The organism is Myxococcus sp. CA033 (assembly GCF_013336625.1).
GTDB lineage: Bacteria > Myxococcota > Myxococcia > Myxococcales > Myxococcaceae > Myxococcus > Myxococcus llanfairpwllgwyngyllgogerychwyrndrobwllllantysiliogogogochensis.
Window position 1 is genome coordinate 172423 of record NZ_JABUMU010000015.1, and the last position, 57671, is coordinate 230093.

A 57671-nucleotide genomic window follows, 5' to 3' on the forward strand; every position below is an offset into this window, starting at 1 on the left:
GCGCGCGCAGTGAGCCATACACCGAGCCCGGGCTGTCCTTCTGAAGCATCCTGCCCAGCTCCGTGAGACCGAAACGCTGGCTCTGCTCGTCCTTGACCAGCACCCCCAGGCCGGTCAGGAGTCTGAGCAAGCGTCTCAACGCCGGAGCATGGGTGCCGCTCGCCTGCGCGAGCTCCTCCACGCTCTTCGGCTCATCACCGATGGTGTCCGCGATACCCAGCTCCGCCATGATCTGCAGGCTGCGAGAGACCCAGAAGCCGTAGACCATCTGGGTCATCACGACCGCGGGCGGAGGTGAGCTGGGGGCGGCAGGGGCGGCGTTGACGGGACGAGGTTGCTGGCTCATGCAGGGGGGGACCTTGCGCGGGGGGAGTGAGACACGGCAATTCTGGAACCTAAAAGGTAGGCTGTAAAAGCACTTCTTCGTCTCTTCCCTCGCAATCCCCGCCTTTTGTCGTGCGCCCCTACATCACCCACCGTCAAGCCCTCCCCCCCGTGGAGCTGGAGTCCCTGCGAGACGCACTGCTGGGCTCTCGCTTCGTGGCCCGCAGCCCGCTGATGGGCACGTTCCAGGCGAGTCGGGGCTTCGCCTTCATCTTCACACATGAAGGAAGGAGCACCCTGGAGGCGCGCTTCCCGTTCCTGCGCGCGTATCTCGCGCGGGTGCTGGCGCCGGAGAGCGCGCGCGGCTTGAGACCGTGGAGGGAGCGGTTGTTCGGCTCGCGCCAGCCAACGCCCAACGCGTTCTATCTGAACCTGCTGTTGCTCGACGCGGGCAAGGGCGTGGGCCGACACATCGACGCGACGTTGCAGGGGCCCAGCGGCGTCCCGGAGGCCACGCCTCGACACGTGAGCGTCCTGTATCTCCAGATGCCCGCGGGCGCGCGCGGCGGCGCGCTTCGCCTGCTGCATGACAATCGCGACGTGGGCGAGGTGCGGCCACGGCCCGGGCTGCTGGTGCACTTCCAGGGACATCTCCAGCACGAGGTGCAGCCCTTCCTCGGCGCGCGGGACGACTCGCAGCGCGCGAGCCTCGTCTGCGAGCAATACGTCTTCGCGCCCGACGCACTCGCGCGACTGCCGCCCTTCCGCATCCAGTCCAAGGCGGGCTTCGCCGCCTACCTGGATGCTCAGCGCGAGCGCACCGACACCGGAAACACCTGAACGAGCCTTCAACGGCCCGCGTGGAGCCCTCCGGATGGACCCGACACGGCGGGCCTGAATCGCTTCGGCATCCCACGTGAGGCGGGCGGCGGGCGCGTCGAGACGGAGCCTGGCTTCCGCGGCGCGCTCGCCGTGGGTGGCGTGGGCCCCAGTTTCTGGGGCTCCCGGGTCTGTCCTGTTCCGGGTTCACCGTACGGTGAGACTGAGCGACAATGACACGCCGTCTCGATGGGGGGCGGACCGATTCGATTTTCAGGAGGCACCGTGGCTGTCGATCCGCAGGGCACCGACGTTCAGCGCTTCATCCAGGAAGACCCCGGGGGGCCGCTGGTGATGATGAACCTGGTGCGGTTCAAGGAGGGGGGACGGGCCTCGTTCGCGGAGTATGCGAACGCCATCATGCCGTTCATGATCAAGGCAGGCGCGCAGCCCCTCTACGCGGGCGACGGCTCCACCGCGCTGGTGGCGGAGCCAGGGCAGACCTGGGACGCGGTGATGCTGGTGCGCTACCCGAGCCGCGCGGCGTTCCTGGAGATGGTGAACGACCCGGACTACCAGCGCTTCAGCCATCTGCGCACGGCCGCGCTGCACGAGGCGGTGATGCAGGCGACGCTTCCCTGGGCTGCGTCGCCCTGAGCGTGGCGAGGACTCAGCGCCCGGCGACGAGGCGCAGGTCCGCGGTGGGAACGAAGCCAGGCGGACGTCGGTGCCGCGTGGCCTGTTCGTAGGCATGGGCGAGCTTGAGCAGCGTGGGCTCGCTCCATGCGCGACCGATGAACGACAGCCCCACGGGCAGCCCGCGCACGTAGCCCGCGGGCACGGTGAGGGTGGCGTAGCCGGAGACGGCGGCGGGGGTGGAGCTGCTGCCCAGCCAGTGGTCGCCGTTCACCAGGTCGATGAGCCCTGGAGGCGCCTGCGTGGGCGCGACGAGCGCGTCCAGTTGGTGCTTGCGCATCACCTCGTCGATGCCCTGCGCGCGTGACAGCCTGCGACTGGAGGCCAGGGCCTTGAGGTACTTCGCATCGGAGAGCGGTCCGCGGGCCTGCGCCTGACGCAGCAGCTCCTGCCCGAAGTACGGCATCTCTGAGTCCTGGTGCTCCTCGTTGAAGCGGATGAGGTCCGCGATGGTGCGCAGCTTCGTCGTGCCGCCCAGGCTCGCGAGCCACGACTCCACGCCTGCCTTGAACTCGTGGAGCAGCACCTCGAACTCGGGCTCGTCCAGCTTCGCCGCGTTGGGGATGGAGGCCGGGTCGACGAGGATGGCGCCCTTCGACTTCATGACCTCCAGGGCCTGCTCCACCAGCGCGTCGGTGGCGGCGTGGTAGCCGAAGAAGCGCTCGCGAGGGACGCCGATGCGCGCGCCCTTCAGCCCGTCGGCGTCGAGGAACTTCGTGTAATCCAGTCCCGTGCGGCCCTGGCTCGCGGCGGTCGCCACGTCGGAGGCATCGACGCCGGCGAGCACGGTGAGCAGCGCGGCGGCATCCGCCACCGTGCGCGTCATCGGGCCCGCGGTGTCCTGACTGTGAGAGATGGGGATGATTCCCGAGCGGCTGACGAGTCCCACCGTCGGCTTGAGTCCCACGAGCGAGCACGCCGCGGCGGGCGACACGATGGAGCCATCCGTCTCCGTGCCCACGGACACGACACAGAGGTTCGCGGCCGTCGCGGCGCCCGAGCCCGAGCTGGAGCCCGACGGCGACCTGTCCAGCGCATACGGATTGCGGCACTGGCCGCCGCGTCCACTCCAGCCGCTGGCGGAGCGCGTGGAGCGGAAGTTGGCCCACTCGCTGAGGTTTGTCTTGCCGAGGATGACAGCGCCCGCGGCGCGCAGGCGCTCGACGACGAACGCATCTCGCGAGGGCACGGCACCGACGAGCGCGAGCGAGCCCGCGGTGGTCTGCATCCGATCCGCCGTCGCGATGTTGTCCTTGATGAGCACGGGGATGCCATGCAGCGGACCGCGAGCGCCCTTCTCCTTGCGCTCCAAGTCCAACGCCTGGGCGATGGCGAGCGCGTCGGGATTCAGCTCGATGACGGACAGGAGCGGCAGCGAGCCGGTGCGGTCCATGGCCGCGATGCGCGCCAGGTAGCGCTCCGTGAGGCCGTGCGCGGTGTACTTCCCTTCGCGCAGGCCGGCCTGGAGGTCGACGATGGTGGCCTCCTCCAGTTCGAACGGACTGGAGGAAGGAGCAGCGTGCCCCGGCGGGTTCGCGGTGGCGTCCACCGTGGCCAGGGCCGTGACAGCGGCCGAGCCACCGAGGAAGGCGCGCCGACTCATTTCCCAGGAGCGATGTCCGGAAGGCGTGGGCTTTTTCATGGGGGCGCGCGCAGTACAGCAGTGGCGCATGGATTGTCGCAAGCCATGCGCGCCCGAGCACGGAAGTCCCGCGCAACCCACCCGCTCCTGTTACGGTGCAACCCCGACATGGCCTCGAATCTGACGCTTCTGGCGGGACCTGACGCGCTGCGGCTGCTGCGGGCGCGGGGGCTGCGCGGTGACGACGTGGATGTGGTGCCTGGAGCCTCCGGTGGCCCCAAGTGGTTGGTGCTGGCCGGGCTGGACCGCGCCCTGTTCGGCGAGATCTTCAAGGGACGCACCCGCCCCCTGCACTTGATTGGCAGCTCCATCGGCAGCTGGCGACTGGCGTGTCTGGCCCAGAACGACCCGGTGTCCGCGCTGCGGCGCTTCGAGGCGGCGTACATCGACCAGCGCTATCCGCCCAAGCCTTCGCCCTCCCTGGTGAGCGAGACGAGCGAGCGCATCCTCGATGCGCTCCTGGGAGATGATGGCCTGAAGGAGATCCTCAACCATCCGTGGGCGCGGCTGCACATCGTCACGGCGCTGTGTCGAGGTCCCCTGGGTGTCGAGCATCCGCGCGTCCAGCTCCTGGGCCTGGCGCTGTGCGCGATGGGCAATGTGGTGAGCCGCAAGAGCCTGAGCCTCCACTTGCGCCGCGTCATCTTCGACACGGCCGGCGACACGACGCCCTTCGCGGGACAGAAGGATTTGCCGTCCGTCCACCTGCCCCTGACGGCGGAGAACCTGAAGCCGGCGCTCATCGCCTCGGGCTCGATTCCGCTCGTGTTGAGCGGCGTGCGCATCCCCGGTGCGCATCCAGGGGTGTACCGGGATGGTGGCGTCATCGACTACCACCTGGACCTGGACTTCGGTCCTGGTGAGGGACTGGTGCTGTACCCGCACTTCTATCCGTATGTGGTGCCCGGCTGGTTCGACAAGGCCCTGCGCTGGCGACGGGCGCGGCCGGAGAACTTCCGCAGGGCGCTGCTCATCTCCCCTTCCCCCGAGTTGGTGGCGAGGCTGCCCGGTGGAAAGATTCCGGACCGCGTCGACTTCGAGCGGATGACCGACACCGCGCGCATCCGCGCCTGGAATCAGGTGGTCTCCGAGAGCGAGCGGATGGGAGACGAACTCCAGGAGCTCATCGCCACGGGGCGACTCGCCGAGCACGTGAGGCCGCTCTGAGCCTGGAGCCGCGCGGCGCTCACTTCCCTGCCGGCGCGGGCTCGCTTTCGAGCTGGACCTCGTCGAGATAGCACCAGCCCCAGCTCTCACCGGGCTCCAGCGAACGGATGAGGGGATGGGTCGTCTCGTGGAAGTGCCCCGTCGCGTGCTTGTTCTTGGAGTCGTCGCAGCAGCCCACGTGGCCGCACGTCATGCACAGCCGCAGGTGAACCCAGGTGTCATGGAGCTTGAGACACTCCTCGCACCCCCGCGTCCGGGGCCGCACGGGACGGAGCTGGTCCAGGTGGGCACAAGGCCCCGTGCCCGCGCTCGGATGGAACTCGATGGTGGCCTGCGTGTCGATGAGCTCCGCCGCCGTGCGGGGCGCGACGTTCTCCGGTGGCCCGGCCTCCACCTCGAGTCCTTCGGGAGGCGGTGAGCGGAACAACTCCGCGCCGCGCTCGAAGGCCGTGACCGAGCCCTTGAGGACGAGTTCGTCACCGACCTCGAACCGCGTGTGCGGCTCCACTCGCGACAGCGGCACCCCTTCCCTTCGCAGCTCCAGGACCTTGAGTGCCCCACCGGCTCGCTGGACCAGCGCCTCCACCGTCTGTCCGACGATGGGCGCACCCGGGCGGACCGTCACGCGGCGAGAGCCCAGGCAGTCTTCTTCCAGGGCGCAGACGAGCAGCGGCTTCTCCAGCGAGCCCGCCAGTCGCAGCGCCGCGTAGCCGGAGCGCCGCACGGCGTCCTCATGGTCCTCGATCTCCTCGGGGGACTGTTGATAGTCCTCGAGGAGCGAGGTCAGCACGGCGACCAGACTCTCCAGCTCCTCGCACACGACGACGTCCGCGCCAGCCTCGTTCATCGGCTCCACGTCCGCGACCGTGCGCACGCGAGCCACCAGGCGCAGCGTCGGATTCTCCATCCGCGCCACCGCCACCACGCGGTGGGCCATGGCGACCTCGTCGTCGACGACCATCAACAGCTTCGCGCGTTGGACGCCCGCCACGCGCAGCGTGCGCTGACGCGCATAGTCGCCGCGAAGCACCGCCATGCCCTCGGCCTCCGCTTCATTCGCGCCCTGGGGACTCAAGGTGGCCACCAGGAACGGAATGCCCGAGCCGCGCAGCACGCGCGTGAGTCGGCGCGCGCCATCTCCGTAGCCGGCGACGATGACGTGGTTCTCGAAGCGGGCGAAGGACTCGGCCGCGAGGGCTTCGGACTCGTCCGTGGAAGGGCCCTCCTGCGCCATCGCGTTGTGACCTCTGCGGGTGAGGCGTCCACCCGCCCAGATGCCCAGCCGGGACAGCAGCGGAGTGAGCACCATCAACATCACCGTGGCCGCGATGAACGCCTGGGAGCCCTCGGGGAGGCCCGCGGGAAACAACCCCAGGCGCCGTCCGCTGCGCTCCAGCACGAAGGAGAACTCCCCCACTTGAGCCAGGAGCAGCGCGCTCTCCACCGCCACCGGCGGGCGATAGCCGAGCGCCAGCACGCTGATGGCCGTCGTCACGGCCTTCACGACGAGCACCGCGACGATGGCCAGCAACACCACGGGCAGGTGCGCCACGAGGAAGCCCACGTCCAGCAACATGCCGACGGAGACGAAGAACGTCGCACTGAAGAGAATCTGGAGCGGAAGGATTTCTCCGAAGGCGTGCTCGCTGAAGCGGCTCTCGCTGACGACCAGTCCCGCGAGGAAGGCGCCCAGGGACACGCTCACGCCCGCGAGGCTGGTGAGGAACGCCGTGCCGAAACACACCGCGATGACGGTGAGCAGGAACAGCTCCGGTGAGCACGTGCGCGCCACCACCTCCAGCAGCCGGGGCATCAGCCGCCGCGCCACCACCAGCACCGCGACGATGATGCCGAGCGCCTTGGCGAAGGCCCACACGAAGTGGAGCGGTGAGTCGCCCTTCCCCGCCAGGATGGGGACGAGCAGCACCATCATCACCACGGCGAGGTCCTGGAAGATGAGCAGCCCCAGGGACACCTGCCCCACGTCGGACGAGGTCCCTCCCCTGTCTCCGAGCAGCTTGAGGACGATGGCGGTGGAGGACAGCGCGACGAGGAAGCCGGTGAACAGCGCGGGCCGCCACGCCACGCCGAACAGCATGAGCAAGCCCATCATCCCCACGGACGCCAGCCCCACCTGGAGCCCTCCGCCGCCGAAGAGGAGCAGCTTGAGCCGGGCCAGCTTCTCCAGGCTGAACTCCAGGCCGATGCTGAACAGCAGGAGGATGACGCCGAGTTCAGCGGCGGAGTTCACCAGCTCCAGGTCCTTCACCAGGGCCAGGGAGTTGGGTCCAATCAGCGCGCCCGCGAGGAGGAAGCCGACGATGGGCACCAGCCTGAAGCGATGGCCCACGTAGGCCATCACCGCGCCCGCGGCGATCAGGATGACAATCTCTTGCAGGAACGGCGGCGCGGCCGAGGCGAGTGGGAACATGGACGGGAGGCGGCGGCCCGGTCGAGCCACACGGGAGCCGAGCCTGCCCCAGCGCGCATGGCCACCCGTGCGCCGCGCGGCGGATTCGTGCACCAGTCACCGTCACGCGGCGGGGGCTCGTCACTTCGCCCCCACGAACGTTGTCCCGCGAACGACGCCGGAATGAACAACGGCCGACACCCTCGCGAGAGGATGCCGGCCGTCGGACTTCAAGAATGCTCGAACCGCTGGAGAGCCTCCGGGTCCGGGCCTGTCAGGCACCCGTCCCCAGAGGAGACCGCCTCCCCGAGAGGAGGCGGCTTCCGGCTCAGTTCACGCGACGACGACGGTGCAGCAGGCTGAGCAGCGCCAGGGCGAGCATGCCCGCCGGAGCACCCGCGCCCGTGGACGAGCAACCACCCCCATCATCCGGGGTGGCCGTGGCCGCCACCGTGACGCTGTGGGTGGCGTTGTGGCTGTCCTTCACCGTCAGCTTGAACGTGAACGTGGCGCTGTCGTCATCCAGCTCCGGAACGTCCACGTTGAGCACCGCCTTGGTCGACTCGTTGAGCGTCACGCCCGGGCCGCCCGTCTGCTCCCACTTGTAGGTCAGGGCATCGCCATTCGCGTCGGAGGAAGCCGAGCCGTCGAGGGTCATCGACGTCTGGCTGCCATTGAGGATGATGCGGGCCTTGGCCACCGGAGCGACATTCTCCACCGGCGCCGCGGTGATGGTGATGACGACGAGGGAGGCCGAGCTGTTGGCCGCCCCGTCGTTCACCACCAGGCTGAACACCAGGTCGCGCTCGGCCGTCACCGTCGGAGCGGTGAAGGTCGGCTGAGCCGCCGTGGCCTCGGACAGCGTCACGGCCGGACCGCTGATCTGCGTCCACAGGTACGTCACCGTGGTGCTATCGGGGTCGCTGCTCGCGCTGCCGTCCAACGTCACGGTGGCACCGGACACGGCGGAAGCCGCCGCACCCGCGTTCGCCGTGGGAGCACGGTTCACGTTGCGCACCGTCACCGTCACCGTCGCGTTCACGTTGGCGTCACCGTCGGACACCGTCACGCGGAACGAGAGCGCCGCGTCGTCATCCACTTCGCCCGCGCTGAACGACGCGGTCGCCGTGTTGGCGTTCTGCAGCGTCACGGTGGTGCCCGTCAGCTGGGTCCACGCGTAGGTCAGCGTGTCGCCGTCCGCATCCGTGGCATGGGCCACGAGGGAGACAGTGCTCCGCTCATCGGCCGTCACCGCGGACGCCGTCACCACGGGCGCACGGTTCGGAACCGGCGGCGCGGTGATGGTGATGACGACCAGGGAGGCCGTGCTGCTGGCCGCACCGTCGCTCACCACCAGGGCGAAGACCAGGTCGCGCTCGGCCGTCACCGTCGGAGCGGTGAACGTCGGCTGGGCGGCCGTGGCGTTGGACAGCGTCACCGCCGGCCCGCTGACCTGCGTCCACTGGTACGTCAGCGTGGCGCCGTCGGGGTCGCTGCTCGCGCCGCCGTTCAGCGACACGGTGGCACCGGACACGGCGGAGGCCGCCGTACCCGCGTTCGCCGTGGGAGCACGGTTCACGTTGCGCACCGTCACCGTCACGTCCTGGGTCGCATCGAAGGTGCCGTCGGACACCGTCACACGGAACGTGAGCACCGCGTCGTCGTCCACGTTACCCGCATCGAACGTCGCGGTCGCCGCGTCGGCGTTCTGCAGCTCCACGGTAGCGCCCGTCAGCTGGGTCCACGCGTAGGTCAGCGTGTCGCCATCCGGATCGGAGGCCTGCGACACGAGGGAGACGGTGCTCCGCTCGTCGGCAGTCACCGCGGACGCCGTCACCACCGGAGACCGGTTGGGGATGGCCGCCGGGTTGATGGTGATGACCACCAGGGAGGCCGCGCTGCTGGCCGCACCGTCGTTCACCACCAGGCTGAACACCAGGTCGCGCTGCGCCTCCACCGACGGAGCGGTGAAGGACGGCTGGGCGGAGACCGCGTTGGACAGCACCACGGACGGGCCGCTGATCTGCGTCCACGTGTAGGACAGCGAGGTGCCATCCGGGTCGCTGCTCGCGCTGCCATCCAGCGTCACGGTGGTACCGGACACGGCGGAAGCCGCCGCACCCGCGTTCGCCGTGGGAGCACGGTTCACGTTGCGCAGCGTCACCGTCACCGTCTGGTTCGCGGTGGCGCCACCATCCGACACCGTCACGCGGAACGTGAGCTCCGCGTCGTCGTCCACGTCACCCGCGTCGAACGTCGCGGTCGCCGTGTTGGCGTTCTCCAACGTCACCGTCGGAGTGCCGGACAGCTGCGCCCACGCGTAGGTCAGCGCGTCGCCATCCGGGTCGACGCCCTGGGCCACGAGGGAGACAGTGCTCCGCTCGTCGGCCGTCACCGCGGACGCCGTCACCGACGGAGCCCGGTTGACCCTCGTGACAGCCACGTTCACCGAGTCGCTCGCGACGGACGTCCCGTCGCTCACGGTCAGGCGGAACGTCAGCGTCTCCACACTGTCGGGAGCGGTGAAGCGGGCGGTAGAGGTGGTGGCGTGGGTGATGCCCACGGGCGTACCAGCCGTCTGCACCCAGGTGTACGTCAGGACGTCGCCGTCGGCGTCACCGCCAACGCCGCTCAGCGTGTACTCGGAGCGAGCACCCACGGTGCCGTCGGCACCCGCGTTCGCCGTCGGCGCGCGGTTGGCGTTGAGCACCGTCACCGTCACGTCGTGGCTGGCGGTCGCCGTGCCATCCGACACCGTCACCCGGAACGTCAGGGTGGCGGTGGTGATGACCTCGGCGGCCGTGAACGTGGCCGTCGCGGTGTTCGCACCGGACAGCGTCACCGCGGCGCCGGACAGCTGCGTCCAGGCGTACGTCAGCGTGTCACCGTCCGGGTCCGTCCCGGTGGCGATGAGGGTCGCGGTGGTGCGCTCGTTGACCGTGACGGGCGAGGCCGTCACCGCCGGCGTGCGGTTCACCGGATTGACCTGCACGTTCACCGTGTCGCTCGCGGTGGAGCTGCCGTCGCTCACCATCAGGCGGAACGTCAGCGTCTCACCGGTCGCCGTCTCCGGCGCGGTGAAGGTGGCGATGGCCGAGGTGGCGTTGGTGATGCCCACCGGAGTACCGGCCGTCTGCACCCAGGTGTACGTCAGGGCGTCGCCATCCACGTCGCTCGCCGAGCCGCTCAGCGTGGCCACGGCGCGCTCGTTCACGGAGCCATCCAGGCCCGCGTTCACCGTCGGCGCGCGGTTGATGTGAAGCACGTTCACCGTCACGTCCTGCGTGGCGGTCGCCGTACCGTCAGACACCGTCACCCGGAAGGTGAGGACGGCGTTGGCGGCCACTTCGCCCGTCGCGAAGGAGGCCGTCGCTGTGTCCGCGCCGGACAGCGTCACCGGGGCACCGGACAGCTGCGTCCAGGCGTACGTCAGCGTGTCACCGTCCGCATCAGAGGCCGTGGCCGTGAGGTTGGCGGTGCTGCGCTCATCGACCGTCACCGACGAAGCGGTGACCACCGGGGCGCGGTTCACGTCGTGGATGACCACGTCCACGGTGTCGTTCACGCTGACCTTGCCGTCGGAGACGGTGAGGCGGAACGTGAGCGTCGTGTCGAAGTCCACCTCGGGGGTCGCGAACGTGGCGGAGGCGGCCGTGTAGCCCGTCAGCGCCACCGGAGTGCCGGACACCTGCGTCCAGAGGTAGGTGACGCTGTCGCCATCCGCGTCGCTCGCGGAGCCGGACAGGGTGAAGCTGCCACGCTCATTCGCCGAGCCATCCAGACCCGCGTTCACGGTGGGAGCGCGGTTGACGTTGAGCACGCGCACCGTCACGAAGTCCGTGGACGTCAGGCTGCCGTCGCTGACGTTCAGCCGCAGCACGATGTCGCGGTCCGACGCCACTTCAGGGGACGTGAAGGTCACGGTGGCCGTGTCGGCGCCGGACAGCGTCACCGCCGTGCCGGAGAACTGCGTCCAGGTGTACGTGAGCGGATTGCCGTCTGCGTCCGTCGCGCTGCCCGCCACCGTCACCGCGGTGCGCTCGGGCACCGTCTGGTCCGGACCGGCGTTGGCGACCGGAGGACGATTCAGACACACGTTGTTGTCCGCCGCCAGGGAGGTGAACGGCGTGTTGTCGATGCCGCTGAAGGACAGGTTGTCCAGCGCCCAGCCCGTCGCGCCGACGAAGTTGTCGGTGCCGATGCGGAAGCGGATCTGGACCGTCTTGCCAGCGTACGTGGTGCCCAGGTCCAGCGTCGCGGGATCGAGCGTGGGGAAGTTCGCGCTCGTGCCGACGATGGCCTGACGGCCCTGCAGGGGGTTCAGCACGCCCGGGGCCGTATCCAGCACGCCACCGTACAGGGGGACGCCGATGTCGATCCACGTCTGACCATTGTCCTCGGTGAGCTCGATGACGGCGCCGTCGTAGTTGGCGTTCGCGTCGGCCTCGAAGTCGTGGGTGTGGTCGAAGCTGACGATGAACGGCGCGGTGGCGCTCACGTTGAGCGGCGGGGTCTTCAGCCAGAAGTCCGTGGGGAACTCCCGGTTCTCGCCGAAGAACGCGCGGTCGATGAACGCGTCATCGACGTAGACGAGCCCGAAGAAGTACTCGTTGATTTCAGGCGCTTCGCTGGACTCGAGCTCCCAGGGGAGCGTCGCGGGGTTGGACTGGACGTTCTCCGTCCGGCTGGTCTCCGGAGCCTCGTCGTAGTTCGTCACCGCGTTCAGCGCGGCGATGACGTCTCCCGGAACCGCCTGGTTCTCATCGCGGAAGGCGATGATGAACTCCGCGACGGAGGCCGTCGCGGCGCCCGTCAGGGTCACCGGCAGCGCCACCGTCACCTGGCCGAACACGGGAATCTCAGGCAGGCGGACCACGCCCGCATTGCCGATGACGACACCGCGGGACGGCGAGAACACCGTCACCGAGGCGTTGCGCGCGGGGTGCGAGCCGGTGTTCGCGATGGTGACGACGATGCGACCCGTCTCACCGTTGTCGAGCACACCGTCGCGATCACACGAACCGGTGGGCAGGTCGTCGGAGAGCGTCGCGCTCACGAGCCCCAGCGCGGGGCCGGTGCGGAAGCTTTCGACCAGACCCTCGTGGGTGGTGGAGACATAGGACGGGGCCACGGCGCCGACACCGGCGCCACGCTTGGCGAAGGCCGTCCACATCCGCTCAGCATCCGCGGGGTCGATGGCATAGGCACCCGCGAGGATGGCGTCACGCGCCTCCAGGAAGGTGGGCGCGTAGGGCGTCTGCATGTACCCCAGGACGATGTACTGCTTCATCCGGTCCTGAGCCACCTGGAACGGGTGGACGCGCAGCAGCGACGTATAGGCCTCCCAGAGCATGGTGGCCCACACCTCACCCGAGTTGTGGAACTGCGAGTTCGGGAGGGTGTTCGTAATGATGGGCGCGGTGGTGGGCAGGGCGGACGAGTTCGCGATGTGGCGGAACGTCAGCGCGTTCTTCGCCATGTCGGACGAGTACGTCACGCGGCGGATGCCGAAGAAGGCGCTGTCGGGAGAGCCGTAGCGGGGGGCGAACTCCGCCGCGCCGTATGCACCCGTCCAGTCAGGGTTGGAGGGGACGTTGATGTCCTCCGCCCGGGTCACCATGAGCAGCGCGTGGAAGTCAGCCCATCCCTCACCCATGGAACGGCCCTGTTGGTTGACGAGGCCGCCCGCGTCGAGGATGAGGCGGTTGCTGATGTAGTGCCCCCACTCGTGCGCGACGATGATGTTGTCGACGGTGCCGTCCGGGCCGATGCTCGGCGCACGGAACATGCGCACGTTGAGGCCCGGCTCGTTGCGGATCAGGTTGCCATCCGCCAGGGTGATGCGCAGCGCGGGGATGGTGATGGTTGTCGAAGCACCACCGATATCCGCGACAGGGCCAGCGACATCGTCTGCGATGATGACACCGATAGCCCCTGCGGCCTGAGCGTTGGTGAGCTTCACAGTGAAGGCGCAGACACCGCGATTGATGATGGCGATGTTCCCAGCCACCTCCGGCGCATTGGTCAGCGGGGTGCAGCCGTCCATCGTCGTCGGACCGGTCGAATTCGCCTCATCCAGCGCGACGACAGCGTTGCCGACGACGTCGAACGCCTGGGCACCCATGCCGGATGCGATTCCGACGGCATAGTTACCCGCGACATGGGCCGGAGCATTCACCGTCAGGCGCGCATCGCGCGGGCCGGAGAAGCGGTACATCTGCATGCGCGGTGAGGCACCATCCGCCGGCGTCAGCATGTTGGCGTTGTCGGTGCCGCTGTAGTCCTGCGCCTGCGCCTGGATGGGGTCGCCGTCCTCGCCACCGCGCTCGAAGTTGTCGAGCTGCGCGTTGCCCGAGAGCTCGTCGAACCCGGAGTCGTAGTACCAGTCGTGCAGCCAGTTGTTCAGGTAGAACAAGCTGGTCGTCGCCGCGGCGATCTGCTCCGCATTGGCGTTCGGCTGGATGTCGAACAGCATCGTCCGGTCGAACACGCCGGGAGCCGTGACGGTGGGGCGAAGGTCGCCCGCGCTGAAGAAGTCCGGCGCAAAGAGGTCCGCGTACGCGTCCACGTTGTTGCCGGCGGTCACCGTCGCACCCGCCGCGAGCCACGGGTCATTCTGGCTGTAGGGCGCGTTCTGCAGGGTGACGAGCGAGGGAGGAACGAACGCGGGCCGGAAGCCCGTCGGCGCACCGTCCGGGTGCGGCGTGGCGTTCGTGCCAGCGGGACCGTCGTGAGGCGTATACGGGGGTGTGGTGTCCGCGAAGACGCGGTAGCTGAAGGCGGCCTGCTCGCGCATGTCCTTGCGAGACAGCACGCGACCATCCAACGCGGAGATGACGTACGCGTAGGCGTCCGAATCGACGCTGTTCTCGCGGCCGGTGATGACCTCCACGTAGTACGCGGGCACCAGCGCGTTCGGAAGCGCGTAGTAGACCTGCTTGGCGCGGGCGGGCTCGCGAAGACTCTCTTCCTGCGGTCGCGCGTACGAGGCCAGGGCGTAGCGCGTATAGCGGCCCGTGGGCTTCGCGCTCTTCACCTGGTTCAGCAGGCTGCCGTCGAGCGCGGAGCCCGTGACGTCCTGGAAGGCGGCGGCGATGGCGGACTTCGCCGACAGCTTGAAACGCATCCGCTCCGGCGCGGCCCGCGCCGTCACGTGCTCGGAGATGGTGCCGGAGACCGACACCAGCTCGTTGTTCTTGTTCAACAGCAGCCGGAGGCTCTGGCGGAACACCTCGACGCCGGAAACCTCCTGCGCCACGGTGACGACCTTGACACCCTGGGGCAGCTGCTTGACGGCGGAGACGCGGGCACCGGCCACCTCGAACGACTTCACGCCGTACATCGCCGCGTAGTCGTTGAGCTGGGTGAGGGCCGCCTGCGCCGGCGCCATGCTGGCGTACTGCGCCTTCAGCTTGTTCTGTGCACCACCAGTGGCCCACAGGAAGCGAGGGGCGCCGGTGTGCTCATCCCGGTGGGTGACACGGACATCCGTGTCGGCGTCCACCGGCTTGAAGCTCGCGGCGGTGCGGCCCGCGGGCTTGGCTTCCAGGAATGCGTCGTAGTTCGGCAGCGTCCGGGCGAAGGAGCCAGTACCTGAAAGTACCAGCGCCAGGCCGGACAGCTTGGCAACCAACCTTCTCACGTGGGGGTGCTCCCATGGGATTGCGCGGGGTGGGAGCCGCCCGGGAGACCCGATACGTCGCGTTCCGACAGCCTTGCCGGAAGCTCAGGTCTGTTCTGATTGGCTCCCAGGTGACAAATTGTCACCTGTTGGAGAGATTAGTGCCTTTACTGGTGTAGGTTGAAAGGCGACATTGCGGTTTTTTCTATGATGGCGGGAGATTTCCGTATCCACGAGAGACCTCGTCTGAAAAATCCCCAGTCATCTCAAGGGGCTGCAATGTCCAGGGCCAACATTCCAGTGCTGGCGGACCTACCCAGTTTCTCCCGTGTCAAGCCAGACGCGACGGGGAGTCCCGGCGGTCGTCAGGGCACGGACACTCCCCTGCCCCCGGGTTGATCTGCCATTGGGCTGTGGGGCGGGACGGCGCGCTGACGCGAAGGCATCCAAGCGCACCAAAGAGAAAACCCCGGCCACCATCTCTGGCGACCGGGGTCTTCAACCTTGCGGTTTCTTCCGAATCCAGACAGGCCCTCGAAAGACACCAAGTTGCGGGGGCAGGATTTGAACCTGCGACCTTCGGGTTATGAGCCCGACGAGCTACCAGGCTGCTCCACCCCGCGACATGTTGTGTTTGCCTATAAACACCAGAGGCCCGGCTTTCTATTCTCCGGGCCTCTGGCATTCCTAATTGCGGGGGCAGGATTTGAACCTGCGACCTTCGGGTTATGAGCCCGACGAGCTACCAGGCTGCTCCACCCCGCGTCAGCGGCGAGGGAGGTAGTACCGCCCCTCGCCGTGGACTGCAACATCTATTTCCCGCGAACTCGAACACGCGTCACACGTGCTCGAGTCCGGTGAATCACTTGCCGAACTTGCTGAAGAGATCGGCGAGCGTGCCGAAGCCCTTCTTGCCAGCGGCGGCGCCCTGCGGCTGCTGCGTCTTCTGCCACTCCTCCACCTCGGCACGCTCCTCGGCGCGCACCGCGGCGGTGACGGACAGACGAATCTTGCCGGAGGCGTCGATGTCGAGAATCGCCACCTTCACCTCCTGGCCGAGCGCGTAGTGCTTGCGCAGATCCGTGCCGCGCTCGGTGCCCGTCTCGCTGGCCGGGAGCAGACCCTTGCCACCCGGGAACTGGAGGAACACGCCGTAGGGCTCGATGCGGTCCACCTTGCCCACCACCACCTGCCCCGCCTTGGGACGCGGCGTGGCCGGAGCCGAAGGCGCGGTCTTCTCCGCGGCCACCGGAGCCGTGCGCTCCTCGGGAGGACGCTGCGCCTCGTCCTCGGTGATGCGGCGCAGGCCGATGCGCTTTTCGTTCGCGTCGATCTTCTCGACGGCGACCCAGATGGTCTCGCCTTCCTTCACGACGTCGCGCGGGTGCGCGATGCGGCGATCACTCAGCGCGGAGATGTGCACCAGGCCATCCACGCCCGGACGCAGCTCCACGAACGCGCCGAACTGCTGGAGGCGGACGACCTTGCCCTGCAGGCGGTCGCCCTCCTTGATCTCGGAGATCGCCTTCTTGAAGGGATCTTCCTGCCGCGAGCGCATGGACAGCGTGATGCGCTCCTTCTGCTTGGTCTTGTCGGGCGAGTTGGGCTGCGCGGGCTCCATGCGCAGGATCTCCACCTCCACCTCGTCGCCGGACTTCACCACGTCGCTGGGGTGACCCACGCGCGTGTACGAGAGCTCGGAGACGGGGATCATCCCCTCCACGCCGCCCAGGTCCACGAACACGCCGAAGTCGCGCACGCCAGAGACCTTGCCCTTGACGATGCTGCCCTCGGACAGGGTCTTGCGCGTCTCCGCGGCGAGCGTGCGCTGCTCGTCCTCGAGCAGCGAGCGGCGCGACAGCACCACGTTGCGGTCACGAACCTCCGTGACGCGGAACTTGAGCTTCTCGCCGATGAACTGATCCGGCTTCTCCACGTACCGCAGGTCCAGCTGGCTGATGGGGCAGAAGGCGCGCTGGTCACCGATGGCGACCTCGACACCGCCCTTGTTCACGCTCAGCACCATGCCCTCGACGGGCATGCCGGAAGCGCGGGCCTCGGCCAGCATCGCCATGGACGCGCTGCCCTTGGCCAGCGCGCGGCTCAGCACGATGCCCTTGGCGCCCACCTCGATGACGTGCGCCTCCAGGCTGTCGCCAACGCCGAAGCGCAGGATGCCCTCGTCGTCCTTGAGCTCGCGAAGCTCGATCATCGCCTCGCTCTTGGACGAGCCCTCCAGCGACACGAACGCGGTGTCCGCGCCGAGCTGGAAGATGGTGCCCTTGACCTTCTCGCCCAGGCGGACGCCCCGACGACCCGGAGCGCCCCCCTCCTTCACCTGCACCTCGAACATCTCGGCGAAGGACTCGGACTCGGGGACCTCCTCGTACAGCGCCGTGGAAGGCGCCGGCGTCGGCGCGACAGGGCGCGGCGTGGGAGTCGGAGTGGCGCCGGAGGCCTCGGCGGCGGCCGTGGTGGCCTCCGCCGTCGCGGTCGCCTCGGCGGGCTGCTCACTCACCGGACCCCGCGTTTCGATGGCACCCGACGCACGCTTCACGACGACCATGGGGCCGGACGGACGGCGCTCGCCGCCACCACCGCGGCGCTCACCCCCTGGGCTGCCACCGCCCCGCGGGCGGCGCTCCTCGCGAGGAGCTCCTCCTTCGGGACGCGGCTGCGCATCGCGGCCCTGACCGGGACCGCCGCGCTCGCCTCCGCGACCGCCGCCGCCGCCACGACCTCCCTCGCCACGGCTTGCGCCGCCCGAAGGAATGCCGAGCATCACGTCGCCGAAGGTCGCCTTCGGCTTCTTGGGGCCCATTCCGCCAGGACCGCCCGCATTGGAACCGTTCTTCTCGTCGCTCACTGCCGAGACCTTCCTGAGACGAAGTCAGCCCAGACTTCCCGTGAAGCCGGAGCCCATGAAAAAGGCGGCGCACTCTACACGCGCGCCCTGTCGGGAGGAAGCCCCGATGACGCGCACGTGGTCCACACCACCGCCAGGACCCTAACGACGAGAGCCCTTTACGCCATCCCTTCCGACACCTGGTTGCACCCCCAATCAAAGCCTGCCTGCTCCGTCAGGAGCCGAGCCATGGCGCGCACTTAGCGCTTGCGACGCAGGCGGCCAGAAACCTTGCGGAACACCGCGCTGGCCTCCGGCACGCCGAGCGCCGCGGCCACCGCGAAATAGATTACTCCCATTGGGAGGGCGACGGCGATGAATCCCAGGATGGGATGCATCGCGGGGGGGGCGAGGAAGGCCCCGCCCCACTCCGCTTGCACTCCGGGCATGGGACCCAGCACCGAGGCGAGCCCCAGCTTCACCCCCAGGGCCACCGTTCCGGCGATCACCGCCGCGCCCCACAGCCGGGGCAGCAACCCCGAAGGCACGCCCACGCGGCCCAGCTGCCTGGAGAGCTTGCGGCGCAGAAGGGTCGACTCCAGCCAGGCCACCATGCCGCTGGAGAGCGTGAGGCCGAGCGCGCCCAGTTCAGGGGGGAGCCCCAGCCACTCGGGCCCGTGAAGGCCCAGGACCCAGGCCCCCAGCGAGCCCAGCGCCACGCGGACGATGGCGAAGCGCAGCGGCGTCTTCGGATCCTTCAGCGCGTAGAACGCGGAGGCATAAAGCCGGCCCACGGTGGCGGCCACCAGCCCCACGGACGCGCCGATGAGCAGGTACCAGAGGTAGCGCGAGTCCGCCGCGCCGAAGCGGCCCGTCTGCAGCAGCGCCGCGGCGACCATGTCTCCCAGGAAGAAGAAGGCCGCGGCCGAGGGCACCACCCAGAAGGCGATGCGCCGCGCGCCCGCGTCGATACGCGTCCGCAGCTTCGCGACGACCTCCTCCCGCTCGCCATCCGCCGCGCGCGCCATCTCCGGCAGCTCCGCCGCGGACACCGCCATGCCGAAGAGGCTCACCGGGATGAGGTAGATGGTCTGCGCATAGACGAGCGAGGACATGGCCCGCTCGGAGATGAGCGTGGCGAAGGCGGTGTCCACCCACGCGCTGAACTGCACCACGCCGCGCCCCAGGACGACGGGCCCGAAGCTCTTGAGCACCTGGCGCACCGGCGCCGCCGCGGTGGAGAGCGAGGGCCTGAAGCGCCCCAGCAACTTGAGGACACTTGGTACCTGCACCGCGAACTGGAGGAAGCTGCCCGCCACGACGCCGTAGGCGAGCAGCTCCACCAGGCGCTCCTCGCCATAGCGGCCGCCCAGCACCAGCAGCGTGAGGATGATGGCGCCGTTCCACACCACCGGCGCCAGGTACGACAGCAGGAAGCGGCGGTGGCTGTTGAGGATGCCCAGACACCAGGCGCTCAGCACCAGGAAGCCGGTGCCCGGGAAGAGGACGCGCACCACGCGGATGGCCAGCTCGCGCGCGTGGCCCTCGAAGCCCGGGGCGATGAGGTCCACGAAGAGCGGCGTGAAGAGCATGCCCGCGCCCACGAGCAGCGCGGTGGCCAGCGACAGCAGGCCGAACACCGCGCCCGCCACCCGGTCCGCCTCCTCTGTGTCCTTGCGGCCGAGCAGCTGGGCGTACACCGGAATGAACGAGCCGGAGAGCACGCCCTCGCCAAACAGGTTCTGCAGGAAGTTGGGGATGCGCAGCGCCGCCTTGAAGATGGCCGCCGCCGCCTCGTTGCCCAGGTAGTGCGCGAAGACGCGCTCGCGCACGAGCCCCACGAGCTTCGAGGCGAGGATGCCCGTGGCCACGAGCAGCGCGCCTCGGCCGCTGGAGCGCTCGGACCGAGGAGACGGGGCGGTGGGAGGCGGCGGAGAAGGCTCGGGCACGGAGGCGGTCACGAGCGCCGGACTCTATGCGTGACGTCAAGTGGCATGAAGCAGGAAACCCACCGGGCCCTGTTTCTCTTGACGGTGCCCCCGGCGGATTGCAAGGGTCCATTCCCAATGGCCGAAACCCCGGACAGCGACCTGGACGACGTGGCGCGCATTCGCCGCGTGCTGGCGCGCGAGCTGGAGACCATCAACGAATACGAGTCCTTCGCCCGGGCCGCTTCCCACCCGGAAGTGAAGGCGTTCTTCCTCCACCTGGCGACAGAGGAGAAGGAACACGTGTCCGAGGCGGTTCACATGCTGCGCATGCTCGACGCCAACCAGGACGCCCGCTTCACCAGTCCCATCGCGGCCGGGCACTTCCAGCAGGCCGTCGCCGATGCGGGCACACCCGTCGCGGCCCATTCGCCCTCCCCCACCCCACCGGCGCCGAACGTCATCAACGGCCGGTCCCCGGTGGAGCCGCTCACCGCCCTTCCCCCGCAGCGCCTGATGTACGGCCTGCCCGCTCCGCCGCCCGCCGTGGAGTCCCATCCCCTCACGGTGGGCTCGCTCCGCCGGAGTGGTGGCGGTGGTGGCGGCAATCGCTGAAGACGTTCCTTTTCTTTTCTCCTTGTTGAGTATCTGGAGACTGTTCGATGCCTGACTTCCTTGGACATGCCGAGAACCCGCTCCGTGAAGAGGAGTGGGCGCGCCTGAATGAAACCGTCATCCAGGTCGCGCGGCGCTCGCTCGTGGGCCGCCGCATCCTCGACATCTACGGTCCGCTGGGCGCGGGCGTGCAGACGGTGCCCTACGACGAGTTCCAGGGCGTGTCCCCGGGCGCGGTGGACATCGTCGGCGAGCAGGAGACCGCGATGGTTTTCACCGACGCGCGCAAGTTCAAGACCATCCCCATCATCTACAAGGACTTCCTGCTGCACTGGCGCGACATCGAGGCGGCCCGGACGCACAACATGCCGCTGGACGTGTCCGCCGCCGCGGGCGCCGCGGCGCTGTGCGCTCAGCAGGAAGACGAGCTCATCTTCTACGGCGACGCGAAGCTGGGCTACGAGGGCCTGATGACGGCCAACGGCCGGCTCACCGTGCCGCTGGGTGACTGGACGGTGGCGGGCGGCGGCTTCCAGGCCGTCGTCGAGGCCACGCGCACGCTCAACGAGCACGGCCACTTCGGCCCCTATGCCGTCGTGCTGTCGCCCCGGCTGTACTCGGCGCTGCACCGCATCTACGAGAAGACGGGCGTGCTGGAGATCGAGACCCTCAAGCAGCTGGCCTCGGATGGCGTCTACCAGTCCAACCGCCTGCGCGGTGACTCGGGCGTGGTGGTGTCCACCGGCCGGGAGAACATGGACCTGGCGGTGGCCATGGACATGGTGGCGGCCTACCTGGGTGCCTCGAGGATGAACCATCCGTTCCGCGTGCTGGAGGCGCTCCTCTTGCGCATCAAGCACCCGGACGCCATCTGCACCCTTGAGGGCCCGACCGCGGCGTCGGCCCGTCGTTAGTCCGGCCCCTCCGCGCCCTGCTCCCATGGCAAAAGTCCTGGTGATCGACGACGAGGCGAATCTCCGCAAGGTGCTCGCCGCGATGCTGCGCCGGGATGGCTTCGACGTCACCGTCGCGGAGAACGGTGAGCAGGGGCTGGCGGAGTTCCACAAGAACGGCGCAGACATCGTCGTGACGGACCTGGTGATGCCCAAGGTGGGCGGCATGGAGGTGCTGAGCACCATCCGCTCCGCCAACCCCGACGTGCCGGTCATCATCATCACCGCGCACGGCACCGTGGACTCGGCCGTGGACGCCATCAAGGCGGGCGCGTTCGACTACATCACCAAGCCCTTCGACCAGACGGAGCTGTCCGCCGTGGTCGCCAAGGCCGCCAAGACGAACGAGAGCGCCCGTCGCTCCGTCCGTCCGGACCTCAAGGCGCGCGCCGCCATCATCGGCGAGTCGCCCCAGATGCAGGACGTCTACAAGGTCATCGACAAGGTGGCGGACACGCCCTCCACGGTGCTCATCACCGGCGAGAGCGGCACCGGCAAGGAGCTCATCGCCACCGCGCTGCACGGCGCCTCCAGCCGTCGCGACAAGCCGTTCATCAAGATCAACTGCGCGGCCATCCCCGCCACGCTGCTGGAGAGCGAGCTGTTCGGCTACGAGCGCGGAGCCTTCACCGGCGCCGTCACCTCCAAGCCCGGCCGGTTCGAACTGGCCGATGGCGGCACCCTCTTCCTGGACGAAATCGGGGAGATTCCCGTCGAGATGCAGGTGAAGCTGCTGCGCGCGCTCCAGGAAGGCGAGTTCGAGCGCGTGGGTGGCATCAAGACGACGCGCGTGGATGTGCGCCTCGTGGCCGCCACCAACCGCGACCTCCAGGCGGAGATCGAAGCCGGCCGCTTCCGCAAGGACCTGTACTACCGGCTGGCGGTGGTGCCACTCACCCTGCCCCCCCTGCGAGAGCGCCGCAGCGACATCCTGATGCTCGCGCGGCACTTCGTGGACAAGTACAACCGCCGCCTCAACAAGAAGATTGAAGGCATCACCGACGACGCGCTGGCGCTGCTGCAGGGCTATGCGTGGCCGGGCAACATCCGCGAGCTGGAGAACCTCATCGAGCGCGCGCTGCTGTTCGCGGACGGACCGCTCATCACCGCCAAGGACCTGCCAGAGCCCGTTCGGCAGGGAGCGGGCGTCCAGGCAAGCCCCGCGCCGCCCCCCAGCGCACCGACCCTGGAAGTTCCCACGGGTGAGGTGGGCCTGAAGGACATCGTCCGGATGAAGGCGGCGGAGCTGGAGCGCGACCTCATCGTCAAGAAGCTCGATGAGACGGGTGGCAACGTCACCCGGGCCGCGCGGCTCTTGCAGATCAGCCGCAAGTCCCTGCAAACGAAGATGAAGGAATTCGGTCTGCGCGACACCACGCCAGACGAGCAAGAGGACGGCCCCGAGGATTGACCCTCGGCTGGCGGAATTCCTCGTCGCGGGCGCTGGTTTTCGCGCCCGCCCACTCTTTCCAAACCAGGGAGCCTGTATGCGGCCGAACCTTCCCACCCTCGGTGCACCTCCAAAGCGCAGCCCCATCGGGCCCGTGGTCGCCGTGTCACTCATCCTTGGCGGAGCCGCCGGGGGCGTGTGGTGGTGGAAGCAACGGATGGCGAACGCCACGGGCGAGGCCGCCATCCACCAGCCTGTCGCCGAGGCCACCGGCCCCACGGATGCGGGCGCCCTCGCTGCGGCCCCTCTCGCCGCGCCTGTCCCCGTGGATCCGGTGAAGGCCGCGGGCCTGGAGCGCGCGTCGATGCGCATCGAGGGCCCGCTGGAGACGGCCCTCAACAACTCCGCTGGCGCGGACGTGGGCCCGGCCCTGGCGCAGGTGGTGACGCGCACGCTGGTGTGGTGGGTGGAGGTTCCGGGTGAAATCCTGCGCGGCGACACCCTTGACGTGCTCTTCCAGCGCCGCCCCAACGAGGAGCCCCTGGTCCACGCGGTGCGTTTCACCAGCGCCAAGCTGGGCAAGACGCTGAGTGCGTACCGATACCAGGCCGGAACCGAGGGCGCCGCGCGCTACTACCTGTCCACGGGCGAGGAGCTGGAGCTGCGCCTGGAGAAGTCGCCGCTGGACGACTACGAGCAGGTGACGTCCCTGCTGCGCGACGGTCGCCGCCACAAGGGCGTGGACTTCCGCACCCCGGTGGGCACGCCCGTCAAGGCGCCCTTCGCCGGCGTGGTGAAGCGCAAGAACTGGAACTGGGGCAGCAACGGCAACTGCCTGGAGCTGGTGGAGACGGGCGGCCGTGGCCGCCGCGCCCTCTTCCTGCATCTGGACGAGGTGTCCAAGGACATCCACCCGGGCTCGCGCTTCAACGTGGGCCAGGTCATCGCACGGAGCGGCAACACGGGTCGCTCCTTCGCGCCCCACCTCCACTACCAGCTGATGACCCAGGACGACCGGGTGCTGGACCCCTTCGACCAGCACAAGACCTACCGCCGCACCATGGCGGCCGGCCACAAGACGGGCTTCGATGACGAGGTCCGGCGCCTGGAAGGGCTGCTCGGAACCTCCGTCGCGGGGAAGTAAAAGCAACCCGATTCTTGACACTCCTTCGACGGCGCGGCTAGCTGGAAGCCCCCGGGCTTGCCGGAAGGCCCGCTCGTTTCGCCGTCGGAGGTCGGATGCACAGGCTTCGCGTCGTACTCGCCGCGCTGACGCTGGGCGCGCCGTTCGCCGCCAGCGCGGCAGATATCACCCGGATCGCTTCCTCCTTCGAGGATGACGATCCGTTCGACCTGTTCATCGACGTCGGGTTCGAACGTACGCAGACTCGCGCGAAGATTGTCCGCGAGCAGCTCGCGCCCGCGGGCACGCCGCCCAACGAGGATGGCTCACCAGCCACGCGCGGTGACGCCGCGGAGCTCTGGTACAAGGGCGTCGATGCCCGCCTCAACCTGAGGCTGGCGGTGGGTCTCTACAGGGACTTGGAGCTGTCCTTCACGCTCCCGCTGGTGTTCCAGCAGAACGAGCGGTGGGACTTCACCTCCCAGTCGTCCCAGGAGTCTTCCACCATCACCAACAACTGCATCAACGCGGATGGCTCGACCATCGCGGGATGCCTCTCGGACCCGCAGACCAACGGAGTGCCGCTCTTCGGCGTGCCGCAGGAGAGCTTCCGGGGCGGACTGGGCAACCTCCACTTCGGCCTGGCCTACGCCTTCTTCAACCAGGCGAAGGACGAGACCAAGCCCACCTGGATTGTCGGCATCGACTACGAGGCCCCCACCGCGAAGGTGAGGGACCCGAGCGTGGACACCACGAACTCGGACGAGCGCGGCAACATTGGCGACCGGGTCCACAAGTACCAGCTCTACACGGCGTTCTCGCGCCGCATGGGCGTGGCCGAGCCGTACTTCAAGGCCAGCTACACCATCCCCGTCCGAGGTCCCCTCTTCTATTCGAACTGCGACCAGCGCACGTCGAACCCCACGAACCTGGGTGCTCCCGGCAACTGCGGCGAAGGTCCGTGGAACCGCAAGGAGACGGGCATCAAGTCGCCGGAGATGCTGGGGATGGTCGCCGGTGTGGAGCTGGTGCCGTTCGACAGGCCTCAGAAGCACCAGAAGTTCACCCTGGACCTGCGGGCCATCGGCAACTACGTGGGCGCGGGCCGGTACAACAACGAGCTGAGCGCGGCGCTTCGCAAGCTGCTCACCTCCGAGGAGTACTTCCAGGTCGGCGGCATGCTCGGCGCCACCGCGAGCGCGTCGGACACCTTCAAGATTCGCGCGTCGGGCACGTTCCTCTACAACACGGACCACACGCTGACGAACGAGGAGATGGGCCAGGACCTCAACGGTGATGGTCAGGTCGACACGGCGGTGGGCTCGCCCGAGCTCAACCCGACGTTCGACTGGCGCTACGACCTTGTCTCCCGCCGGTTCCGCGCCATCGGCAGCACGACGTTCCGCTTCGACCTGAGCGCTTCGTTCAACTTCTAGCGGCAGATGACACCCGGGAGGCGCGGCATCCACCGCCTGCCTCCCGGTGTCGCGGGCAGCAGCAACGCGGACGCCAGGAGGGAGAACGCGCCTCCTGGGTCCCGCTTCGACTCACCGCTTCAGCGACAGCCCGAGTCGGTAGACGTCCTGTCCCGACCAGCCCGCACGACGCGCCAGCTCGGTGCTCAGGGGCTTGAGCTTCTCGCCGCGAGCAAGCCCCTCTTCGAGCCCGCGCCGCAGCTCTTCCTCGGACCAGCGGCGCTCTCCGGTACGGCCTTCCACGAGCACCACGACCTCACCCCGGGCCTCTTCCGTCGCGTAGCGCGCGGACAGCTCTGACAGCGGCCCTCGCACGAACTCCTCGTGCAGCTTGGTGAGCTCGCGGGCGACACACGCACGGCGGTCCCCCCAGACCTCCTGCAGGTCCGGGAGCGTTTCTCCCAGACGGCGCGGAGACTCGTAGAGCACCAGCGTCGCGGACAGCGCGGCCACCTCCTCCAGCATGGCGCGCCGCTCGGCGCCCTTGCGGGGCAGGAACCCCAGGAAGTGGAAGCGCCCCGTGGGCAGCCCGGACGCGCTCAGGGCCGCGACGAGGGCCGTGGCGCCCGGGATTGGAACCACCGTCAGCCCTCGTTCCAGCGCCTCCGCCACCAGTCGCTCTCCGGGGTCGCTGATGGCCGGACTGCCCGCGTCCGTGACGAGCGCGCAGTCATCCCCTTCTGCGATTCGATCGAGGATTCGCCCGGCCCGCTGCCCCTCCGCGAAGGCGGGCAGGCTGACCAGGTCCTTGCCGCCAATGCCGAAGTGGTCGAGCAGCACACGGGAGTGCCGCGTGTCCTCGCAGGCGATGAAGCGCACCGCGCGGAGGGTCTCCAGCGCGCGCGCAGAGATGTCACCCAGGTTCCCGATGGGCGTGGCCACCAGGTACAGCGTTCCAGCCATGCCTTCCCCTTACATGCCCGCATCGAAGGCGCCGGGAATGTGCTCCACGGTGGCGCGCGCTCCACGCCCCACCACGGAAATCACGTCGAAGCGCATCATCCGCTCACGCAGGTCATGAGCGAAGAGATAGTGCAGCGCCGCCTTCACCACCCGACGCTGCTTGGCGAACGAGACGGTGTGCGCCGGGTCTCCCCATACGGCCGAGGAGCGCATCCGCACCTCGACGAAGCACACGGTGTCCTCTCGCTCGGCCACCACATCCAATTCGCCGTAACGACACGGCCAGTTCCGCGCCCTCACCCGCCAGCCCCGCTCCTCCAGGTACCGCACCGCCACCGATTCCGCCTCATCCCCGAACTCCCGCCGCACCCCACGCCCCATCCCCATACCCCCACCGTCCTCCCCGACGGAGGACACCTTCCACATCGGACTACACGTTAACCGTGCCGTCCGACATCTGGGCGAAGCCAGGGTGCGGGGTGACATGCAGCACCTGCGTCAGCGTGCCCAGGTGCTTCAGCATGCGGGCGATGAGCGGCAGCTTCACTTCCTCGACGCCCGCGAAGACATCCTCGAGGACGAAGGGCCGCTTCACGCGCGCACTCCCCTTCTCCACGACCGTCAGCCGCAGCGCCAGGTAATACAGGTCCAGGTCCTTCGGCGGAATCTCGCCCACCGGCACCCGTCGCCCGCCCGCGAGCGCGAAGGCCCGCCCCTCCTTGTCCCACTCGACACCCTGGTAGCGGCGGTCCGTGAGCGCGGTGAGGTACTGGACGCAGCGATCCTTGAGCATGGCCTGCACGCTCAGCACGTCCGTGGTGAAGATGTCCGCAGCCTGTGCCAGCAGCGCGGGGGAAGGATCTTCCAGCGGCTCCGCGGGCGCGGGAGCACCATCCGGCCCGGCGGCGGCCGGAGGAGGTGGCGCCTTCGCCAGCGCGATGGACTCCTTCACTCGACCGAGCTCCCGCTCCACCTCGCGAATGTCGCGCACGTAGGAGCCCTTCTGGATGAGCTCCGCGTTGAGTGCCTCGAGCTGGTCCTTCAGCGCCTGGCGCTGCGTGGACGCGGCCACGAACTCGGGGTCCGCCTCCACTGCCGCGAGCTGATCCTTCAGCTCCACCACGCGAGCGGCCAGCAGCTCCTTGCGCTCAAGCGCGGCGGGAATCTCGTCCAGGCTCTCCACGCCGAGTGCCTTCTGCGCCATGCGCACCGGCGCGGCCTCGGCCTCGAACTCCTCGTGGATCTTCTTCTCGCGCGCGTCGAAGCGACCTTCCTTGCTGCCTCGCTGCGAGGACTTCTGGAGCTCATCCACGTAGCGCAGCGCGACGAACGCGGAGAAGCCGAAGGCGGGGATGTCCAGCAGCGCCAGGTAGCGGAACGTGCTGTCGATGCCAAGCCCCAGACCCAACCCCAGCCCGAGAAACAGCACGCCCACGGCGATGCCGACCCAGAAGCCACGGTCCTCCGTCAGCGGCTCCACCGAGTCCGGCACGTCCGCCGCGTCCGCATCCCGGTCCGCGCCGAGCCGGACCAGCGCATCGTCCCGCTTCGCCACCACCTTGGAATAGCGCTGCACCCGGTTGAGGATGTCCTGGGGAAGCCCCAGCGTCTGCGGCGTCGGCGCGGCCCGCCACGCATTCTCCGCATCGTGGATGGCCACCTTCAGCCCCTCGGTGCCCTTCAGGCGCTGATCCGCGTCGAAGATCTGCGAGGACAGCCCGTCCACCTTGAACTGGAGCCCATCCACCTCGCGCGCGGAGATGAGCTCCGCCTCCAACGCGCGCGCCTTCGCCTCGGATGCGGCGATGTCGTCGGAGGGCGCCACGGTGGAGGCGGACGCCAGCGAGGGGAACTTGCCGGACGCCTTGGGATCCACGGCCTTGGCCGCGGCCTTGCGCGGACGCCGGGATGGAAGCTGCCCCACCTGGAGGCAGTAGAGCTGCTCGAAGGTCGTCCGCGGAGGCAGCCCCACCTGCCCGCGCATGAACTGGTTCATCTCCGAGGCATCCGACGACACCAGCTCCGGCTGCTGCGTCGCCTTGTTCAAGCGATGCAGCGTCCCCGAGCCGCCCAGCTCCCGCAGGACCCGGTACGTCGCACCATCCACGCCCTGGAAGGTCAGCGCGGCCTTGCCGGACTTCGCACCGGGCGCGATGAAGGAGGCGTCTCCGCCCCGACCGTCCGCGAAGAGCAGCGCGAGCAGGACTCCCGCGAACGGGCTCGCCTCGGCCGAGGGCGGCTTGAGGACAAGGTACCCGGACTTCAGCGAGAAGCGGCCCGCGGGAGTAAAGCCCCGGACATTCTGGACGGCGACCTCGACGAATTGCATGGCCGGCGCATGTTACCGCGAATGAAAAAAGGAGCGCCCGGGATCGGACGCTCCTTCTCACGACGGCCCGTGGGCCGACGAGAACTCAGGCGCTCAGGAGGCCTTGGCGGCCTTGGGGGCCCTGTCGGGATCTTCCTGCACGTCCACGCGGGCCGCCTTGCCCTTGAGGTCGCGGAGGTAGAACAGGCGGCTGCGGTTCACGCGGCCACGCGAGAGGACCTCGATCTTCTCGTAGCGGGGGCTGTGCAGCGGGAAGATGCGCTCCACGCCGACGCCGAAGGACACCTTGCGGACCGTGAAGGTGGCCCTGTGGCTGCCCGAGGTCTTCCGGATGACGGTGCCCTCGAACGCCTGGACGCGCTCCTTCTCGCCCTCCTTCACCTTCCAGAAGACGCGCACGGAGTCACCAGAACGGAACGAGGTGACGTCCTGGCGCAGGTACTTGGCCTCGACGTGCTGAATGGCGCTGTTACGCATGACAGACTCCAGTAAAGCGGAAGCTAACGCGACGATGAACGCGTGAAAGAGCGGGCCGTACTACCAGAGAGAATGGTGTCGGACAAGCCCGCTGAAGCCCAATCCACTGAGAACCCCCAGGGTTACAGGTCTTCCTCGCGGCGAGCCAGCAGTTTTTGATCCGCCTTGGACAACGTCAGGCGGGAGAACAAGTCGGGCCGGCGCTCTCGTGTGAGCACCAGCGATTTCCAACGGCGCCACCGGGCGATGCGGGCATGGTCTCCCGACTGGAGGGCGGCGGGCACCTCGACCTCCCGGAAGACAGGCGGGCGCGTGTACTGGGGATGCTCCAGCGTGCCCTCCTCGAAGCTCTCCGACACCGAGGACGCCACGTTCCCCAGCACCCCGGGGACCAGCCGCGCCACGGCGTCCACCACCGCCATCGCGGCGACCTCCCCACCGGTGAGGACGAAGTCTCCCAGGGACAGCTCCCCATCCAGGTAGCTCATCACCCGCTCGTCCACGCCCTCGTAGCGACCACAGACGAGGATCAACCCCGCGGTGTGGGAGACAAGCTCACGCGCGGCGGCCTGGGTGAACGTCACGCCGCGAGGGCTCATCAGCAGCACCTTCGCGCCGGGCAGTCGCGCACGCGCGGCTTCAATCGCGGCGATCAGCGGCTCGGGCTTCATCACCATCCCGGCCCCGCCCCCGTAGGGAGCGTCGTCCGTGACGCGATGCTTGCCCTCCGCGTACTCGCGGATGTCGGTGATGGTGGTGGAGAGCAGGCCCTTCTCCTGGGCCTTACCGAGGATGCTGGCCCCCAGGTAGCCGGTCACCATGCCGGGGAACAGCGTGAGCAGCTCCACCGGATACGGCGGACTCACTGCTCGGACCCGTCGGGCGCATCCTTGTCCACGTCGCGGCGGCCGACTTCCACGTACTCGGGAGGGCGGATCACGATGCGCCGCGCGGCGATGTCCACGGTGGGGACGAACTCATCCGCGAACGGCACCACCAGTTCCTGCCGCCCCGCGGCGCGGATCACCAGGTTCGGCACCTCGCCGGTGGCCCAGATCTCCTCCACCGTTCCCAGGGGCGTGCCGGCCTCGTCCACGGCGGACAGGCCCACCAGATCGCCCTGGAAGAACTGGCCCTCTTCGGGCGGCTCCAGGTCCTCGCGGAAGACGAACACGGTGGAGCCCACGAGCGACTCGGCCTCCGTGCGCGTCTCCACGCCCTCGAAGGCGACGATGTCCTCTTTCGGCGTGGGCCGCAGCTCCTCCATCTTGAGGTCGCGTTCCACGCCCGCCCGGGTGCGGATGCGAACCCGCTCGACGGTGGCGAGCGTCTCCGATCCTGGATCAAACGGACGCACGGCCACCTCGCCGCGCAGTCCGTGCGCGCGCGAGATGAAGCCCAGCTCAAGCAAGGGGTTCGGAGTCACCGTGACGTGTCCGGTGCGGCGGCGGGCTGGCCGCTGGCCGCATTGCGCCGGTCGTCGAGGATCTCCAGACGAACCTTCTGGCCTGACTTCTGAGCCGCGGCATTGAGCAGCGTCCGGAGGGCATTCACGGTACGCCCATCACGGCCGATGACCTTGCCAACATCCTCGGGGGCGACCTTCAGCTCATAGAGCCGCGCGCCGTCCACCTCGGAGATGCGCAGGCCCACCTGGTCCGGTTGATCGACCAGGGCCCGCGCCAGATACGTGAGGAGTTGCTCCACGTCCGCTCAGTACAGGCGGTCGCGGATCAAGCCGCGGGGGTGGACTTGGGAGCCTTCGCGGCGACCTTGATGAGGTCCGCCACGGTCTCCGACGGCGTCGCGCCCGTCTTCAGCCAGTAGTTCAGCCGCTCCTCGTTGAACTCCACCTTCGGGGGGGTGATGTTCGGGTCGTACGCGCCAACGGCCTCGATGAACTTGCCATCCCGGGGGTTGCGGGAGTCGGTGGCGACCACGTGGTAGTAGGGCTTCTTCTTGGCGCCCGCGCGGGCAAGACGGAGGACGACGGCCATGGAGTACTCCAGCGAACAGGTTACGACGATGGAAACGGGGTGGCGCTCTTAACGCCGCACCCGTCGGATTGTCAAGGAAGCTCGGGACTTTATGTCGTGCTTTCGGCTGCGGACGACTCACCACGATTGGCGAGCTGCCCGCAGGCTCCAGCGATGTCCCGGCCCCGGTTCTTGCGGATGTAGGCGGACACGTGACCATCCGACAGGATGGCCCGGAACTCTTCCGCCCGCTCTTCCGCGGTGGTCTGGAACCCCAGACCCGGGTTCTCGTTGTAGGGAATCAGGTTGACCTTCGCCGGAATTCCCTTGAGCAGTTGGATGAGGCGGTGCGCGTCCTCATCGCTGTCGTTGAAGCCCTGGATGAGGACGTATTCGAAGGTGATGCGGCGTCCCTGGCGCAGCGGGAACTTGCGACACGCGTCCAGCAGCGCGGCGATGTTCCACTTGCGGTTGACGGGCATCGTCTTGCTGCGCTGCTCGTCGGTGCTGGCGTTGAGGGAGATGGCCAGCTTCACGTCCGTCTCCTGGCCGAAGCGCTCGATCATGGGAACGAGGCCGACGGTGGAGACGGTGATGTGGCGGTGGCTGAAGTTCGGCCCGTCCTCGGACTGGAGGATGGAGAGCGCCGTCTTCAGGTTTTCAAAGTTGTGGAGCGGCTCGCCCATGCCCATGAACACGAGGTTGGAGAGCGGGCGCAGCGTCTCGTGGCCCTCGTTCTTGCGGACCTCGCGGTTCACCGCGTGGACCTGGGCGACAATCTCGCTGGGCGTCAGGTTGCGCTTGAGGCCCATGGTGCCCGTCATGCAGAAGCCACAGGCCATGGCGCAGCCCACCTGGGTGGACACGCACAGCGTCCTGCGGTCCTCGGAGGGCATGTAGACGGACTCGATGTAGCGCCCGTCCCGCGTCTTCCACCGGTACTTGATGGTGCCGTCAATGCTGCGCTGCTCCAGGTCCTTCACCAGCGGGACGATCTCCGCGGCGACCCTCAGCTTCTCGCGCAGGACCTTGGACAGGTCCGTCATCTCGTCGAACGACGTGACACCGCGCTGATGCAGCCAGCGGTAGACCTGGGGGGCACGGAAGGCGCGCTCGCCCAGTTGCTCGGTGACGAAGCGGGTGAGCGCCTCCAGCGACAGGCTGGCCACGTCCACGAGCTTCGCGGGCGCGGGCGCCGGCAGTGGCTCCGTGACAGGAAGAGAGGGGGTGGCGGAGGTCTCGGTCATCGTCGTCGCGCTATTGAACGGTAAGGCCCGGGGCGTCCCTTCCCACACCTGGGCACGACAAGTCAAAGGAGCGCACGCCCCCTGAGTCCTGCTCCAGGCATGAGCACCCCTCCCCTGCCCCGCTGGAAGGCCAACGGCCCGGGCCAGCCCCTCGCGGGTGCCGACACCGGGCCGTCAGTCAGAGGCCCCTTCCGGGGCCTGCCGCCTACTTCTTGGCGGTGTACTCGTACGGCTGGACTTCCGTCTCGCGGAAGAAGTACGCGATCTCGTTCTTCGCGTTCTCCAGGCTGTCGGAGCCGTGCACCGTGTTCTGGTCGATGCTGGTGGCGAAGTCCTTGCGGATGGTGCCCTCGGCCGCCTGCGCGGGGTTGGTGGCGCCCATGATGTCGCGGTTGCCCAGGACGGCGTTCTCGCCCTCCAGCACCATCAGGACCACGGGGCCGGAGATCATGAACTGCACCAGGTCCTTGAAGAAGGGCCGGGCCTTGTGGACCGCGTAGAAGCCCTCGGCCTCCTTCTGGGAGAGCTGCTGGAGCCGGATGGCGACCGGCTTCAGACCCTTCTCCTCGAAGCGGCTGATGATCTTCCCGATGACGCCCTTCTGCAGACCGTCCGGCTTGATGATGGACAGCGTACGCTCGATGGCCATTTTGACTGGCTCCTTGTGCCCCTGAGGGGTGTTAGCGCTTCTTGGGGCCGCGCTTCACGGCCTCCTGGAGGGTGGTGCCCAGCTCGGCGGGGCTGGCGGCCATCACGATTCCCGCGGCCTCCATCGCCTTGATCTTCTCCGTCGCCGTGCCCTTGCCGCCGGAGATGATGGCGCCCGCGTGGCCCATGCGCTTGCCCGGAGGCGCCGACTGGCCGGCGATGAACCCGGCGATGGGCTTGGTGAACTCGCGAGCGACGTACTCCGCGCCCAGCTCCTCGGCGCTGCCGCCGATTTCACCAATCATGATCACCGCGTCCGTGTCCGGATCCGCGTTGAACAGCTTGAGCACGTCCACGAAGTCCGTGCCGTTGACCGGGTCTCCGCCGATGCCCACCGCCGTCGACTGGCCCAGGCCCAGCTGCGTGAGCTGGTGCACGGCCTCGTACGTCAGCGTGCCGGAGCGCGACACCACGCCGATGCGGCCCGGCTTGTGGATGTGGCCCGGCATGATGCCGATCTTGCACTTGGCGCCGGGGGTGATGACACCCGGGCAGTTCGGACCGATGAGGCGCACGCCCGGCTTGCCCTGCAGGTATCGCTTGGCGCGCACCATGTCGAGGACCGGGATGCCTTCGGTGATCGTGATGATGAGGGACACGCCCGCGTCAGCGGCCTCCATGATGGAGTCCGCGGCGAACGGGGGCGGGACGAAGATGACGGACGTGTTCGCGCCCGTCTGCTTCACGGCGTCGGCGACCGTGTTGAACACGGGAACCTTGCCCTCGAAGCTGGTGCCGCCCTTGCCCGGCGTGACACCGCCAACGAGCTTCGTGCCGTACTCCAACATCTGCTTCGAGTGGAACGAGCCCGCCGAGCCGGTGATGCCCTGGCAGAGGACCTTCGTGTTTTCGTTGACGAGGATGCTCATGGCGCTCCTTCAAAAAAGTGTGGGCGATGAAGCGCGCGGACTACTTCAGCGCGGCGACGGCCTTCTCGGCCGCCTGACGCAGGTTGTCCGCCGGGGTGATGGCGAGGCCGGAGTTGCGCAGCAGTTCCTTGCCCTGCTCCACGTTGGTGCCTTCCAGGCGAACGATGAGGGGCACTTTGAGCTGAACTTCCTTGGCCGCGGCGATGATGCCGTCCGCGATGACATCGCACTTCATGATGCCGCCGAAGATGTTGACCAGCACCGCCTTCACCGCGGGGTCGGCCAGGATGAGCTTGAAGGCCGCCGTCACCTTCTCCTTGCTCGCGCCGCCGCCCACGTCCAGGAAGTTGGCCGGCGAGCCGCCCACCAGCTTGATGGTGTCCATGGTGGCCATGGCCAGACCCGCGCCGTTCACCATGCAGCCGATGTTTCCCTCGAGCGCGATGTAGGCCAGATCCCACTCCTTGGCCTGCGTCTCACGCGCGTCCTCTTCCGCCAGGTCCCGGTACGCCAGCAGGTCCTTGTGGCGGTAGATGGCGTTCTCGTCGAACGTCACCTTCGCGTCCAGCGCCACCACGCCGCCATCCTTCAGGATGACCAGCGGGTTGATCTCCACCAGGGACGCATCCGTCTCGATGAACATCCGGTAGAGCGCGGTGCAGAACTGGGCGAACTTGTTCACCGTGGGGCCCGACAGGCCCAGCCCGAAGGCCAGGTTGCGGCCCTGGAAGTCCAGGAAGCCCACCGCCGGGTCCACCGTCTCGCGGAGGATCTTCTCGGGGTGCTTCTCCGCCACTTCTTCAATCTCCACGCCGCCCTCGCGGGACGCCATGAAGGTGACGCGGCTGGTGACGCGGTCCAGCGTCACGCCCAGGTACAGCTCCTGGCCGATGGCGAGACCTTCTTCGATGTAGACCTTGTGGACCTTCGTGCCTTCCGGCCCGGTCTGGATGGTCTTCAGCATCATGCCAAGCATCTGCTTGGCGAGTTCCTTCGCCTCGGCGGGGCTCTTGGCCAGCTTCACGCCGCCGCCCTTGCCTCGGCCACCGGCATGGATCTGGGCCTTCACCACGACGACCGGCGTGGCCAGCTCCTTGGCAGCGGCCTCCGCGTCATTCGGCGAGAGGGCGAGAATTCCCTTCGGCGTGGGCACACCGTACTTCCGGAAGATTTCCTTGCCCTGGTACTCGTGGATCTTCATCGAGGCTCCATGTGGAGACGAGGGGGACGACCCCTTACAGGCGTCAGCGCGTGGCCCTCATTGCGCAGAAACCGACGGATGGCAAGGCCGTTTGACCCGGCACACACCGCGGTGCGGCAGGCTGTGGACAGCTGATAACCAGGAATGTCCGGGTAGATGAGGACGCCTTCACCGCGTCCGAACTCCGAGCAACGGAGCAACAAGGCCCGAGCACGCACGAAGCCCCACGACCAGGGAGCCAGGCCCGGGGACGGTATGACCCGGGTCGCCACGCGTTCCGTGTCGCAGCCGTGACGTGTTCCCTCCAGGAGCCTTCGCCCCATGTGCTTGCGCCCGTGGCACCTCGTCGCCGTGGCACTGCTCGCGTCCCCTGCCCTTGCGTCCGCGCCCGCGAAGCCGCCGGTGCTCAACGCCACGGAGCGCACGCGGATCATCGAGGCGGTGCTCGTGCAGGTCCGCGCGAGGCATCACTCTCCGGAGCTGGGAGAGCTGGCGCACCGACTGCTGCGCGCGAGATTGAAGCGCGGGGACTATGACGCCATCACCGACCCGGAGCGGTTTGCGGAGGTCCTCACCGTGCACCTCGAGCAAGCCGGACAGGACGCGCACTTCGTGGTCATCCACAGCGCGAGGCCCGTGCCGACGAACGTTCCCCTTCCCTGGGAGCCCGCACCGGCGCACATCGAAGCGTGGCGCGCCGAGCGCGAGGCGATTCACGCGCGGCAGGCGCGGTTCGACGCGCGGGGCATCACTCGGGTGGAGCGGTTGGAAGGCAATGTCGGCTACCTTCGACTCTCCCGCTTCCCCGACGAGAAGCTCGCGCGTGATGCCACGGCGGCGGCGATGACCCTGCTGTCCTCCACGGACGCGCTCATCGTGGATCTGCGCGGCAATGGCGGCGGCGATTCCACCCTGGTGGCCCAGTACCTCGCATGGATCCTGCTCGCGCCCGTCCACGTGCGTGACACGGTGTGGAGAGGCCGGGAGACGACGTCGCTCCACACTCCGACGGAGCTCCTGGCGGGACGCTACGGAGACAAGGAGGTCTACCTCCTCACGGACAAGGACACGTTCTCCTCGGCGGAGCTGTTCGCGTATGACCTCCAGGCGCGCAAGCGCGCGCGGGTGGTCGGTGAGAAGACGCGCGGCGGTGCCAACACGGGCGTGGTGCTTCCCGTGGACGAGCACTTCCTCGTCGGTGTCCCCATGGGGCGCACCGTCCACGCCGTGACTCGGGCGAACTGGGAAGGCACCGGGGTGACTCCAGACGTGGCCGTGCCTGCCTCGGAGGCGCTGCGCATGGCGTATGCCGCCGCGCTCGACACCCTCGTGAAGCAGGCCTCGGAGCCCGAGCGACTCGCGGAGATCCAGTCCGCGCGGAAGAGCCTCGATTCGCCACGCTGAGCCCTGGCGACGCGCGGAGGTCCAGTCCGCGAGGAAGAACCTCGACCCGCCACGCTGCGCCCGAGCGACTCGCGGAGATCCAGCCTCGATTCGCCACGCTGAGCCCTGGCGACGCGCGGCACTCCAGTCCGCGCGGAAGGGCCTCGATTCGCCACGCTGAGCCCTGGCGACGCGCGGCACTCCAGTCCGCACGGAAGAACCTCGGCCCTCCACGCTGAGCCCGAGCAACTCGCGGAGCTTCGCACCGCCCGAAAACCGCGGACCGCCACGCGAATCACGCACCGCTCCATGCCATGCGCATCAACGGCAACGGCCCCATGCCGTGTCCCAGGGACACACGCATGAGGCCGCTTGGCCTTCACGGGAACAACAGCCCCGTCACCCCGGACCGCTGTGACCCTTCTTCTCCTCTTCCTGCGAGAAGAGGTCCTTGATGACCAGCTTGGTCACCTGACGGTTCATCATCGCGATGGAGGTGGTGAGCGGAATCTCCTTCGGGCAGACCTTTACGCAGTTCTGCGCCTTGCCGCAGTCCTGCACGCCGCCGGGCCCCATGAGCGAACGCACGCGCTCCTCGGAGTTCAACTTGCCCGTCGGGTTCATGTTGAACAGGCGAGCCTGGCTGATGGCCGCCGCGCCGACGAAGTCGTTGTCCATGGTCACCTGGGGGCACGCCTCCAGGCAGCTTCCACACGTAATGCACGTGGAGAGCACGTACATCGTCGACTGGTCCACGGGCGACTGGCGCGGGCCCGGCCCCAGGTTGTGGGTACCGTCCGTGGGAATCCAGCCCTTCACCCGCTTGAGCGCCTCGAACATCCGGCTGCGGTCCACGGCCAGGTCCCGGACCACGGGGAACTTGCTCATGGGCTCCAGGGTGATCGGCTGCTCCAGCTTGTCGATGAGCGCCGAGCACGCCATGCGCACCCGCCCATTGATGTTGATGGCGCAGCTGCCGCAGACCTCTTCGAGACACGCGGCGTCCCACACCACGGGGGGCACGCGCTTGCCCTCCACCGTGACGGGGTTGCGCTGGATCTCCATCAGGCACGAGATGACGTTGGCGCCCTTGCGATAGGGAACCTTGAACTCCTCGTAGCGGCCCGGCTGGTCCGGAGCGTCCTGCCGCCAGATTCGGAAGGAGATGGATTGGGTGCTGACGGCGCCTGCCTGTGCGGTGTCCATGTGGCTCGACCCTTCACTTCCAAGTCAGTTACGGGGACCCGCGCTCTCACGCGGGCCCACCCAGAAAGTTCCCCGGTGCCTTACGCGTACCAGCGCGGCTCGGGCTTCAGCACCGGCGTCGGGACGTCCTCATAGGAGATGTTCGGCCCCTCTTCCGCGTACTTCGCGATGGTCGTCTTCGCCCACCTGTCATGGCGCGCCTGCCACAGCGCCATCCACGCGGGATCGTCGTTGGGGTCCTTCGTCTTCGGCTCGGGCAGCGAGAAGTCCGGCTTGTAGTGCGCGCCACGGCTCTCGTCGCGCAAGAGCGCGCTGGTGGCGATGACCTCGCCCAGCTCCAGCATGTTCCAGAGCTGGTTGGTGTACGACAACGACCGGTTGGACGAGTTGCCCGTGTCCAGGACGTTGACGTTCTTCCAACGGCTCTTCAGCTCGCGGATCTTGTCCACCGTCTTCTTCAGCCGGTCGTTGTAGCGGACGACGGTGCAGTTCTCCGTCATCACGTCGCCCAGCTCCTGGCTCAGACCGTAGGGATTCTCCGCGCCGGCCATCTTCTTGATGGTCCCGAACCGGTCCTCCCAGTAGCGCTTCGCATCCTGGAAGTACTTCTCCGGCATGGCCGCCGCGCTCGTCGTGTTGCTCTTGGCGAAGGACGCCATGGCCGGGCCGCCGATCATCCCCGAGTAGATGCAGGAGAGCAGCGAGTTGGCGCCCAGGCGGTTGCCACCGTGGAACGCGTAGTCCGCCTCGCCCGCGGCGTAGAGGCCCGGGATGTTGGTGGACTGGTTCTTCGGGCTGCCCTCCAGCGGCGTCAGCGTCTTCGAGTCCGCCTCGAACTGAACGTACAGGCCGCCCATCGAGTAGTGCATGCCCGGGAAGATGACCATCGGCGTGACGCGTGGGTCGTCACCGACGAACTTCTCGTAGATCTCCATGACGCCCTTGATCTTGGCGTCCAGCGTCTTGGCCGGGATGTGCGTCACATCCAGGTACACGCCGTCCCTGCCCCCGATGCCCATGCCCAGGTCGCGGCAGACGATGAAGATCTCCCGCGTGGCCACATCGCGGGGGACCAGGTTCTTGTACTTGGGGTACTTCTCCTCGAGGAAGTACCAGCGCTCGCTCTCCGGGATGTCCCGGGGCCCGCGCGTGTCGCCCTTCTTCCGAGGCACCCAGACGCGGCCACCCTCGCCGCGCACCGACTCGCTCATCAGGCGCAGCTTGTCCTCGCCCGGAATCGACGTCGGATGCACCTGGATGAACTCACCGTTCGCGTAGATGGCGCCCTCCATGTAGGCGCGACCCGCGGCGGTGCCGGTATTGATGATGGAGTTGGTGGACCGGCCGAACACGATGCCAGGGCCGCCCGTGGCCAGACACACGGCCTCCGCCGGGAAGGTGCGGATCTCCATGGTGCGAAGGTCCACGGCCACGCTGCCGATGCAGCGGCCACCCTCGTCCTTCACCGTGCCGAGCCACTCCCAGTACTCGTACTTGGTGACCTTGCCCTCGGCCTCATAGCGGCGGACCTGCTCGTCCAGCGCGTAGAGCAGCTGCTGGCCCGTCGTCGCGCCGGCGAAGGCGGTGCGGTGGTGCAGCGTGCCGCCGAAGCGGCGGAAGTCCAGCAGGCCTTCCGGCGTGCGGTTGAACGTCACGCCCATGCGGTCCAGCAGGTAGATGATACCGGGGGCCGCGTAGCACATGCCCTTCACGGAGATCTGCTCGGCCAGGAAGTCGCCGCCGCGCAGCGTGTCCTTGACGTGGATCTCCGGGCTGTCGCCCTCGCCCTTGGTGTTCACCGCGCCGTTGATGCCACCCTGGGCGCAGACCGAGTGCGAGCGCTTCACCGGGACGAGCGAGAGCACATCCACCTGGTGGCCCGCCTCCGCGAGCTTGATCGTCGTCATCAGCCCGGCGAGACCGCCGCCCACCACTGTGAACCGCGCTGCTGCTGCCATCATCGTCTCCTTGACTGCCGGGACATCGGACACGCCTGCCGTCAGCCGGCTCGCCGTTTCGGCGCGCCACGCTCCGGACATCCCCGTGCGAGTTCTACAGGCTAGTTAACTTGGCGGAACCGCGCCGCAACGGCGGCGTCGAAAACGATAAGCCCGCGTCATCCGCGGCATCAGGCGCGAAGCCCGCCGACTGCTTCCGGCGGGCTCCACGACTGGAACGGACTACAGCTTGACGGAGTCGACCGTCTTCTTCACCGACTGGAAGGACTTCGCCAGCTCGGCCTTCTCGGCCTCGTTGAGGTCCACGGTGATGATCTTCTCGATGCCGCCCGCGCCGATCTGGATGGGAGCGCCGAAGAAGTAGTCGCTGATGCCGTACTGGCCCTTCAGCAGCGCCGCGCCCGGCAGGATGCGCTTGCGGTCGAAGATGAAGCTCTCCGCCATGGCGATGGAGGAGGCCGCGGGCCCGAAGTAGGCGCTGCCCGTCTTGTACAGGCCGACCAGCTCCGCGCCGCCCTCGCGGGTGCGCTTGACGATGGCGTCCAGCTTGTCCTTCGCGATGAGCTCCGTGAGGGGCACGCCGCCCACGGTGCTGTGACGCACCAGGGGCACCATGTCGTCGCCGTGGCCGCCAAGCACCAGCGCCTCCACGTCACGGATGGAGCAGCCGAGGGCCTCCGCCACGAAGCACTTGAAGCGGCTGGTATCCAGCACGCCCGCCATGCCCACCACCATGTTGTCCGGCAGCTCCGCGATCTTGTGGAGCGCGAACACCATCGCGTCCAGCGGGTTCGCCACGTTGATGACGAACGCGCCCGGGGCGTGCTGCTTGATGTTGGCAGCCACGTCCTTCATGATCTTGAGGTTGATCTCGAGCAGATCCTCGCGGCTCATGCCCGGCTTGCGGGGCATGCCGGCCGTGATGATGATCACGTCCGAGCCAGCGACGTCCTTCCAGTCCGTGGTGCCGGTGACGCGACAGTCGTAGCCATCCACCGCCGCGAGCTGGTTGATGTCCAGCGCCTTGCCCTTGACCAGACCTTCGGCCACCGGGATGTCGTACAGGAACACGTCACCCAGCGACTTCTGCACCGCCAGCAGCGCGAGGTTGCCGCCGATCTGCCCGCCGCCGATGAGGCCAATCTTCTTCTTGCGATTCTGAGCCATGGATTCGCCGTCTCCCATTCCCCGTGAGGGGACTACATGTGCTTGATGATGGCCTGACCGAACTCGGAGCACTTCACCTCGTTCACGCCAGACTGCCCTTCCTGCTTCATCAGGCGGGCGAAGTCGTAGGTCACCGTCTTGGCGGCGATGGCGCGGTCCATGCCCTGGATCATCAGGTCCGCGGCCTCGTGCCAGCCCAGGTGCCGGAACATCATCTCACCGGAGAGGATGACGGAGCCGGGGTTCACCTTGTCCTGGTCCGCGTACTTGGGCGCCGTGCCGTGCGTCGCCTCGAAGACGGCGTGGCCGGTGACGTAGTTGATGTTGCCGCCCGGGGCGATGCCGATGCCGCCCACCTGGGCCGCGAGCGCGTCCGACAGGTAGTCGCCGTTGAGGTTCAGCGTGGCGATGACGTCGAACTCGTCGGGACGCGTGAGCACCTGCTGCAGGGTGATGTCCGCGATGGAGTCCTTGATGATGATCTTCCCGGCTGCGACGGCGGCCTTCTGCTCCGCGTTGGCCGCGTCCTCACCCTTGGCGGCCTTCGTCACTTCCCACTGGTCCCAGGTGTAGACCTTGTCACCGAACTCCCGGGCGGCCAGCTCGTAGCCCCACTTGCGGAAGGCGCCCTCGGTGAACTTCATGATGTTGCCCTTGTGGACCAGCGTCACGCTCTTGCGCTTGTGGTCCACCGCGTACTGGATGGCCGCGCGGATGAGCCGATCGCTGCCCTCGTGGGACACCGGCTTCAGGCCGATGCCGACGTCGGAGGGGAAGCGGATCTTCCCGAACTCCTTCGGGAACTCCTGCTTCAGCAGGGCCAGGAACTTGTCCGCCGCCGGGGTGCCGGCCTCGAACTCGATGCCCGTGTAGATGTCCTCCGTGTTCTCACGGAAGATGGTCATGTCCACCTTGTCCGGCGTCTTCACCGGGCTGGGCACGCCCTTGAAGTAACGTACGGGACGCAGGCAGACGTACAGGTCCAGCATCTGGCGCAGCGCCACGTTCAGCGAGCGGATGCCGCCGCCCACCGGCGTCGTCAACGGGCCCTTGATGCCGACCAGATAGGTGCGGAAGGCTTCGACGGTCTCATCGGGCAGCCAGTTGTTGACCGCCTTGAAGGACTTCTCGCCGGCGAGCACCTCGTACCAGGCGATCTTCTTCTTGCCCTTGTAGGCCTTCTCCACCGCGGCGTCGAAGACGGCCTGGGAGGCGCGCCAGATGTCGCGGCCAGTGCCGTCGCCCTCGATGTAAGGGATGATCGGGTGATCCGGGACGGACAGCTTGCCGTTCTGGAGGGTGATCTTCTCGCCGGACGACGGGGGCGCCATGGACGTACTCCTGGAAGGTGTGGCCGTGTAAGAATTGGCGCGGGATAGTCGAGAACCCGCCCCCCTCCCGTCAAGGAGTTTGGCCACCCCTCCAGGTTGCAGGACTTATCGGACCCAGCGGCGCGGCACGAGAGGACGACCCTCCCGCGCGCCCCCGAGCGCTCGATGTCCTCGCCGGCCGGACTACCAGCAGGCCAGGCCCGGCGCGGGCAGCTCCACCGTCACAGTGAGCCCCGACTCCGCGCCGCGCACCACATCCAAGGTGCCGCCCACGGACTCCACCAGCTCCCGCGCGCGCGCCAGCCGCCGGTGGGTGGGCCCCACCAACATGGGCGACAGGAAGACGGCCCGGAGCTCCCGCTCGGAGAGGTGCGCATCCGGAGTCACCACCTGGAAGCGAGGCCCCACGTCTCCAAAGTCATCGGGTGGATCCAATGAGACCCGAACCCCGCTTTCCCCGGCGAGGTCGGCGGCGTGGGCCAGCAACAACAACAACACCTGCCGTGTACGTCGCAGCCCCGTGCGGGCCAGCACGGCTTCATCCGGAAGTTCTAGATTCACCGCGATGCCGTGGATTCTTCTCGCAGCTTCCAGCAGTTCCATGGATTCACGCATGAGCGCCGCCACATCCACCTGGTGGAAGTCTGGCCCCTCCACCGACTCCAGACGAGGGGCGCGCGCAGGGTGTCCGACACCGTCCCCTGCTTCACCCGAAGTCCTGCCCACCCAATCCCGTGCCGCGCTCATCGCTCACCTCATCTGGTTGGCGTGCCGGAGGGAGTTTACTGGAGCAATCCGACTCGCTCCATTTCACTACGAGAAAGCACTCAGAGCGTGGTTGACTGGTGACATTACAGTTGCGCGACATCTTGGCGGTGGCGTTGTCGGGTGCTGGGCATACAGTTCGTGAAACTTGGAGAAATGACCTGTCACGGTTGACCCAGTGACCTAGATTCCCGCCTTGACGAAAACAGCAAGGCTGCACAAATTCGATTTGACTGTTCCTGCCGACTCCGTATGATACGGACCCATAGCGAAATGCCGCCCACCGCAGCACCGCTGGAGCAGGGAGGAACTGTTGTGCTTGCAACTTCGCCATCCGCATCAGGCGTTCCTCACTACCGGAGAAGGGGGCTCCTGGACATGGAAGGGGGAAACCCGCTCTCCGACCGGCGGACGGTCGAGTTCGATAGCCGAGACGCATTCATCAATGTGATTCCGCTGCCGCCAGCGGAAGCCGCGCTGGATGACTCGGGCTATTCGCTGCATGGCCGGGGGCCGAACGCCATCACCTGCTCGCTGGGTTCGCTGGAAGGAACCATTGGCGAGGTGACGCGGTTGAGCCCCACGGTGGTCTGGGTGATGCCTCGCGGCCCCGTGAATCACGCCGAGGCGCCCACCCTGCCCGTCTTCCTCAAGGGTCTTGGCGTCACGATTGGTCCGCTGGTGGGCGCGTTCATCCGCACCGACTCCGAGACGGCGAGCGCGCCCGTGGGCCTGCAGCTCGTGGGAGTCACCGTGGAGCAGGGCCGGCAGATTCTCTCGATGCTCGCGGATGCCCTGCGCAACGGCGTGGCGGAGCCCGCTGCTTCCGCGATGCCGATGCAGGACATCATCGAGCAGCCGGAGCGCATCCGCTCCATCCTCACCGCCATCTGCGCCTCCGGTAACAAGGGCGTGCTGCGACGGATGGGCCGCTCGGTGCGCATGGTGCTGGAGCGCTTCAACTCGGCGACGGCCCAGTTGGAGTGGCGCACGGAGGAGGCGGTCGCCGAGTGGGGCGAGGCGCCCTACGACGTGGACGTCATCGGCTACAACAGCGCGTACCGCATGCGGCTGGACGCGGGCGGCATGGACGGAGATCGGCTCTTCACGCCGATGCCCGCGCGCATTTCCCGCATCCGTCATCGCTGGCACCGCCGGGTCCCCGCCCCCACGGGCGCGAGCGTGCGCTTCCACCACCCGCTCTGGCGCGAGCTGGGCGAGTTGACGCGCGACGCGGTGGACCTGTCCTTCTCCGGCCTGTGCATCCGCTGCAAGCCGGAGGACCTGATGTTCCCCGGCCTGCTGCCGCCCCACATCGAGCTGGAGACGGGCGCGGGCCAGACGCTGACGTTGCGCGGAGAGATCCGCTACGTCACCAGCCCCCGCGCGGATGGCCACGTGCTGTGCGGCCTGAGCGTGCAGCCCTACTCCGTGGACGAGGCGCGCTGGGTGCGCTTCGTGTCGCAGACGACGTCCCCCGCGACTCGCACCAGCGAGGACATGGAGGACGGGCTGTGGGATTTGTTCACCCGCTCCGGCTTCTTCAGCCTGGCGGGCAAGTCCACCGAGGAGTTCGAGGAGCTGCGGCTGGCCTTCCGCGGCATGGCGAAGCGCGGCGCGGAGATTCCGCAGTTGTTCTGCCAGGCGGTGTGGCCGTCCGAGCGCGGGCCCGAGGCGACGCTGTCCTTCATGAAGCCCTACCGCCACGCGTGGATGGGGCATCAGGTCGCCAAGCGCCCCGGCAAGCCGCCGCCGAGCGTGCAGGAGCCGGGGCAGATCATGCGCGACCTGTACGTGCGCACGTTCGAGCACCCGCAGAGCGACCCGGACTTCCGCTGGGTGGTGGCCTACGTGGAGGCCCTCAACCCGTGGATCGCCAAGGCGCACGTGCGCTACGCCGAGCGGCAGATGGAGACGGGCCAGGGCCTGGCCTTCACCCGCAAGGTCCACATGCTGGACGTGCTCACCCACGAGCAGACGGGCCGCAGCCACGAGGGCATCCAGGTGGGTCTCGCCACGCCGCAAGAGCTGACGCTGCTGGCGGACTCCATCGCTCGCACGCGCCCGGCCTGCTACGTGGAAGCGCTGGACTTCACGCGGGAGCGCATCGACATGCGCCCGGTGCAGGCGCGCTGGAAGGAATTCGGTCTCGAGCGTGAGCGAGAGATCCTGGTCGCGCGGCGGGGCGGCGTGCCCGTGGCGGCGACGGTGCTGGAGCTGGGTCAGCGGGGCACGAACCTGTACTGCCTGCTGGACATGGCCCGCCTGTTCTCACTGACCGAAGAAGGACCGTCCACCTATGTCGCCCTGGTGGACGCCGCGCGCCGTTGGTACGCAGCGCGCCGCCGCACCTCGTTCCACTTCCTGTGTGAGGACGAGGGGGGGGATTACGTGCAGGAGGCCGGCATCCACGGAGGGCCTGATCCATTCATGTGGATCATCTCCTCCAAGCTGATTCCCGACTTCCTCGAGCACATCAGTGAGCTGACCATCGGGCGCCGTGGCGCCCACAACCCTCGCTAACACGCCCTAGAGGTTCAGACATGAGCAACAAGCAACTCGTGGAGCAGAAGTATGTTCCCCACGTGGTCGAGGTGCGCGAGCGCCTCAAGTCCTCCCCCGCGCTCCAGACGTTGCTGGATCCGAACGTGGACCCCGCGCTCGTGGAAGGCTTCCTCATCCAGCTCAACTCGCTGGGCGTGTACATGACGGAGCCGGTGGACGGATGGATCCGCCGCGCGGGCGAGGCCACGGTGAAGATGGGCCTCAAGGACGTGGGCGAGAAGCTCATCACCCACGCGAAGCACGAGGAAGGCCACCACCTGATGATGATCGAGGACACCAAGAGCCTCGTCGCCCGGTGGAATGCCAAGCGCGGTCCCCAGTTGGATGCGACGGCGCTGCTGAACCAGGTGCCCACGCAGGCCATGGTGGAATACCGGAAGATCCACGAGGACACCATCGTCGGTCCCATGCCCGCCGCCCAGGTCGCGATCGAATATGAAATCGAGAACCTGTCGGTCGTCTTCGCGCCCGGGCTGATGGAGCAGGCCAAGCGCGTGTGTGGCGAGGACATCATGGAGGCGATGTCCTTCGTCAAGGAGCACGCGGAGATCGACGTGGGCCACACCGCCCTCAACGAGGTGATGCTGGGCAAGCTGCTGACCCAGGTGCCCGAGAAGGCCGAGGTCATCGGCAAGACGGGCGCCCTGGCGCTCGACATCTACCTGCGCTTCATGGGCGACTGTGTCGAGCGCGCCCAGGGCCTGCTCAAGCCCGCCGCCGCGGCCTGACGTCCCGTCGGGCGGAAAGTCCAGCCATGCCCGACTCCGGGGCGCCTGTGGCCATGTTCCGGCCCGGGCGCCCCGTCGACTTTTTCCACGCCCTCCCCTACCCGGCCCGACGAACCTCCGAGGCGCCACCCCGCGGCCGGGGACGGATGAGACCTCGCAGCGCGCGACGAAGCCCGTCGAGGCGAGGCCCCGTGGCCGTGCCGAACACGTACCGGTCCGGACGCAGCACCACCACGTCCTTGTCGTGTCGTGAGAACCACGCGCCCAGCCGGCCTTCCGTGTCCACGAACGCGTCCGGAGGAGGCTCGCCGATGCGCTCCGCGGAGAGCACGGACCACGCCCGCGCGCCCAGCTCCGCCGCGAGCGTGCGCGCCTCGCGCTGCGTGTCCTGCGAGGCACCGGGCCGCGTCAGCACGACGAAGCCGTCGCCGAGCACATGGTCCATCAACACCCGCTGCCCCTCCGTGGCTTCCACGCGCGGCTGCGGGAAGTAGGTGCCTTCAGGCGCGGCCTTCGCCCGCTGCGTGCCGAGGATGAAGCCCTTCTCCAGCGCGAATGCGGGCTTCACCTTGAACTGGCGGATGAACTCTCCGGTGACGGGCAGCCGGTAGAGCACCTGGATGAGCACGTTGCGCGCGCGCGCCAGCACCTGGCCTCCCGTCATCATCATCCGGCCCATCGCATCCGAGCTCTTGATGACCTCCGAGACATGGCCGCGCCGCTCGTGCTCATACGTGTCCAGCAGCGAGTCATCCGCCGAGCCGTCCAGCACCCGCGCCAGCTTCCACGTCACGTTCGCCGCGTCGCGAAAGCCCGCGCACAGGCCCTGTCCCAGGAAGGGCGGCATCAGGTGCGCCGCGTCTCCGAGCAGGAAGGCGCGCCCCACCCGCCAGCGGTCCACGATCCGGCTGTGGTACGAGTGGACGTTGACCGAGCGAATCGTCACCGTCGCCGGGTCGACGTAGTGAGAGATGAGCGAGCGCACATGCTCGGGCTGGCGCACGGCCTCCAGGTCCGCGCCCGGGTCCACGATGATGTCGAAGCGCATCTCGTCCCGCGCCGTGCGCGCGATGAACCCCCGCCGGTTCGGGCCACACAGGTAGCTGGTGTAGTCGGGCTCTGGAGACGCCGTGCTCACGGTGATGGCCAGTGAGTGCTCCAGCGCGGTGGTGCCCTCCAGCTTCAGGTCCAGCTTGCGGCGGATGGTGCTGTGGGAGCCATCACAGGCCAGCAGGTAGCGCGCCCTCACCGTCACGGACTTCTCGGTGCCGCACTCACGCACGCGCACGGTGATTCCCTCACCGTCCTGGACGAAGGACTCGACCTCGCGGCCCTGCCACAGCTCCACGTGCTCGAAGCGCGCCATGCCCCGGCGCAGCACCGCCTCCATGCGAGGCTGCTGGAAGAAGGCGCCGACGTAGTGGCCAAATGGCTGGTCCAGGTTCGCGAAGTCCACCTCCGCGAGCGAGCGCAGCCGGTCATCGAGGTAGCGCAGCGTGTGGCACGGATGGAAGCCCGGCCCCAGCTCGCCCTCCAGCCCCGCGGACTGGAAGATGCGCTGCGCCTCGTCATCCACGCTGATGGCGCGGGACTGACCATGCGCGGACAGCTCCTTCTCCACCACCAGGGTCTTCACGCCTTGGAGCCCCAGCAGATTGGCTGCCATCGCTCCGACCGGTCCACATCCCACGATGATGACATCAACAGTTTCAGGAGCCACGTCCGCCCTCCGGGTGTCGTGCTTGTTGAGCTGCCTTTGATTCATCCCCCAGGCCAGGCCTTGGATTTATCAAGTGCCTCTTGGTTCAAAGAACGCCTGGGGGAGGATTCCTTGCCTGCTTGAGATTCACCTCTCGGGCAGAATTTCCAATCACTCCCGGATGTTTTCCGTTTCAAGCGAGGGGTGCACCCTACCCGGCGGATTCCCGTCGTGGGCTCAAGTGGGTGCTCATTCCTCGTGAGCTTCAAGATTTGCGTCCGCATGAAATCGCAGTGTTGAGTAGCGACGGCGACCCTGTCGGGAAAGCAGCACAGACGTCGTGGGCAACGCGCGGCGTCGTGCTTTCGGGGATCGACGGATGCTTTGGTGGCGCTTCCCCCTCACGCGAAGTTCGCGAAGGAGCAGTCCGATGGAATGGCTCGAATTCTCCCGCTGGTCCCCCGAGGTGGAGCGACAGCTCGCGCAGCAGGCCGCGCGGCTGGGCGCGGCGGCGGCCCGTGGAGCCTCCCTGACCCGCCGGGTGCGCGTCAGCGCCACCGTGGCGGCGGCGTACCGGCTGAGCGCGATGCTGCGTGAGTATCCTCGCACCAACCCCTGGGGCCACCCGGTCTCGGAGTCCTGATTCGGGCATGACGCTCGCCGGAAGTCTCCCGGCTTCCGGCGTCACGTCCCCACCAGGAGCCCCGGCCCCCTCGTCGAGGGTGAGCAAGTGAACGGTCCCTTCAAGGGGCCTCACGAAAGCTCCCATCCGAGGGAAGGGCTCTGGCGAAAGCGGTTTGTCTCACGATTGATTGACACATCAATCCACTCCCACCTCAGACTACCGGGTTCTCACCAGGACGCCCAGTGTCACGCGCCGAACTTCGGCGAAGGGGTGTGAAGAGCGCCGCCTTCAGTCCTCGGCGGCCTTGCGCAACGAGGAGCGCTCCAGCTTTCCCATGGCATTGCGTGGCAGGGCATCCACCCAGATGAACCGAGCGGGCAACTTGAAGCCCGCGAGCGATTGGCGGCACCAGGCCTCCATCGCCTCCACCTCGGGACGCGACTGCCCCACGCGCAGCGCGAGGAAGGCCACGGGCACTTCGCCCCAGCGTGGGTCTGCCACGCCGACGACCGCGGCCTCCTGCACCGAGGGATGATTGGCGAGCACCGCCTCCACCTCGGCCGGGTAGATGTTCTCACCGCCCCGAACGATGAGGTCCGTGCGGCGCGACAGCACCGTGAGCCTGCCCCGTGCGTTAAGCACACCGAGGTCTTTCGTGCGCAGCCAGCCCTCTCGCAAGACTTCACTCGTGGCCTCGGGCCTGCGCCAATAGCCCGCCATCACCGTGGGCCCGCGCACCTCGATGTCGCCTTCCTGCCCGGGGCCTCGCACCTCGCCGCGCTCACCGACGATGCGAACCTCCATCCCCGGGAGCGGTGGACCCGCCGTCCGACCATCCGCTTCGGAGGGCCGCTCGGTCGTCACCTGCGAGCACGCCTCGGTGAGCCCGTACGTCTGGAGTGCGAGCAAGCCCACGGCGCGCGCCCGCTCCAGCAAGGGCACGGGCACCGGCCCTCCGCCAATCAGCGCCACCTTGAAAGTCTCAGGCACCCGTCGCCCAGCACGGACATCCAGCACCCGCTCCAGCGTGGTGGCGACGAGACTGACGTGAGACACCTTCTCCTCGTCGATGGCACGACTCGTGGTTTCCGCGTCGAAGCGCTCGTGCAGCACGAGACAGCCTCCCTCGTACGCCGTGCGCGTCAGCATCGCGAGGCCACCGACATGGAACAGCGGCAACGTCCCGAGCCAACGGGGCGCCGGGTGTTCTCCCAGGTTCGCCGCGGACCCGCGCGACGACGCCCGGAAGTTCCCCTCCGTCAGCACCGCGCCCTTGGGCCTTCCCGTCGTCCCACTGGTGAAGAGGACGACCCGAGGCTCGTGTTCTTCCAGCTCCACGCACGTGTCGGAAGAAGCCTCGGCCACGAAGGTCTCCAACACCTCCGCGCCGACAAGCCGCTCACGCAGTGTCCCCAGGGCGAGCGTCAAACCCGGCTCGACATCCTGGGCCAGGGGCGCCAACTCCACGCGGGTGAGGCGCGCATTGAGCGGCGCCAGCACGGCTCCGACACGGCCCACGGCCCAGAAGAGGAACACACAGGCCGCGTGATTCGTCGCCAGCACACAGACGCGATGGCCCTTGCCAACTCCGCGAGCCTCCAGCGCGGCCACCCACCGACGCACCTCCGCATCCAGTGCGCCGTAGCTCCAGGAGCGCCCCGCGAAGGTGAGCGCCTCGGCGTCCGGGTGACGCGAGGCCCCTTCGCGAATGGGGCACCCGAACTTCGTCACACCACCACCCCGGCATCCAGGCCCAGTCCAGGCGACTCCGGAAGACGGATGCGCCCGTGCACGGGCTGGTACTCATGCATGGCGGGCTCATGCGCGAAGAGACGCCCCACCGCGAGCCCCGATGCCAGCGACCCCGAAGGCAGCGCGGCCGCCAGGTGCGCGGCGCCCGCTCGGGCCACCACGCCATCCAGCGAGCTCGTCACATACGCCTGCATTCCCAACCGCGCGGCCCGCATCGCCACCACGAGTCCGGGCAGCAGTCCGCCCAGCACCATCGGCTTGAGCACCACCGCGCCCACGGCCGGTCCACCGCCCAACAGCGGATCCACCGACAGCAGCGCACGCAGCGTCTCCGGTGAGCCGAGCGACTCGTCCGCCGCCACCATGCACGGCGCCCTTCGCTGCACACGCCACAGGGCCGACAGGTCTTCCGGCGGCGTCGGCTGCTCCACCAACTCCAGGCCGTACCAGCCCAGCTTGTCGAGCGCGCGCTTCGCGTCCGGTTCGGACCAACCGCCATTCGCGTCCAACCGCAGCTTCACGTCCGGCCCCACGGCCTCGCGCACCGCCTTCACGCGCTGCTCGTCTGCCTCCAGCGAACGCGTCGCCACCTTCAGCTTCAGCGTCCCGTAACCTTCGGCCACCGCCCGCCGAGCCTCCTCCGCCAATGCCTCCGGCGCCTCCTCGCTCAGCAGCGCGTTCACCAGCACTTCGGGACGCGACTCCTCGGCCAGCAGCCAGCACAGCGGCACGCCCTGGCGCTTCGCGAGCAGGTCCAACAGGGCCAACTCCAGCGCATGCTCAGCGGCGGGCACGGGGCCCGGCGGCGCGGGATGACGGGCCCGGACACGAACGCCCTCACCACGCGCCACCGTCGGCGGGAAGGGAGACAACGTGTCCTCGACCGCGCGCACCGAGTCGCCCAGGAGCTGGCCCTTCAGCGACGACAGCCACGCCCCCAGCACCTCGCCGCACACGGACAAGGACTCCGTGCCGAACTCCGGCAGCGGCATCGCCTCTCCGAGTCCCACATTCCCGTCCTCATCCTCGAGCCTCACGAGGAAGCCCTCGCGCGCGGAGTAGGAGCCTCGGGCCGTCTTCAAGGGCTGGAGCAGCTCCAACCGCAGCGGGGTCAGCGTCGCCTGAACAATACGCATGGACTCACATCATCGCAGGTACAGGCCCAGGCCGAACAGCACGCCGAAGAAGAGTTGGAAGCGCGCGGTCCCCCCCAACGCCGGGTTCAGCGCGGCCCCCTGCTCTCGCAGCACCCGCTTCAGTGGCGGCACCGCCAGGGGCAGGCTCAGGAACGACAGAAAGACCCAGGGTCCGGCGAGTCCCAGCACGAACATCGCGATGGGCGTGGCGAAGGCGGCCAGGAGCAGCAACACGTACTCGGCCTTCCCCGCCGTCGTCCCCCAGCGCACCGCCAGCGTCCGCTTGCCCGCCTTCACGTCCGTGGTGACGTCCCGCAGGTTGTTGACGACGATGAGCATGGTGCCGCTCGCGCCCACCGGAATCGCCGCCCACCACGCCGCCGGATGCACCGTGCCGGCCTGAACGTAGAAGGTCCCCGTCACCGCGACGAGCCCGAAGAAGATGAAGACAAAGAGGTCGCCCAGGCCGTTGTAGCCCAGGGGAAACGGCCCACCCGTGTAGGCGTAGCCACAGAGGAGCGACGCGAGCCCGATGGCGACGATGGGCCAGCCGCCCACCGCGACCAGGTACGCCCCCACGGCCGTCGCCAGGGCGAAGCAGACCGCCGCGCCCACGAGCACCGTGCTCGGCGCGATGAGCCCGCTCTGCGTGACTCGCACCGGACCGAGTCGCTCGTGCGTGTCCGCGCCCTTCTTGAAGTCGTAGTAGTCGTTGATGAAGTTGGTGCCGATCTGGATGAGCACCGCACCCAGGAGCGCCGCGAGGGCCGGGACGATGCGCCCCACTCCCAGGCCGAACGCGAGCGTCGTTCCCACCAGCACCGGCACCAGCGCCGCCGTCAGCGTCTTGGGGCGAACCGCCAGCAACCACGTCTTCACCGTGGGCCGAGGCTTCGCCATGTCCACGGGGGCTCCAGGGACGGACGTACTCACGGGTTCACCCTCCCGGAACTCGCCACCGGAGCAACGGCCTCGAACTGGGGCGCCTCGAACCAGGGTGTCTGGAGGAAGCCCAGCACCTCCCGGACGTAGTCCTCCGGTGCCTCCAGGTGCGGCGCGTGACCGCAATCCGAGAAGGCATGTCGCCACACCACCGGAAGCTCCGTCGCCATCTTGCGCGCCGTCCGCGTGAACTTCTCGTCCCGTGCTCCCGTGAGCAGCAACGTGGGCAGTCGCTGGTGATGAAGCTCCGACCAGTAATCCGGTTGGACTCCAAGCCCCAGGCACTCCAACGCACCCGCGAGCCCCTCCACCGTGCAAGCACGACGGTGGGCGCGCAGCGTCTCGCGGCGCTCCTCTGGCATGGTTCGCAGCCCGTCGAACAGGGGCAGCGCCTCCCAGCGCTCCACGAAGGCGTCCACGCCCCGGGCTCGGATGAACGCCGCGAGCTGCGCGTCCGCCTCACGTCGCGCGGAACGCTCCTGACGTCGATGCAGGCCCGGCGAACCGCTCTCCATGATGAGCCGACCGAACCGGTTCGGTGCGCGCACGGCCGCGGCCAGCGCCACCCTCGCGCCCTGCGAATAGCCGAGCAGATCCACCGCGCCCACGCCCAGCGAGTCCACCAGGGACACCAGCGCGTCCACCGTCTCCAGGAAGCCGTCGCGGCCCTGTCGCTCGGGCAGCGGCGTGGCGCCATGCCCTGGCAGGTCCACCGCGATGGCTCGCACGGAGCGCCCCAGCAGCGGACGCAGTCCGTTGAACAAGGCCCGGTTGCCGGTGAAGCCGTGCAGCAGCACGAGGGGCCGGGAGCCTTCTCCCCACGTCTCGTAGGCCAGTGTCACGCCCATGGTCCGTCTCCGAGTGCGGCGGCCATCCTCGCGAAGAGCTGCCGATGGTCATCCACGTTCGCGGCCCGGTCCACGCGCACCTCCACGAGATGCAGGCCGCCTTCGAGCCCTTCACGCACCGCCGACCGCAACGCCGAGGGCGTCGTCGGCCGGTGCAGTCGCGCTCCGCCCAGCGCCGCCGCGTGCGACAGGTCCACGCCGTGCGGCGTGCCGAACAGCGTCTCGAACTCGTCCGGCTTCGCCGCCTGGGCGATGGGCAGGAACGAGAAGATGCCGCCGCCGTCGTTGTTCACGGCGACCACCGTCAGTGGCACCCGGGCGCGCGCGGCCGTGACGAAGGCCCCCACGTCGTGCAGCAGCGCCAGGTCACCCGTGAGCAGCACGGCGGGACGCGAGGCCGCGGCGGCCATGCCCAGCGCGCTGGAGATGATGCCGTCGATGCCATTCGCCCCACGGTTGGCCAGCACCCGCAGCGGCACGGGACCCGCCGGAGCGAAGGCATCCACGTCGCGAATGGGCATGCTGCTGGAGACGAACAACGGGGCCTCTGCGGGAAGCGCGGCCACCACCTCGCGGGCGATGCGCGGCTCGCTGAGCAGGTCCGGCCGCTCGGCGAAGGCTGCCTCGAGCGCGCCTCGCGCCAGTCGCTCCGCCGCGAGGAAGCCCTGCGCCCACCGTCCCGGGCCCCGGGTCTGTCCCTTCGCCAGCGCCGCGCAGGCCGCCACCGCCGAGCCTTCCACCACCGTCGACGCGCGATGCGTCGGGTCGAACAACGCGCCCCCATCACTGAAGAGGACGACGTCCGAGCCCGACGCCTCCACCCATTGCTGCGGCGACTTGGGCGTCAGCCCGCCACCGAAGCGCAACACCAGCTCCGGGCGGTGCGTCCGAGCAAAGGGCGCATGGCGCAACAGCGCGTCGTAATACGAGAGCGTGAGCGGCCCACCGCCATAACGCGCCTGGGACGTCGCCTCGGCGAGCACGGGGTAGCCCGTGGCCTGGGACAGCGCGGAGATGGCGTCGGCGAACCCGTCCGCCTCGTCGCGAGGACCACAGACAATGACACCCCGCTCCGTCGCGGCGATGCGCTGACGCAGCGACTCCAACACCGCCGCATCCGGCATTGGCGTAGGTGGCACGATTCGCGTGAGCGGCGCACCCGCGCGGCCCGCCTTCGACAGCACGGACAGGCGCTCCTCACCGAAGGCCTCCGTCACGGGCGCGAGCGGCTCGCGGAAGGGGACGTTGAGCTGCACGGCGCCCCGCGGCGCGCGCAGCGCGGTGGACACAGCCCGGGCGGCGGTCGCGCGCAGATGGATCAGCGCCACATCACTGGCCTCGGGGACGCCCACGTCCGTGAAGCTGCGCGCATGCTCGCCATAAAAGCGGGCCTGGGGAACCGTCTGCGCCGCGCCCCACCCCTGCAGCTCCAGCGGGCGGTCCGCCGTGAGTACAATCAGGGGCACCTGGGACAGCGAGGCCTCGATGACCGCGGGATAGAAATGCGCGCCCGCAGTGCCGCTCGTGGCCACGAGAATCACTGGCGCACGTGACTGCTTCGCGAGCCCCAGCCCGAAGAAACCGGCGCTGCGCTCGTCGATGACGGACCACGTGCGCAGGCCCTCCGCGCGAGCACACGCAATCGCCAGCGGCGAGGAGCGCGAGCCCGGGCACACCACCGCGTGCCGCGCGCCACCGCGAACCAACTCCTCCACGAGCGCGCGAGCCCACAGCAGGTTGAGATTACTGTCGCCCGACATCCCCGCCTCCCAACGCACGCAACACGGCCAGACTCTTCATCTCCGTCTCCCGCCACTCCGCCTCCGCGATGGAGCCGGCCACGATTCCGCAACCCACGAACAGCCGGGCCCGCGAGCCCCGCACCCGCGCCGAGCGCAACCCCACCATCAGGTGCGCACGCCCCGGCCCCACCCAACCCACCGGCCCCGCGTACCAGCCCCTGTCCAGTCCCTCGTGCTCCACCAGGAAGGACAGCGCTCGCTCGCGCGGAGTGCCACCCACCGCCGGCGTGGGATGCAACGCCCCCACCACCTGCGCGGCCGAGACACCCTCGCGAAGCTCCGCGCGAATGGCCGTGCGCAGGTGCACCACGTTCTTCAACGTCAACAACTGGGGCTCCGCGTCGGCTCGCACGTCGGCCGCAAGCCCCCGGAGTGTCGCGAGGATGTAGCGGACCACCGCCTCATGCTCGCGCACGTCCTTGTCCTGCCCCCGCAGCCCCTCGGCCTGATGTGGCGCGGCCGTCCCCGCGAGCGCCTCCGTCTCCAGCACCCGCCCCTCCACCCGACACAGCGTCTCCGGCGTCGCGCCCAGGAAGCACGTCCCGTCCGGCGCTCGAAACAAGAAGGTGGCACAGCGAGGGTTCTGCTCCCGCAACCGCGCCAGCACGTCCACCACGTCGAAGGGCGCAGGCCCCTCCACGTCCACGGCGCGCGCCAGTACCACCTTCTGGAGCTGCCCCGAAGCAATGGCTTCCAGCGCACGCTCCACCCGCGCCTCGAACTCCGGACGCGACGAGGTCTGCGACAGGTCCACCGGACCGCCCCGCGCGTGTCGGTACGCCTCCGAGAAGCGCGCGCACACCCGCTCCAGCCGCGAGCGCACAACGTCCTCGCCGCCACGTCCCTCGGGCGCGAAGGCTGCCACCGCCAGCCCGCTTCCGGTGCGCCACACCAACACCTCGGGCAGCGTCCAGCGCGCCACGCCATGCGCCGCCCAGGCCTCATCCGGCAGGCCCGTCGCGCCGAAACGAATCCCACCGAACCAGGGACCCGGAAGACTGTCGGGAACCGCGCCCAGCCAGCGCAAGGACGTCGCGGCCAGGGTGGTGAGAACCACGGGCACCTGCCCGGACTCAGCGGCCTCCACCACCGCCGCCTCGCCCCACCCCGCCGCCGCTTCTTGAGCCAGGGGCCGCTCCCAATACACCGTCGGAACGCCCAGCGAATCCGCTCCGGAGAGTGGATCCACCGCCGCCAGGGGCATCATTCCGGCCACCCAGCGCTGGCCCTCAACGGGATTGAGCGTCTTCATCAGCGGTCCTCATCCGCGACTGCCCTGAAATCACCTTCGGTTGTCTTCTAAGCCATCTCGGCTATACATGCACCAAGGAGTTCAAAACCTCTTGAACTCGGTGGATGGGAGGGCTCGTGGGAGGCAAGCAGCCAGACGAATCCGTGCCGGCGAACGCCGGGAAGGACACGGGTGCGCGGCGCGTGCTCCGAGCGTTCCGACCCGAAGGAACGAGGGTGCGTGCGGGCAGCGTGGAGGTAGGCGGCCCGGGGTTCGTCGTCATGGCTGGCCCTTGCGCCGTGGAGGGTGTGGAGCAGGTCGACCGGACCGCCGCCGCCGTGGCTCAAGCGGGTGCCCATGTCCTCCGAGGTGGCGTGTTCAAGCCTCGCACCAGTCCCTACGCGTTCCAGGGAATGGGAGAGCCGGGGCTGCAGCTGCTGGCCGACACCGGGCGCCGCCACGGGCTGCCCATCATCAGTGAAGTGATGGAGACCGCGCAGATTCCCTTCATGGCGGAGTCCGCGGACATCCTCCAGGTGGGCGCGCGAAACATGCAGAACTTCTCCCTGCTGCGCGCGCTGGGCAAGATACGCCGCCCGGTGCTGCTGAAGCGGGGGCTGTCCGCCACCGTTCAAGAGTGGCTGCTGGCGGCCGAGTACATCCTCGAGGGCGGCAACGAGCAGGTCCTCCTGTGCGAGCGGGGCATCCGGACGTTCGAGACGGAGATGCGCAACACGCTGGACCTGGCCGCCGTCGCCTGGGCCAAGCAGCGGACACACCTGCCCGTTATCGTCGACCCCTCGCACGCGACGGGACAGGTGGAGCTCATCCTCCCCATGTCCCTGGCGGCGGCGGCGGCGGGGGCGGATGGGTTGTTGATTGAAGTCCATGCGAAGCCGGAGCAGGCGCTGTGCGATGGGGCACAGGCCCTGACACCAGAGCGCTTTCAAACGTTGATGCAGCGGCTGCCAGCCGTGCTAGACGCGGTGGGCCGACACCTTTGGCGGCCGGAGATTCCGGCCCAGGTCGTGAGGGCGCGATGAGTACCGAAGTCCGTCAGATGTTCTCCTCCATCGCCACGCGGTACGACGTGACGAACGAGGTCCTGTCGTTCGGCATCCACCGCCTGTGGCGTCGGACGGCCGTGCGTCTCAGCCGGGCCAAGGAAGGCGACAGCGTCCTCGACTGCGCCTCCGGCACCGGTGACCTGGCGCTGGTCTTCAAGCGGAAGGTGGGAAGCAACGGCCGCGTCGTCGGCACGGACTTCTGCCCGGAGATGCTGGAGAGCGCCCCCGCGAAGGCGGCCAAGGCGGGCCTCCAGGTGGACTTCCAGGTCGCCGACGCGATGGCGCTGCCCTTCGCGGACAACAGCTTCGACGTGGCCTCCATTGCCTTTGGCATCCGCAACGTGGATGACCCGGTGAAGTGCCTCAGCGAGATGGGGCGCGTGGTGAAGCCGGGCGGACGCGTCGTGGTGCTGGAGTTCGGTCAGCCCAACGGCGTCTTCGGAGCGCTCTTCCGCTTCTACAGCAAGACGGTGATGCCGGCCATTGGCGGCCTGCTCACCGGCAACCGCGCGGCCTATGAGTACCTGCCCCGCACTTCGGCGGCCTTCCCTGCCGGAGACCGTTTCCTGTCGCTGATGGACCAGTCCGGCGCATATGCGGAGCGAAGCGCGCATCCGCTGATGTTCGGAACGGCGAACGTGTATGTCGGCATCGTCCGCTGAAGGCCAGAGAAGACTCGTCGAGCATGTCCTCAACTCAGTGGATCCCCGGCTCGCGCCGACGCTGAGAGAAGCCGTCGCGCGTCCGG

Annotated in this window: 45 protein-coding genes and 2 tRNA genes (2 of these 47 only partly in view); 15 read left to right on the plus strand and 32 right to left on the minus strand. The window is 68.4% G+C overall.

The genetic code is table 11. The features are described 5' to 3' along the window. On the minus strand, nucleotides 1–346 hold the start of the coding sequence (locus HUA78_RS29340; protein WP_254623956.1) for a methyltransferase. It extends 710 nt beyond the left edge of the window; 346 of the gene's 1056 nt are visible here — the first part of the coding sequence; the start codon lies at nucleotides 344–346; the stop codon falls past the left edge of the window. Nucleotides 347–456: 110 nt separating this feature from the next. Between HUA78_RS29340 and HUA78_RS29345 the strand changes: the two genes are divergently transcribed. Together HUA78_RS29345 and HUA78_RS29350 are read left to right on the plus strand one after the other, a co-directional pair. Beyond that, nucleotides 457–1164: a 2OG-Fe(II) oxygenase gene (locus tag HUA78_RS29345; protein ID WP_174477653.1), complete on the plus strand. Its 708-nt coding sequence runs from the start codon at nucleotides 457–459 to the stop codon at nucleotides 1162–1164. Nucleotides 1165–1428: 264 nt separating this feature from the next. Beyond that, nucleotides 1429–1800, plus strand: coding sequence for a DUF1330 domain-containing protein (locus HUA78_RS29350; RefSeq protein WP_141646334.1), 372 nt, complete (start codon nucleotides 1429–1431; stop codon nucleotides 1798–1800). Nucleotides 1801–1813: 13 nt separating this feature from the next. On the opposite strand, the gene HUA78_RS29355 is transcribed toward HUA78_RS29350, so the two are convergent. Beyond that, nucleotides 1814–3481: an amidase gene (locus HUA78_RS29355; RefSeq protein WP_174477654.1), complete on the minus strand. Its 1668-nt coding sequence runs from the start codon at nucleotides 3479–3481 to the stop codon at nucleotides 1814–1816. A 108-nt stretch (nucleotides 3482–3589) separates the two neighbouring features. Here HUA78_RS29355 and HUA78_RS29360 point away from each other — a divergent pair, with 108 nt between their 5' ends. Then, nucleotides 3590–4648, plus strand: coding sequence for a patatin-like phospholipase family protein (locus tag HUA78_RS29360; RefSeq protein WP_174477655.1), 1059 nt, complete (start codon nucleotides 3590–3592; stop codon nucleotides 4646–4648). Nucleotides 4649–4667: 19 nt separating this feature from the next. Here HUA78_RS29360 and HUA78_RS46720 read toward each other — a convergent pair whose 3' ends face one another. The 6 genes from HUA78_RS46720 to murJ all read right to left on the minus strand — a co-directional run bounded on the left by HUA78_RS46720 (nucleotide 4668) and on the right by murJ (nucleotide 19485). Beyond that, nucleotides 4668–7079, minus strand: a complete 2412-nt coding sequence (locus tag HUA78_RS46720; RefSeq protein WP_217442640.1) for a cation:proton antiporter — start codon at nucleotides 7077–7079, stop codon at nucleotides 4668–4670. 307 nt (nucleotides 7080–7386) lie between these two features. Further along, a complete protein-coding gene (locus tag HUA78_RS46730; RefSeq protein WP_174477656.1) occupies nucleotides 7387–14700 on the minus strand; it encodes a myxosortase-dependent M36 family metallopeptidase in 7314 nt (2437 codons plus the stop codon). Nucleotides 14701–15228: 528 nt separating this feature from the next. Further along, nucleotides 15229–15302, minus strand: a tRNA-Met gene (locus HUA78_RS29380). Nucleotides 15303–15370: 68 nt separating this feature from the next. Beyond that, nucleotides 15371–15444 (minus strand) — tRNA-Met (locus HUA78_RS29385). A 97-nt stretch (nucleotides 15445–15541) separates the two neighbouring features. Then, nucleotides 15542–17500 carry a S1 RNA-binding domain-containing protein gene (locus tag HUA78_RS29390; protein WP_174477683.1) on the minus strand — a complete coding sequence of 653 codons (1959 nt, stop codon included), beginning with the start codon at nucleotides 17498–17500 and terminating at the stop codon, nucleotides 15542–15544. A gap of 284 nt (nucleotides 17501–17784) precedes the next feature. Further along, entirely contained in the window at nucleotides 17785–19485 is a 1701-nt protein-coding gene (murJ, locus tag HUA78_RS29395; protein WP_174462112.1) for a murein biosynthesis integral membrane protein MurJ, read from the minus strand. Nucleotides 19486–19590: 105 nt separating this feature from the next. On the opposite strand from murJ, the gene HUA78_RS29400 reads away from it, so the two are divergent. The 5 genes from HUA78_RS29400 to HUA78_RS29420 all read left to right on the plus strand — a co-directional run bounded on the left by HUA78_RS29400 (nucleotide 19591) and on the right by HUA78_RS29420 (nucleotide 24969). Continuing rightward, on the plus strand, nucleotides 19591–20067 hold the full coding sequence (locus tag HUA78_RS29400; RefSeq protein WP_174455352.1) for a ferritin: 477 nt from the start codon (nucleotides 19591–19593) through the stop codon (nucleotides 20065–20067). 47 nt (nucleotides 20068–20114) lie between these two features. Next, nucleotides 20115–20981 carry an encapsulin nanocompartment shell protein EncA gene (gene encA, locus HUA78_RS29405; RefSeq protein WP_141646339.1) on the plus strand — a complete coding sequence of 289 codons (867 nt, stop codon included), beginning with the start codon at nucleotides 20115–20117 and terminating at the stop codon, nucleotides 20979–20981. Nucleotides 20982–21006: 25 nt separating this feature from the next. Beyond that, nucleotides 21007–22431 (plus strand): sigma-54 dependent transcriptional regulator, encoded by a 1425-nt coding sequence (locus tag HUA78_RS29410; protein WP_174462110.1) that lies wholly within the window; start codon nucleotides 21007–21009, stop codon nucleotides 22429–22431. 76 nt (nucleotides 22432–22507) lie between these two features. Next, a complete protein-coding gene (locus HUA78_RS29415; RefSeq protein ID WP_141646341.1) occupies nucleotides 22508–23554 on the plus strand; it encodes a peptidoglycan DD-metalloendopeptidase family protein in 1047 nt (348 codons plus the stop codon). A gap of 95 nt (nucleotides 23555–23649) precedes the next feature. Beyond that, nucleotides 23650–24969 (plus strand): hypothetical protein, encoded by a 1320-nt coding sequence (locus HUA78_RS29420; protein WP_174455350.1) that lies wholly within the window; start codon nucleotides 23650–23652, stop codon nucleotides 24967–24969. A 111-nt stretch (nucleotides 24970–25080) separates the two neighbouring features. Here HUA78_RS29420 and rsmI read toward each other — a convergent pair whose 3' ends face one another. The 12 genes from rsmI to sucC all read right to left on the minus strand — a co-directional run bounded on the left by rsmI (nucleotide 25081) and on the right by sucC (nucleotide 34718). Beyond that, nucleotides 25081–25911, minus strand: a complete 831-nt coding sequence (gene rsmI, locus HUA78_RS29425) for a 16S rRNA (cytidine(1402)-2'-O)-methyltransferase (RefSeq protein WP_174477657.1) — start codon at nucleotides 25909–25911, stop codon at nucleotides 25081–25083. 9 nt (nucleotides 25912–25920) lie between these two features. Continuing rightward, complete coding sequence (locus HUA78_RS29430) at nucleotides 25921–26298, minus strand: YraN family protein (protein ID WP_174455348.1); 378 nt, start codon at nucleotides 26296–26298, stop codon at nucleotides 25921–25923. A gap of 43 nt (nucleotides 26299–26341) precedes the next feature. Further along, a complete protein-coding gene (locus tag HUA78_RS29435) occupies nucleotides 26342–28240 on the minus strand; it encodes a chromosome segregation protein SMC (RefSeq protein WP_174477658.1) in 1899 nt (632 codons plus the stop codon). A gap of 93 nt (nucleotides 28241–28333) precedes the next feature. Continuing rightward, nucleotides 28334–28717: a 50S ribosomal protein L19 gene (rplS, locus tag HUA78_RS29440; RefSeq protein WP_141645907.1), complete on the minus strand. Its 384-nt coding sequence runs from the start codon at nucleotides 28715–28717 to the stop codon at nucleotides 28334–28336. Nucleotides 28718–28839: 122 nt separating this feature from the next. Beyond that, entirely contained in the window at nucleotides 28840–29583 is a 744-nt protein-coding gene (trmD, locus tag HUA78_RS29445) for a tRNA (guanosine(37)-N1)-methyltransferase TrmD (protein WP_141645906.1), read from the minus strand. Continuing rightward, nucleotides 29580–30143, minus strand: a complete 564-nt coding sequence (rimM, locus tag HUA78_RS29450) for a ribosome maturation factor RimM (RefSeq protein ID WP_174477659.1) — start codon at nucleotides 30141–30143, stop codon at nucleotides 29580–29582. The genes trmD and rimM overlap by 4 nt, the downstream gene beginning before the upstream one ends. Then, nucleotides 30140–30424 (minus strand): KH domain-containing protein, encoded by a 285-nt coding sequence (locus tag HUA78_RS29455; RefSeq protein ID WP_141645904.1) that lies wholly within the window; start codon nucleotides 30422–30424, stop codon nucleotides 30140–30142. The genes rimM and HUA78_RS29455 overlap by 4 nt, the downstream gene beginning before the upstream one ends. A gap of 26 nt (nucleotides 30425–30450) precedes the next feature. Then, nucleotides 30451–30714 (minus strand): 30S ribosomal protein S16, encoded by a 264-nt coding sequence (rpsP, locus tag HUA78_RS29460; protein ID WP_141645903.1) that lies wholly within the window; start codon nucleotides 30712–30714, stop codon nucleotides 30451–30453. Between the two features lie 89 nt (nucleotides 30715–30803). Beyond that, nucleotides 30804–31940 (minus strand): 23S rRNA (adenine(2503)-C(2))-methyltransferase RlmN, encoded by a 1137-nt coding sequence (gene rlmN, locus HUA78_RS29465; protein WP_174462106.1) that lies wholly within the window; start codon nucleotides 31938–31940, stop codon nucleotides 30804–30806. Between the two features lie 205 nt (nucleotides 31941–32145). Further along, entirely contained in the window at nucleotides 32146–32589 is a 444-nt protein-coding gene (ndk, locus tag HUA78_RS29470) for a nucleoside-diphosphate kinase (RefSeq protein ID WP_141645901.1), read from the minus strand. A gap of 31 nt (nucleotides 32590–32620) precedes the next feature. Further along, nucleotides 32621–33517 (minus strand): succinate--CoA ligase subunit alpha, encoded by an 897-nt coding sequence (gene sucD / locus HUA78_RS29475; protein ID WP_141645900.1) that lies wholly within the window; start codon nucleotides 33515–33517, stop codon nucleotides 32621–32623. Between the two features lie 40 nt (nucleotides 33518–33557). Beyond that, nucleotides 33558–34718, minus strand: coding sequence for an ADP-forming succinate--CoA ligase subunit beta (gene sucC, locus HUA78_RS29480; protein WP_141645899.1), 1161 nt, complete (start codon nucleotides 34716–34718; stop codon nucleotides 33558–33560). A gap of 321 nt (nucleotides 34719–35039) precedes the next feature. Between sucC and HUA78_RS29485 the strand changes: the two genes are divergently transcribed. Further along, the gene (locus tag HUA78_RS29485) at nucleotides 35040–36122 is read left to right on the plus strand and encodes a S41 family peptidase (protein WP_174477660.1); all 1083 of its coding nucleotides are present in this window, start codon (nucleotides 35040–35042) and stop codon (nucleotides 36120–36122) included. Nucleotides 36123–36500: 378 nt separating this feature from the next. Here the strand turns inward: HUA78_RS29485 and sdhB are convergent, their stop codons facing one another. From sdhB to HUA78_RS29510, 5 genes are all read right to left on the minus strand, one after another. Further along, nucleotides 36501–37307 carry a succinate dehydrogenase iron-sulfur subunit gene (gene sdhB, locus HUA78_RS29490; RefSeq protein WP_141645897.1) on the minus strand — a complete coding sequence of 269 codons (807 nt, stop codon included), beginning with the start codon at nucleotides 37305–37307 and terminating at the stop codon, nucleotides 36501–36503. Nucleotides 37308–37387: 80 nt separating this feature from the next. After that, nucleotides 37388–39265, minus strand: coding sequence for a succinate dehydrogenase flavoprotein subunit (sdhA, locus tag HUA78_RS29495; protein ID WP_174455550.1), 1878 nt, complete (start codon nucleotides 39263–39265; stop codon nucleotides 37388–37390). Between the two features lie 222 nt (nucleotides 39266–39487). After that, nucleotides 39488–40432: a malate dehydrogenase gene (mdh, locus tag HUA78_RS29500; RefSeq protein ID WP_141645896.1), complete on the minus strand. Its 945-nt coding sequence runs from the start codon at nucleotides 40430–40432 to the stop codon at nucleotides 39488–39490. 32 nt (nucleotides 40433–40464) lie between these two features. Beyond that, a complete protein-coding gene (icd, locus tag HUA78_RS29505; protein ID WP_141645895.1) occupies nucleotides 40465–41763 on the minus strand; it encodes an NADP-dependent isocitrate dehydrogenase in 1299 nt (432 codons plus the stop codon). 183 nt (nucleotides 41764–41946) lie between these two features. Continuing rightward, nucleotides 41947–42510 (minus strand): sensor histidine kinase, encoded by a 564-nt coding sequence (locus HUA78_RS29510; protein ID WP_174477661.1) that lies wholly within the window; start codon nucleotides 42508–42510, stop codon nucleotides 41947–41949. A 396-nt stretch (nucleotides 42511–42906) separates the two neighbouring features. Between HUA78_RS29510 and HUA78_RS29515 the strand changes: the two genes are divergently transcribed. Together HUA78_RS29515 and HUA78_RS29520 are read left to right on the plus strand one after the other, a co-directional pair. Continuing rightward, a complete protein-coding gene (locus HUA78_RS29515; protein WP_174462103.1) occupies nucleotides 42907–45051 on the plus strand; it encodes a hypothetical protein in 2145 nt (714 codons plus the stop codon). 20 nt (nucleotides 45052–45071) lie between these two features. After that, complete coding sequence (locus HUA78_RS29520; protein WP_141645892.1) at nucleotides 45072–45821, plus strand: hypothetical protein; 750 nt, start codon at nucleotides 45072–45074, stop codon at nucleotides 45819–45821. 97 nt (nucleotides 45822–45918) lie between these two features. Here HUA78_RS29520 and HUA78_RS29525 read toward each other — a convergent pair whose 3' ends face one another. Continuing rightward, on the minus strand, nucleotides 45919–47586 hold the full coding sequence (locus tag HUA78_RS29525; protein WP_217442641.1) for a bifunctional 3-(3-hydroxy-phenyl)propionate/3-hydroxycinnamic acid hydroxylase: 1668 nt from the start codon (nucleotides 47584–47586) through the stop codon (nucleotides 45919–45921). Nucleotides 47587–47950: 364 nt separating this feature from the next. Here HUA78_RS29525 and HUA78_RS29530 point away from each other — a divergent pair, with 364 nt between their 5' ends. Then, entirely contained in the window at nucleotides 47951–48163 is a 213-nt protein-coding gene (locus HUA78_RS29530) for a hypothetical protein (protein ID WP_141645890.1), read from the plus strand. Nucleotides 48164–48433: 270 nt separating this feature from the next. On the opposite strand, the gene menE is transcribed toward HUA78_RS29530, so the two are convergent. Genes menE through HUA78_RS29560 form a run of 6 tightly spaced genes read right to left on the minus strand, consistent with a single transcriptional unit; the run spans nucleotide 48434 to nucleotide 55877 of the window. After that, entirely contained in the window at nucleotides 48434–49876 is a 1443-nt protein-coding gene (gene menE, locus HUA78_RS29535; protein WP_174477662.1) for an o-succinylbenzoate--CoA ligase, read from the minus strand. Beyond that, the gene (locus HUA78_RS29540) at nucleotides 49873–51033 is read right to left on the minus strand and encodes a mandelate racemase/muconate lactonizing enzyme family protein (RefSeq protein ID WP_141645888.1); all 1161 of its coding nucleotides are present in this window, start codon (nucleotides 51031–51033) and stop codon (nucleotides 49873–49875) included. Before HUA78_RS29540 ends, menE begins: the two co-directional genes overlap by 4 nt. A 9-nt stretch (nucleotides 51034–51042) precedes the next feature. Then, nucleotides 51043–51966 carry a 1,4-dihydroxy-2-naphthoate polyprenyltransferase gene (locus HUA78_RS29545; protein WP_371745687.1) on the minus strand — a complete coding sequence of 308 codons (924 nt, stop codon included), beginning with the start codon at nucleotides 51964–51966 and terminating at the stop codon, nucleotides 51043–51045. Then, nucleotides 51963–52823, minus strand: a complete 861-nt coding sequence (gene menH, locus HUA78_RS29550; RefSeq protein WP_174477663.1) for a 2-succinyl-6-hydroxy-2,4-cyclohexadiene-1-carboxylate synthase — start codon at nucleotides 52821–52823, stop codon at nucleotides 51963–51965. Before menH ends, HUA78_RS29545 begins: the two co-directional genes overlap by 4 nt. Further along, nucleotides 52814–54583: a 2-succinyl-5-enolpyruvyl-6-hydroxy-3-cyclohexene-1-carboxylic-acid synthase gene (gene menD, locus HUA78_RS29555; protein WP_174477664.1), complete on the minus strand. Its 1770-nt coding sequence runs from the start codon at nucleotides 54581–54583 to the stop codon at nucleotides 52814–52816. Before menD ends, menH begins: the two co-directional genes overlap by 10 nt. Further along, nucleotides 54567–55877: an isochorismate synthase MenF gene (locus HUA78_RS29560; protein ID WP_174477665.1), complete on the minus strand. Its 1311-nt coding sequence runs from the start codon at nucleotides 55875–55877 to the stop codon at nucleotides 54567–54569. Before HUA78_RS29560 ends, menD begins: the two co-directional genes overlap by 17 nt. Nucleotides 55878–55981: 104 nt before the next feature. On the opposite strand from HUA78_RS29560, the gene aroF reads away from it, so the two are divergent. The 3 genes in view from aroF to HUA78_RS29575 are tightly spaced (at most 37 nt apart) and all read left to right on the plus strand, a layout consistent with a single transcriptional unit that may run on beyond the window. Beyond that, nucleotides 55982–56899, plus strand: coding sequence for a 3-deoxy-7-phosphoheptulonate synthase (aroF, locus tag HUA78_RS29565; RefSeq protein ID WP_174477666.1), 918 nt, complete (start codon nucleotides 55982–55984; stop codon nucleotides 56897–56899). Further along, a complete protein-coding gene (ubiE, locus tag HUA78_RS29570; RefSeq protein ID WP_141646435.1) occupies nucleotides 56896–57585 on the plus strand; it encodes a bifunctional demethylmenaquinone methyltransferase/2-methoxy-6-polyprenyl-1,4-benzoquinol methylase UbiE in 690 nt (229 codons plus the stop codon). Before aroF ends, ubiE begins: the two co-directional genes overlap by 4 nt. Nucleotides 57586–57622: 37 nt before the next feature. Continuing rightward, a protein-coding gene (locus HUA78_RS29575) for a shikimate kinase (RefSeq protein ID WP_246137561.1) crosses the window boundary here: on the plus strand, nucleotides 57623–57671 show its start. Its footprint extends 497 nt past the window's final position; the window shows 49 of its 546 coding nt (coding positions 1–49); the start codon lies at nucleotides 57623–57625; its stop codon lies beyond the right edge, outside the window.

Coding starts and splice junctions, on each gene's coding strand:
- HUA78_RS29355 (WP_174477654.1), bottom strand. CDS start 3,481: ATGAAAAAGCCCACGCCTTCCGGACATCGCTCCTGGGAAATGAGTCGG.
- HUA78_RS29360 (WP_174477655.1), top strand. CDS start 3,590: ATGGCCTCGAATCTGACGCTTCTGGCGGGACCTGACGCGCTGCGGCTG.
- HUA78_RS46720 (WP_217442640.1), bottom strand. CDS start 7,079: ATGTTCCCACTCGCCTCGGCCGCGCCGCCGTTCCTGCAAGAGATTGTC.
- HUA78_RS29390 (WP_174477683.1), bottom strand. CDS start 17,500: ATGGGCCCCAAGAAGCCGAAGGCGACCTTCGGCGACGTGATGCTCGGC.
- HUA78_RS29400 (WP_174455352.1), top strand. CDS start 19,591: ATGGCCGAAACCCCGGACAGCGACCTGGACGACGTGGCGCGCATTCGC.
- encA (WP_141646339.1), top strand. CDS start 20,115: ATGCCTGACTTCCTTGGACATGCCGAGAACCCGCTCCGTGAAGAGGAG.
- HUA78_RS29410 (WP_174462110.1), top strand. CDS start 21,007: ATGGCAAAAGTCCTGGTGATCGACGACGAGGCGAATCTCCGCAAGGTG.
- HUA78_RS29415 (WP_141646341.1), top strand. CDS start 22,508: ATGCGGCCGAACCTTCCCACCCTCGGTGCACCTCCAAAGCGCAGCCCC.
- HUA78_RS29420 (WP_174455350.1), top strand. CDS start 23,650: ATGCACAGGCTTCGCGTCGTACTCGCCGCGCTGACGCTGGGCGCGCCG.
- rsmI (WP_174477657.1), bottom strand. CDS start 25,911: ATGGCTGGAACGCTGTACCTGGTGGCCACGCCCATCGGGAACCTGGGT.
- HUA78_RS29430 (WP_174455348.1), bottom strand. CDS start 26,298: ATGGGGATGGGGCGTGGGGTGCGGCGGGAGTTCGGGGATGAGGCGGAA.
- HUA78_RS29435 (WP_174477658.1), bottom strand. CDS start 28,240: ATGCAATTCGTCGAGGTCGCCGTCCAGAATGTCCGGGGCTTTACTCCC.
- rplS (WP_141645907.1), bottom strand. CDS start 28,717: ATGCGTAACAGCGCCATTCAGCACGTCGAGGCCAAGTACCTGCGCCAG.
- rpsP (WP_141645903.1), bottom strand. CDS start 30,714: ATGGCCGTCGTCCTCCGTCTTGCCCGCGCGGGCGCCAAGAAGAAGCCC.
- rlmN (WP_174462106.1), bottom strand. CDS start 31,940: ATGACCGAGACCTCCGCCACCCCCTCTCTTCCTGTCACGGAGCCACTG.
- ndk (WP_141645901.1), bottom strand. CDS start 32,589: ATGGCCATCGAGCGTACGCTGTCCATCATCAAGCCGGACGGTCTGCAG.
- sucD (WP_141645900.1), bottom strand. CDS start 33,517: ATGAGCATCCTCGTCAACGAAAACACGAAGGTCCTCTGCCAGGGCATC.
- sucC (WP_141645899.1), bottom strand. CDS start 34,718: ATGAAGATCCACGAGTACCAGGGCAAGGAAATCTTCCGGAAGTACGGT.
- HUA78_RS29485 (WP_174477660.1), top strand. CDS start 35,040: ATGTGCTTGCGCCCGTGGCACCTCGTCGCCGTGGCACTGCTCGCGTCC.
- sdhB (WP_141645897.1), bottom strand. CDS start 37,307: ATGGACACCGCACAGGCAGGCGCCGTCAGCACCCAATCCATCTCCTTC.
- sdhA (WP_174455550.1), bottom strand. CDS start 39,265: ATGGCAGCAGCAGCGCGGTTCACAGTGGTGGGCGGCGGTCTCGCCGGG.
- mdh (WP_141645896.1), bottom strand. CDS start 40,432: ATGGCTCAGAATCGCAAGAAGAAGATTGGCCTCATCGGCGGCGGGCAG.
- icd (WP_141645895.1), bottom strand. CDS start 41,763: ATGGCGCCCCCGTCGTCCGGCGAGAAGATCACCCTCCAGAACGGCAAG.
- HUA78_RS29510 (WP_174477661.1), bottom strand. CDS start 42,510: ATGAGCGCGGCACGGGATTGGGTGGGCAGGACTTCGGGTGAAGCAGGG.
- HUA78_RS29515 (WP_174462103.1), top strand. CDS start 42,907: ATGGAAGGGGGAAACCCGCTCTCCGACCGGCGGACGGTCGAGTTCGAT.
- HUA78_RS29520 (WP_141645892.1), top strand. CDS start 45,072: ATGAGCAACAAGCAACTCGTGGAGCAGAAGTATGTTCCCCACGTGGTC.
- HUA78_RS29525 (WP_217442641.1), bottom strand. CDS start 47,586: ATGAATCAAAGGCAGCTCAACAAGCACGACACCCGGAGGGCGGACGTG.
- HUA78_RS29530 (WP_141645890.1), top strand. CDS start 47,951: ATGGAATGGCTCGAATTCTCCCGCTGGTCCCCCGAGGTGGAGCGACAG.
- HUA78_RS29540 (WP_141645888.1), bottom strand. CDS start 51,033: ATGCGTATTGTTCAGGCGACGCTGACCCCGCTGCGGTTGGAGCTGCTC.
- menH (WP_174477663.1), bottom strand. CDS start 52,823: ATGGGCGTGACACTGGCCTACGAGACGTGGGGAGAAGGCTCCCGGCCC.
- menD (WP_174477664.1), bottom strand. CDS start 54,583: ATGTCGGGCGACAGTAATCTCAACCTGCTGTGGGCTCGCGCGCTCGTG.
- HUA78_RS29560 (WP_174477665.1), bottom strand. CDS start 55,877: ATGAAGACGCTCAATCCCGTTGAGGGCCAGCGCTGGGTGGCCGGAATG.
- aroF (WP_174477666.1), top strand. CDS start 55,982: ATGGGAGGGCTCGTGGGAGGCAAGCAGCCAGACGAATCCGTGCCGGCG.
- ubiE (WP_141646435.1), top strand. CDS start 56,896: ATGAGTACCGAAGTCCGTCAGATGTTCTCCTCCATCGCCACGCGGTAC.